The sequence below is a fragment of the Rhizobium aureum genome, from assembly GCF_030182495.1.
Classification (GTDB): Bacteria; Pseudomonadota; Alphaproteobacteria; order Rhizobiales; family Rhizobiaceae; genus Rhizobium; species Rhizobium tropici_C.
The window spans coordinates 57,172-114,842 of the sequence record NZ_JAQJCI010000003.1 but is presented as its reverse complement, the minus strand read 5'-3'; the positions used below and the strand labels follow the sequence as shown (position 1 = coordinate 114,842).

Sequence of the window (57,671 nt, the reverse complement as noted above, 5' to 3'; positions counted from 1 at the left end):
CGCGCTCGATCTGTTTGCCAAGCTTGTGCTGTTCCAGTTCCTCGGCCTCCAGCACTTGATCGCGCCAAGCCTCGAAATGGGCGAATCCCTTGTCCAGCCGGCGCGAGGTGCCACGATCGAGCCAGACGGTTGCGGTCGAAACCTTTTCCAGAAAGCGACGGTCGTGCGAGATCAGCACGAGTGCGCTACGGCTCTTCTGCAGCTCGCCTTCCAGCCATTCGATGGTCGGCAGATCCAGATGGTTCGTCGGCTCGTCGAGCAGCAAGATGTCCGGCTCGGGCGCCAGAACGCGTGCGAGGGCCGCACGGCGGGCTTCGCCGCCGGAGAGGTTCTTCGGATCCTCTTCACCGGTCAGGCCGAGATGTGAGAGCAGATAGGTGACACGATAGGGATCGTCGCCAGGCCCGAGACCTGCTTCAGCATAAGCCGCGACCGTCTTGTAACCAGCAAAATCCGGCGCCTGCTCGAGATAACGTACGGTCGAAGACGGATGGCGGAACACTTCGCCCGACTGCGCCTCGACGAGACCCGCGGCGATCTTCAGGAGCGTCGATTTGCCCGAACCGTTGCGGCCAACAAGGCAGATCTTGTCGCCCGGCTCCACCTGCAGGCCGGCACCGGCGAGCAAGGGCGCACCGCCAAAGCTCAGGAAGATGTCGTCGAGTTTCAGAATGGGAGGGGCCAAGATCAGACTCCGCTGAGATCATAGGGGCGGGCAAGGATGATCGCCCTGCCGCTGCCGAGCGAAAAGCGCACGTCGCCTTCCGCCACATTGGAAATGGTGCGCGACGCGCCAAAGGGCAAATGGAAATCGCGCAAAGGGTAACGGGCATTGTCGATGAAAAGGCCCGACAGATCGCTAAAACCGAGGACGGAAAACAGCGAACCGGCCGGCAGCGCCAGCGTGAGATCGCCCGGCCGAAGCGGCACCGCTTCCTCGTCACCGGATGTCAGCAGGACATCGAAGCCCTTCTCGGCCAAGCAGATCCCATAAAGCAGATGCTGGATGGCATGATCGGAGCGTTCGCCGCCCATGGCGCCGGCGAGAATCAGTCTTGTGGCGCCGCGATCGACCGCTTCCGAGACGGCAATTTCACCATCGGTCGCAGCCTTCGCCGCCGGATAGGGCTGCTTGGGCACATCGGGAAAGGCAGCTTGCAAATCCGCGGGTGTGGAATCGAAATCGCCGACCCACAGCTCAGGCTCCACTCCGAGCGCGACCGCGTGGCGCATGCCGCCATCGGCTGCGATGAAACGGCTGCCGGAAATGGCGGCGCGCAACCGCTTTGTCAAGCGAAGCTCGCCTCCGAGCAGGATGGTGAAGGTGGTGGACTGGCTCATGAGGCATGCCCATAGCGCAAAGTCATGTCCCTAGGGAAGAGCAGCATAGGCAAGAACGGCCGCGAGGGCGGCTCAGTCGTCCGTTTCCTTGAGGCGCGCCTGGAAAACCCGCTCATAGCCGCTGACATAACGATCAAACAGCAGCGAGAAGCTCTCGATCTCCTCCTGCGTCCAGTCGGCGAAGATGCTGCCGATGACGGAATATTTCTGTGCCTGGATCTCCGACAACAATCTCTGCCCGAGCGCGGTCAACACCACCACGATGCGCCGCGCATCCGCCTGCGACGCCTTGCGCCGCAACACGCCACGCGTCACCATGTCTGCAACGATGCGGCTCGCCCGCGACGGATCGATGCGCAGCATCTCGGCAATCGTGCCGACGGTGACTTCGCCCGTCTCCTCCGCTCGCCGCACGACATCGAGCACGTCGAGATGGGACAGCTCGAGTCCCGGCGCGACGCTCTGGATGGCAAGCCTGCCGATCATGCGGCGACCTGTCAGCAGGCGCATGCGCGTCATCGCATGGCCGATACGCAGGAGATTCTCGTCGTCGGTCAGGGCCTGGGCTTCAATTTCACGTGTATTCGTCGCAGATGTCATCTTTCCACCATACCAGAGGCGGTAAAGAAATAAAACATGCAAACAGCATTCACCTGTCATTGACATTTATGTGCTAACGGCACATATATATCGACTATGAAAACCGGGCGTCCCGCGCATTCGATCGACCGCGCAGCGTTTCGGCCAAGTTCGGATTTTTGCCCCATGGACATGCAGACAACGTTCGCGCCGCTCGTAGCGGATCATAAACGGCGGCTTATACTCTTTCTGTTTCTGATGACTGCCATGTTCATGGCAACGCTCGACAACCAGATCGTCTCGACGGCGCTTCCGACGATCGTTGGCGAATTCGGGCATCTGGAGCGTTTCGGCTGGATCGGGTCAGCCTATCTTCTCTCGCTCTCCGCCGTCATGCCTGTCTACGGCAAGCTCGGCGATCTCTTCGGCCGCAAATATGTGATGATGACGGCGATCGCGATCTTCACGATCGGCTCCGCCGTCTGCGGCCTGGCCGTCTCGATGGACACGCTGATTGCCGCCCGCGTCCTTCAGGGCCTTGGGGGCGGCGGCATCCTGGTGTCGATCTTCGCCGTCAATGCCGATCTCTTCGAGCCGCGGGAACGCGCCCGCTACCAGAGCTATTCCAGCCTCGTGCTGATGGCGTCAGGCGCCATCGGCCCGGTTCTCGGCGGCACGATGAGCGATCTCTTCGGCTGGCGCTCGATCTTTCTCGTCAATGTGCCGATCGGCTTTGTCGTGCTGGCCGGTCTCGCCTTCATGCTGCCCTATCGCAAGCCGGCCCGCCGGCCGAAGATCGACTATGCCGGCGCGACCGTTCTTGCACTGACGACGACGAGCATCGTGCTTGCCGCCGACGGCACCGAACTCTTCGGATCGCTGCTGTCGCCGCAGTGCCTCGGCATCATCGCCTTCGGCGCGATTTGCGCCATCGCCTGGGTCTTCATCGAACGCCGCGCGCCCGAGCCGATCGTGCCGATGACGCTGTTCCGCAATCCAACATTCGGCCTCCTGCTGATCATCTCGATCACCAGCGGCGCCGTGGCCATCGGCATGGTGAATTATTTCGCGCTCTTCCTGCAGACGACGACTGGCCTTTCGCCCTCGATGGCCGGCCTGCTGTTCATTCTCCTGACCGGCGGCATCGTCTGCGGCTCGCTCTCGGCCGGCCGGCTGATTGCGGCCAAAGGGCGTTACAAACCCTTTGCCATCGCGAGCGCTGCCTGCAGCGCCATCGCATTTGGCTTGCTCGCCGTCCTGCCTGCCGGCACGCCCGTCGTCTTCATCGGTGGCCTGATGCTGCTGCACGGCATCGGTATCGGCCTCGCGCAGCAGGTTCCCGTCATCGGCGTGCAGAATGCGGCCGGTGCCCGGGACGTCGGCGCGGCGACCGGTGCGGTCACGCTCTCGCGCATGGGCGGCGCCTCGATCGCCATCTCCGTCTACGGCGCCATCATCGCCGCCAAGCTCGGCAATGTCGGCGTCTCCATATCGGGCGTATCCGATATCGAACAGTTGACGCCGAAGATGATGGCCGCATTGCCCGAGGCGACCCGCGAGGCCGTCGCTAACGCCTATGCGAGCGCTTTCAGCCCGCTGTTCATGACGGCTGCCGGCATCTGCCTCATCGGACTGCTGACCGCGCTGACGCTGAAGAACGTGCAGCTGCCCGGTGCAACGAAGAAATTCGAAAGCCCAACGGCCGCCGCTCACGCCGCCGAGTAAGATCACCCACCTGCAATCGACAGGGGAATCATTTCCCTTGTCATCCCTTCGTCACAAGGCTAAATCTGCCGACGCTCTAACGGGGTGCCTCATATCCTCTAGGATATCTGGCTGAGAGGCTTTCACTGGCCAACCCGCGGAACCTGATCCGGCTAACACCGGCGGAGGGATTAGACGCGTGACGAAATCATAGCGCCCTTTTCCCCTTCAAGACGAAACCAAAGTGGAGGCGCTGTCGTGCAAAACCGATCCCTATTGTCATTCTTCGCCGGCCTGGCCCTTTCCGCCGGCGCTACGTTTTTTGCTGCCCAGACGGCCGAGGCAGCCGACAAGACCTTGACCATCTACACCTATGAGAGCTTCACCGCCGATTGGGGTCCGGGCGCCAAGGTCAAGGCCGCCTTCGAGAAGACCTGCGGCTGCACGGTCAACTACGTCGCCGTCACCGATGGCGTGGCACTTCTCTCCCGCCTGAAGCTGGAAGGTACGGGCACCAAGGCCGATGTCGTTCTCGGCCTGGACACCAATCTCATAGATGAAGCGAAGGATACCGGCCTCTTCGATGCAAGCGGTGTCGACACCTCGGCCCTCAAGGTTCCGGGGGGTTTCAAGGACGACGTCTTTGTGCCCTATGACTACGGCCATTTCGCCGTGATCTACGACAGCCAGACGGTCAAGAACCCGCCGAAGAGCATGAAGGATCTTGTCGAGGGCGACCCCTCGCAAAAGATCGTCATCGAAGACCCGCGCACCTCGACGCCGGGTCTTGGCCTGCTGCTCTGGGTCAAGTCGATCTACGGCGACAAGGCAGCCGATGCCTGGACGAAGCTCAAGGGACGCATCCTGACCGTCACCCCCGGCTGGTCGGAAGCCTACGACCTATTCACCAAGGGCGAAGCGCCGATGGTGCTCTCCTACACGACGTCGCCGGCCTACCACATGATCGAAGACAAGACCGACCGCTATCAGGCGGCCGCCTTCTCGGAAGGACACTATATCCAGATCGAGGTCGCCGGCCTCATCAAGTCCTCGCCGAACAAGGAGCTTGCCCGCGATTTCCTGAAGTTCATGATCTCCGCCGGTTTCCAGGACATCATCCCGACAAGCAATTGGATGATGCCGGCCTCCGCCACTTCGGAGCCGCTGCCGGATGCCTTCAGCAAGCTCGTCGTGCCGTCGAAGACCTTCCTGATGAGCCCCGAGGTCGTCGACAAGAACCGCAAGGCCTGGATCGACGAATGGCTGGCCGCCACCAGCGGCAACTGATGCCTTGACGATACTTACGGCACCAGAGCGAAGACGCGCCATTTCCAGCGGGGCATTCGGCCTCGCCGGCGTCGTGCTCTTCGTCGGGATCGCCGTCTTCGCCCTCTTAGCCGCCGGTATCGAATCCGGCGACACCAATCCCCTGACAGATCCCTACTTGCTGCGCGTCCTGCGCTTCACGCTGCTGCAGGCGGTGCTCTCGACCCTGTTATCGGTCGTGCTCGCCATACCCATCGCGCGCGCACTGGCGCGTCAGCCCCGCTTTCCGGGTCGGCTATGGCTGATCCGGATGATGGCCGTGCCGATGGGCCTGCCGGTGCTGATAGGCGCGCTCGGCCTGCTCGGCATCTGGGGCCGGCAGGGGCTTATCAATCAGACGCTTACGGCGCTTGGCCTGTCGCAGCCCGTCAGCATCTATGGCCTGGCCGGCATCCTGCTGGCGCATGTCTTCTTCAATATGCCCCTCGCCTGCCGGCTGATGCTGGCCGGGCTGGAGCGGGTGCCGGCGGAATACTGGCTTGTGGCAGGCGGGCTCGGCATGCGGCCCGCCTCGGTCTTTCGCTTCATCGAATGGCCCATCCTGCTCGGTCTCATACCCGGCATCGCCGGCCTGATCTTCATGCTCTGCGCCACCAGCTTCACGCTGGTCCTGATCCTTGGCGGCGGCCCGGCCGCAACGACGCTGGAAGTGGCGATCTATCAGGCGCTCCGCTTCGATTTCGATCCCGGCCGCGCCGTGATGCTGTCGTTGCTGCAGATCGCCGTCACACTCCTCGTTCTCGGCGCCATGACGCTGTTTCGCGCCCCCGACGATCATGGGCTGACCAGCGGTCGCGCGCTTCATCGTATCGATGGCCAAAAGACGGCTGCACGATGGATTGACGCTTTCCTGCTGTCGGCCGCTACTCTCTTTCTCGGCCTGCCGCTCGCTTCGGTTGTGGTAACTGGCCTGAAGGCAAACCTTCCGAAGCTCGCCGCCCAGCCGATCTTTCTGCAAGCAGCCGTCACCAGCGTGGCGATTGCGCTCGCCGCCGGCCTTCTGGCGGTCTTGATATCCTTTGCAATCATCCGCGCCCGATCGGTGATCTCGGCGGATCGCCGCAAGACCGCCAGCCTGCGCAGCCTGGCGGTCGCCTTGAGCGCGAGCTCATCCCTTATCCTACTCGTCCCGCCGATCGTGCTGGCAACTGGCTGGTTCCTGGCGCTGAGACCATTGGGTGATCCCAGCCGCGTTGCCGCCATCCTCATCATTGTCATCAATGCGCTGATGGCGCTGCCCTTCGTCATCCGCGTCATCGAACCGGCCTATGCGGTCCATGTCAGCCGCACCGAACGGCTGGCGGCGAGCCTCGGCCTTCACGGCATTGCCCGCCTCCGCCTCATCGATTGGCCGGGCCTGCGCAAGCCGTTCTTCACCGCCCTCTCGTTCGCCATGGCGCTGTCGCTCGGCGATCTCGGCGCGGTGGCGCTCTTCGGCTCGGATAGCCTGATGACCCTGCCCTGGCTGGTCTATAGCAAGCTCGGCAGCTATCGCACGAACGATGCCGATGGATATGCCTTGATCCTCGGCCTGGTCTGCCTTCTTTTGACCATCGCCGGCACGGCCGGCCAGAGCATGAGCGATCACGAAAGCAACAGAAATGACTGACGGCCACGACATGAAGAAACAAGGCATTGCCATGGCCGGCGTCGAGCTGCGCCTCGGCACGCATGATTTCCGCTTCGATTGCACGTTGCCGCAGGGCAAGATCATCGCCATCGCCGGGCCGTCGGGATCCGGCAAATCCACCTTTCTCAATCTATTGGCCGGCTTCGAGCAGCCCGATCGCGGCCGCATCCTGCTTGCCGGGCAGGACGTGACCGGCCTGCATCCCGCCGACCGGCCGGTGTCGCTGGTCTTTCAGGACAACAACCTCTTTGCCCATCTCGATCTCTTCACCAATGTCGGCCTTGGCATCAGCCCTTCATTGAAGCTTTCGGTACAGGATCGGCAAAGGGTCTCGGAGGCGCTGGCGCGCGTTGGGCTTCCTGGCTTCGAGAAGCGCAAGCCGGGGACACTTTCCGGCGGCGAACGACAGCGTGCCGCCTTCGCAAGGGCGCTGGTGCGTGACAAGCCGATCCTACTGCTGGACGAACCCTTCGCCGCCCTTGATCCAGGCCTACGCTCCGGCATGGTCGAACTTTTGAAAACCCTGCATCGCGAGAGCGGCAATACGGTGCTGATCGTTTCGCATGATCCGGCCGAGGTGCGGCGTCTTGCCGACCATGCCGTCTTCATCGAGGGCGGCGCGATCAGGCTTGCCGCCTCCATCGAGACCTTCCTGACGGCGGGCGACATTCCGGCATTGACCACATTTCTGCAGCATTGATTGCGCTGCAGCATCTTGCTGTCGGCTTTGCCTTAATTTCGTCGTGCCGAACGGCTGAAAGTCCTCGGAAATGCTTGCTAAAATACAACGCCGCCACATTTAAACGGAGTCTCGCTATGCAACCGGTGCCAAAATCGGCTAGAGCAAGGGTTGGAGACCGTCCGGGCAGATGCGGATCGATGGGGATGCAGGCAACCTCTATCGGTGCGCGACGATGATCAGCCCGGTAACGATCAACCGGATTTGGTGCCGAGCCGGCATGGCAGCGAAATGAGTGGGATACTGGTACTGAAGCAGAGCGAACGAGCAGAACGAAGGATCAGCGTGACCGTCGCAGCCCGTTTGCGCCGCCTTGCCCCGCTCCTTGTCGCTGCCATGGTGCTGGACAGCTGCCAGACGGTGATGGATCAATCCTATCAGCCGAGCGTGTCGCCGTCCGCCAATCCGCAGATCGTCTCCGAGGTGCAGAAAAACGACCCGCGCGCGCAGATGGGTGCGCGCGAGCATCCGCGCATCCTTGCAAGCTACGGCGGCGAGTACAAGGACGCCAAGACCGAGCGGCTCGTCGCCCGCATCGCCGGGGCCTTGACCAGCGTGTCGGAAAATCCGCAGCAGTCCTATCGCATCACCATCCTCAATTCGCCGTCGATCAACGCCTTTGCACTTCCGGGCGGCTATCTCTACGTGACCCGCGGCCTTCTGGCGCTTGCCAATGATGCTTCCGAAGTCGCTGCCGTGCTGTCGCACGAGATGGCGCACGTGACAGCCAATCACGGCATCGAGCGGCAGAAACGCGAGGAAGCCGAAGTCATCGCCAGCCGCGTCGTTTCGGAAGTCCTGTCGAGCGATCTGGCCGGCAAGCAGGCGCTCGCGCGCGGCAAGCTGCGCCTCGCCGCCTTCTCGCGCCAGCAGGAACTCCAGGCCGACGAGATCGGCATCCGCACGCTCGGCCAGGCCGGCTACGATCCGTATGCCGCTGCCCGCTTCCTGAACGCCATGGAAGACTACAGCCGCTTCATGTCGGCCAATTCCGATGCCGACCAGAGCCTTGACTTCCTTTCGAGCCACCCGAGCACGCCGCAGCGCATCGATCTTGCCAAGGCGCATGCCCGCGAATTCGGCGAGGAAGGCAAGGTCGGCGACATCGGCCGCGATTATTACCTGAACGGTATCGATGGCCTGCTTTATGGTGACAGCCCCGAGGAAGGCTATGTCCGTGGCCAGACCTTCCTCCATGGCGGCCTCGGCATCCGCTTCGACGTGCCGCCGGATTTCCGCATCGACAACAAGGTCGAGGCCGTCATGGCGACTGGCCCCGGCGATATCGCCATCCGCTTCGACGGTGTTGCCGACAGCCAGAACCAGAACCTGACGAACTATATTTCCAGCGGCTGGGTGACGGGCCTCGATCCCTCTTCGATCCAGTCGATCACCGTCAACGGCATGCCGGCCGCAACCGCGCGCGCTTCGGCCGATCGCTGGGATTTCGATGTCACGGTCATCCGCGACCGCACGCAGATCTTCCGCTTCCTGACAGCCGTGCCGAAGGGGAACATCGCCCAGCTCAACCAGACGGCGGACGTGCTGCGCTCGAGTTTCCGGCACATGACGCCGGATGAGGCAGCCTCGCTGAAGCCGCTCAGGGTCCGCGTCGTCACCGTCAAGCCGGGCGACACGATCACGACGCTCGCCGCCCGCATGATGGGCACCGACCGCAAGCTCGACCTGTTCAAACTGATCAACGCCCTACCGACCGGGGCAACGATTGCGCCGGGCGACAAGGTCAAGATTATTTCGGAATAGCGATCGGCCTATCTATCTTCTCCCTGGCCGGGAGAAGAGCAGTCTCACGCGTAGCTCGCCATACGAGGATCCGCATCGACAAGCGCGTTGCGGAGCTTGTCCATTGCGCGGCTTTCGATCTGACGCACACGTTCCTTGGAAATTCCGAGATCGGCGCCCAGTTCTTCGAGCGTCGCTCCGTCTTCGACGAGGCGTCGTGCCTGGATGATCTTCATCTCGCGTTCGTTGAGATGCTTCAGCGCCGAGGCAAGCCATATGCGCCGGCGTTCGCCGTCGATCATGTCGGAAACCTGCTCGTCCGGAAGCGGCTCGTCGCTGATGAGAAAATCGATACGCTCCGCGCTTTCGGAATCGCTCGATATCGACGGCGCCTGCAGGGACGTATCGCTGCTGGAAAGGCGCGCATCCATGGTCTGCACGTCGGCAAGACTGACCCCGAGCGCAACTGCGATTTCCTCATGGATGGACTGGACGGTAACGCTCGAATTGCTGCGGGCGAGCTTGGCGCGCAGGCGTCGAAGATTGAAGAACAAGGCCTTCTGCGCCGAACTCGTGCCACCACGCACAATCGACCAGTTGCGCAGAATATAGTCCTGGATGGAAGCGCGGATCCACCAGCTTGCATAGGTCGAGAAGCGAACTTCCCGTTCCGGTTCGAAACGGGCGGCCGCCTCGAGGAGGCCGACATAGCCCTCCTGTACGAGATCGCTCATCGGCAATCCGAAATTGCGGAATTTGCCCGCCATGGAAATGACGAGGCGCATATGGGCAGTTGCTATCTGGTTGCGGGCGCCGCGATCATCATGATCCTTCCAGCGTATAGCAAGATCATGTTCTTCGTCGCGATCGAGATAGGGAGCAGCCATCGCGACTTTGATCATACGTCGATCTGCAGACATGTTCGTCATACGCATCTCCTAGGTTCGGCCTCAAGTCGTCTTCAGTGCCGCGGTCGACGAAAAGGGCAACAAGTATCGTTTCCGAACATCGCTGCTCGGATGGAAATCAATGAATGAAATTCAAATTGGAGACCGATATCCGGTTCGCCGGATAATCGATGACTAGTCTTGTTCGATCTCAGCGAATGGGTCTGGCGATTGAAGCATGTTCAGATCGCCGGGGGGCTTCGGATGAAAACGCATAGGCCGGTCCTCGTGAATGTCGATAATACGGCCAGTTCGGAACCTCTCCCCACAGGAGTGCACCCACACCGACCGTTAACACGAGGCTTAAACGCGGCAGAAGCAAAAAGGTTCCAAAGAAAAAACCCGGCACGAAGGCCGGGTTTTTTGAAGCTGGATTGGCGCGCTCGCCTTAGGCTGCTTCGTCCTGGGAATCATCTTCCTCGACGACCTTGCCGCGCTTGGGACCCTTGTTGAGATTGGTCTCGACAAGGCGAACGGCTTCGGTTTCCGACATCTTGTTGACGGCTGCAATTTCGCGCGCCATGCGATCGAGCGCAGCTTCGTAAAGCTGACGTTCGGAATAGGACTGCTCGGGCTGGTTCTCGGCGCGATAGAGATCGCGAACCACCTCGGCGATGGAGAGCAGATCGCCGGAATTGATCTTGGCATCATATTCCTGCGCGCGACGCGACCACATGGTGCGCTTCACGCGGGCTTTGCCCTGCACGACCTTCAGCGCCCGCTCGACGAAATCCGTCTCGGAAAGCTTGCGCATGCCGATGCTCATGGCCTTGGCCACCGGCACCTTCAGGCGCATCTTGTCTTTCTCGAAGTCGATTACGAACAGCTCGAGCTTCATGCCTGCGACTTCTTGTTCTTCGATGGCAGTGATCGTGCCGACGCCGTGGGCCGGATAAACGATCGCTTCACCAGTTTTGAAGCCATGGCGTGCTGCTGAAGGTTTTTTCTGCTGGGTCGTCATTCTTTTCAAAAACTCCCTGTTACGCGCCCGGTTGGGCCGGGTGCCGGGTCAGTCAGGCCCGGATGAGACGGACGTACCGTCGGGGTCACTTCATCCTGGTCCAGCCAGACTTATGCAAACAGAAACCCACCCATCGCGATCTAAGACCCGACAACACAAACGGTTGATATGTCAAGGAAACCGCGTACGGATTGGTGATTTGCTTTCGTGATGGTTTTGGGCATGCGAAATGCCGCAGTGGATCAGTGTGCGGAACCTATCACAAAAATCTGAGGAAATCAATAATTTGCTGTACGCGCGCCAAAAGGGCCACGTTGACCGCTATGCGGCCTGACGGCAATGATTCGCTTTCTGCGATATCGACTACACCTTTATCGACCGCCTGTCACGGCCCTCGGTCAGTCGCCGGTTCCTGGGTTCGCTGAGAAATACTTCTCGAACTTTCCTTCTTCGCCATCCATCTCCTTGGCTTCCGGCAACGGGTCGCGCTTGACCGTGATGTTGGGCCAGATGGCGGCATACTCCATATTGATCTTCAGCCACTTGTCGAGGCCCGGCTCCGTATCGGGCTTAATCGCCTCGGCGGGACATTCCGGTTCGCAGACACCGCAATCGATGCATTCGTCGGGATGGATGACGAGAAAGTTCTCGCCTTCGTAGAAGCAGTCAACAGGGCAGACTTCCACGCAATCGGTATATTTGCAGCGGACGCAATTATCGGTCACGACATATGTCACGAAGCACTCCAGGAATGTCTTTAGCTTCCGCGGATGCGCAACCTGGAACGTCGCGCGCTCCCGCGGAGCCGAACGGGGATCAAGCGCAAACGCGCCGCCCGGCTGGTTACCGGCAGGTTGATGGTGAGGTATCGACTTTGTCATCCAATTTCAAGGACAAACAATCTGGAAAGCGGCCTGAGACGGGCAGAGTTTTCTAATCGTCGTCCGAGATCAGGCGATCGATTGCACGGCGATCGCGCTTCGTGGGCCTTCCACTCCCCGGCGCCCGTAATGCCTGCTCGAACGGGGTGAGGCGTTTTGTCTCATCCGGCGGCGGCGTTAGGTCCTCATAGAGCAGCTTGGCTTCCTCGAAAGGGCCTCGGCGCTCGCCGGCGGCACGCACGATGAGGACGACATCTCGGCGCTCCAGCGAGAGCTCGATACGGTCGCCCGCCTTGACGCCGAAACTCGGCTGCACAATCCGCTCGCCATTGACCCGTACGCTGCCGTTCTGAACGTAGAGCTGCGCCAGCGAGCGGGATTTCACCATGCGAGCAAAGAACAGCCATTTGTCGATGCGCTGGCGCGAACCGGAAAATGGCTGTCTCTCGTCCGTCATGGGTTATTTCTTCATCTGCTCCTTGAGGGCAGCGAGCTTGGCGAAAGGAGAATCCGGATCGATCGGCTTTTCTTTGCGCGGCGGCTTGGCCTCGAAGCGCAATGGCTGCGATGCACCGCGATTGTTGCGATCGTTCCGGTCATTGCGTTCGCCACGCTCCTGACGGTCACCCCGGTTGCCCTGATGCTGCGGACGGCCGCCCTCGCGGTTGGCGCGCGGCCCCTTGTCACCGCCGCGGTTGTCACGGCCATCGCGACGGTCACGTCCCTCGCGATTGCCCTCGCCACCGCTCGCCTGCTGCTCGCCACCGCCACGGCGATTGCCGTGCTGACCGCGGCCCTCGCCCTGCTGACCGCGACGGTCACCATGACCGCGGCCGCCTTGGCGCTGCTGATTATCGTTGCGGCCACCCAGGCGCCAGAGCAGAACTGGCTTCGGCTCGGCAGGTTCCGCGGCAGCGGCTTCAGTGTCGGCAGCCTCGGCAACGTCAGCTGCCGCTGCCACCGGTTCGACGGCGGGAGCTGCTTCCTGCGCGACGGCTTCCGGTTCCTTAGCCGGCTCGTCGCCCGCAGCGTCGGCGTCGTCATGATCGGTCTTTTCGGCAGCGGCTTCCGCAGCCGACGATGCCGGTGTCGCCGCGGCATCCTGCTGGGCAAGGAAGGCCGTGGCCTCCTCGGCCTTCACCGAATCGGCGCGGTAGCCGAGACCCTTGAGAATTTCCTCCATGTCCTCGAGCGTCGCACCGAGGATGGAGAGCATGGCGGTCGTCGTGGTGAAGCGGCGACCGTCATAAGCGCCTTCGGGGCGCGAAGCCTGGCCGGGCTTCCACTGCAGGAGCGGACGGATGAGATCCGCCAGGCGCTCGAGAATATCGATGCGGACCGCGCGCTTTCCAAGAAAGCGGAAGCCGGCAAGCTTGTAGAACATGCGCTCATAGCCCGGATCGGTGACGACCGAGGTACGGCCGGCGGCGAGAACGGGGATCAGATCGCCATAGCCCGGCTTGTCCAGGCCATCGTTCTTCAGAGCCCAGAGCAGCGTGATGAGTTCGGCGGGGGCCGGCTTCAGCAATGCGGGCACGAAAATATGATAGGCGCCGAAGCGGACGCCGTAGCGGCGCATGGAGGCGCGCGCATCCTGATCCAGCGACTTCACCTCTTCGGTCACGTCGCGGCGGAACAGAACGCCGAGATTTTCCACCAGCTGGAAAGCGAGCCCCTTGGCGAGGCCCTGCAGATCCTCGGCACGCTGAAGATCGTCGAGCGGCTTCAGGATCGTGCTGATATGATGGTTCACGAAACGCTCGATGCGCGAGGCGACATGATCGCGCGCATTGCCCGTCAGCTGCTCGTCGGCAAGCAGGATCACACGCGGACGCATGATATGATCGCTTCCCGACAGACGCGCCACGGGATCGCCGAGCCAGCGCACGAGGCCATCGGCGCTGATCGCAAGATCGCTGTTGCCAGCCGCATGCAGACGCGCGGCGCGCGCCTCGAATTCCAGCGACAGCGCCTTCTGGGAGGCTGTCTGGACGGCCTTCGCATCCGGCCCCTCGGTGCCGGCAACCGGCGTGAACCGGAAACCGGTCAACTGTCCCACATGATGCCCTTCGACGAAGACATCCCCATTCACACTGATTTCAGCTTCCAGCATCGCATTCTCTCTCAGGCGCTTCATGAGCACAGATGTCCTGCGATCAACAAAGCGTTTCGTCAACCTCTCATGTAACGCGTCGGACAATCGATCTTCGATTTCCCGCGTCTTTTCTTGCCAGTGTGTCGGATCGGCAAGCCAGCCGGGCCGGTTCGACACATAGGTCCAAGTCCTTATCTGCGCGATTCGCGCCGAAAGCGTGTCGATCTCGCCATCCGTCCGATCGGCACGATGCACCTGTTCGGCCAGGAAGTCCTCTTTCACCGTGCCATAGCGCACCAGGTCGGAAAAGAGGGCGGCAATAAGATCGGCGTGCTGGGCAGGCGTAATGCGCCGATAGTCTGGAAGCGCGCAGGCCTCCCACAATTTCTCAACCCGAGCCGGGTTGCTGGCAAGATCGACTATCTCCAGATCGCGTGACAAATATTCCAACGCCTGCTGGTCTACCGCAGGCAGCGCCCGCGTCAACCCCTGCACGCGCGGCGCGTCTTCCAAACTGGCGCGCAGAGCTGCGATCGAAGCGAAATCCAGATCCTTGCTGCGCCATTGCAGCACCTTGACCATGTCGAATTCGTGTCCCTCGATCCGGCGGACCAGCTCGTCGTCGAACGGGTCCACCTGCCCCGTTACGCCGAAGGTGCCGTCCTTGAGATGACGGCCGGCGCGGCCGGCGATCTGGCCGAGCTCGGCCGGATTGAGGTTACGGAACTGATAGCCGTCGAACTTGCGGTCCTGGGCAAAGGCGACATGGTCGACATCGAGATTGAGGCCCATGCCGATCGCATCGGTCGCGACCAGATATTCGACATCGCCGGCCTGGTACAGGGCCACTTGCGCATTGCGGGTACGCGGGCTGAGCGCCCCAAGCACGACGGCGGCGCCGCCACGCTGGCGGCGGATGAGCTCCGCGATCGCATAGACCTCATCGGCGGAAAAAGCCACGATCGCGGTGCGCTGCGGCAAGCGCGTGATCTTCTTCTGCCCGGCATAGAAAAGATGCGACAGCCGCGGCCGCTCAAGGACGGTGATCCCAGGCAGAAGCTGTTCGAGGATGGGCCGCATCGTGCCGGCACCCAATAGCAGCGTCTCGTCGCGGCCACGCAGGTGCAGGATGCGGTCCGTGAAGATATGGCCGCGCTCTAGATCGCCAGCAAGCTGGACCTCGTCGATGGCGACGAAGGAGGCACGCGTCTCGCGCGGCATGGCTTCGACGGTGCAGACGGAAAAGCGGGCATTGGGCGGAGATATTTTTTCCTCGCCCGTGACAAGCGCGACATGCTGAGCCCCGACCTTTTCGACGACGCGGGTATAGACCTCGCGCGCCAGCAGCCGCAGCGGCAGGCCGATCACGCCGCTGCCGTGCGCCACCATGCGTTCGATGGCATAATGGGTCTTGCCGGTATTGGTCGGTCCGAGCACCGCGGTCACGCCGCGTCCGCTCAGGATCATGGGCTGCGAAGTCTGTGTCATTGGTCCGTGCATGGGCGAGAAACCACCGTCTTTCGATCAGCAAGTTCCCCAAGGAGGAAACGAAGAGATGACGACCATATGCGACAAAGGCAAGACCTGAATAAAAAAACAGCCACCGCAACAACCGATTTCATTATTGACGGTCTCAACCGTAAGCCACATTAACCCTGCATCTCATGCGAGTCCCGACGATCGCGGAACACCTTGAGAACGAATCGGAGACGAATCGCTGACTCACTAGCGTTCTTTTTTTGTTCACTACAATATATGGATTTCGATGAAAAGAGTCACACCAAATGCTGAATCTCATTTCAGTGCCTTTTCCACGAGAAAAGGAGTCAAGCCGAGAATCCGAAGCCGGCGAAGATCGCTATGTTTTATGGTTAATTATCTGTAAATCATCGGATTTTCGGAACAGCGCCCTTCTCTTCGAGATCTGAGGTCAAAGCCAGAACGAATCGGAGACGAATCGCTGATTCCGCACGATTCTACTTTTGTTCCGTACTATATCTAGCGCCTCGACAGCCGATGCATACAGGACTCTGAATGGTTGAACCCACAATTCCGGCCGAATCAGGAATTGCGATCAACCTTTTAACGAGTGCAAATATAACGATCCCGCAAATACACGTATAAGATGCGGTTATCGGCAAAACGCCGTGACTGCAGCGTCCAGATTTCATGGCTACATATTTCTACTTCGCCAGAACAGCATCGAAATTCGGGAGGCGGTAAGGCCACAAAACCTCTTCGCAAGGCCAACCCAAACCGAACGAGGCAGGAAGGCGCCTACCTCCGCATACCCGATTTCGCTCCTTCTGTATGTCGGCAACCTGTAAGAAGGCATCCGGACATTAACCAAAGTCCAAAGGCAGAACGAATCACCGACGAATCGCGGACATGCTCCTTTTCTCTTTTTGTTCACCGCAACATATTGTATTTTAATGATATTTTAACCATACGAGCTAATCGCGGACACTCTCTTCCACACCTGCGTCGCGCCATCGCGTGAATATCTGGCTGAATACGCTCTCGCCGCCATTCCCGCCTTTTTATTTCTTAGCCGGAACAATTTTCTGCGACGCAAGTTTCTATCTGCAGAATTGAGGAACTCCGCCCATTCACTAGGAAACCGATTCGAGCTGGAAGCGCTGGAGCATAGTGCCGGAATGAACGAAATTACCGGCGCCATTCAAGCGATGGACATGGAGGAGACATATCATGCTTGGTACGGTATTGCTTATTATACTGATTCTGCTGCTGATCGGCGCACTGCCCAACTGGGGTTACAGCCGGGGATGGGGGTACGGTCCATCGGGCGGTCTCGGACTTGTTCTTGTCATTGTCCTCATTTTGTTATTGATGGGGCGGATTTGATCCGCGGGTCAATGTTCAAACTTCACAACACCAGGGAGCTAACACCATGAAGAAGATCATCGTCGCGATCGCCCTTGTCGGCGCTTTAGCGTCGTGCACGGCAACGGAAAAAGGGACTGCCATCGGTGCCGGCACCGGCGCCCTGATCGGCGGCGTGGCCACCCATAGCTGGGGTGGCGCGGCAGTCGGCGCTGTTGCCGGCGGCGTCGTCGGCAATCTCATCGGACGCTCCCATGAGCGCCGTGGCTATTGCATCTATCGCGACCGATACGGCCATCGCTACGAAGCTCGTTGCCGCTAAGACCTGAGGCCGCGACCAGCCGCTTCTGCGGCTCGGTCGCGGACATCCGACCCTCAGGGCAGGCCCTGGAAGCCTCAGTTTCTGAGAGAATCCTCTTCCCGCGCGATCGGTCCAGGGAAAGGAGCAGTGTTTTGAGGAAGGAACGGCACCATGGCCGCAATCATCGCAAGCATTGCAGCATTCGCGCTCATCGGCACCACTTTTTACGCGCTTGGAAGCGCGGCGCGGATGCGGGACAAAGAGAAGAAGCAGCGGGTGGCGCTAGAAGCCGTGATCCTAGAATTCAAGCCACGACAGCGGCAGCAGGCAAATTCAGGCCGGGGATGATTGCCGGACCGGTTGTGACTTCTATCCGGCAATCCTCTCCCTGATGCAGGCGGGCAAGAGCGGATCAGCTCTTCACGGAAATCCCGAGCCCACTGCGTCCTTTTCCCGGAATTGCTCTAAACGAAGAACTGGCCGCCATTGGCCGTTATCGTCGATCCCGTAATGAAACCGGCATCATCGCTGGCAAGGAAAACCGCGATGCGGGCGATCTCCTCGGGCTCGCCCAGGCGCCCCACCGGAATCTGCGGAATGATGCGCTCGTTCAATACCTTTTCCGGCACCGCCAGCACCATTTCCGTGCCGATATAGCCGGGGCAAATGGCATTGACGGTGATGTTCTTGGCAGCACCTTCCTGGGCGAGCGCCTTGGTGAAGCCGAGATCGCCGGCCTTGGCGGCAGAGTAATTCGCCTGCCCCATCTGCCCCTTCTGACCATTGATCGAAGAGATATTGATCACACGGCCGAAGCTGCGGTCGCGCATGCCCTGCCAGACATGATGCGTCATGTTGAACAGGCCGGTGAGGTTCGTATTGATGACTTCGTGCCACTGCTGCGGCGTCATCTTGTGGAACATGGCGTCGCGGGTAATGCCGGCATTGTTGACCAGCACATCGACATGCCCGAGATCGTGCTCGACCTTGGCTATGCCCTTGCCGCAGGCTTCGTAATCGGTGACATCCCATTTATAGACGGCGATGCCGGTCACATCGTGGAAAGCCCTGGCTTTCTCATCGTTGCCGGCATAGGTCGCCGCCACCTTGTAACCCGCATTGTGCAGCGCCATCGAAATGGCCGCGCCGATGCCGCGCGTACCCCCGGTTACCAATGCCACTCTGCTCATGTGCCACTCCCCTTTTTTGCTGCGGAGGCGGGACGCCCGAAGGTCGGGTCGCCCGCTCGCTTTCACCACTTCTTCTGGAAAATTCCTTTCAAAACGCCCCCGAGCATGATGCCGAAAAGTATGAGCGGTTTTCGGACAACATCATGCTCTATTTCTTTGCTTCTAGAGCGCCTCGAAGCACATGGCGACACCCATGCCGCCACCGATGCACAGCGTGGCAAGCCCCTTGCGGGCGCCGCGGCGCTTCATTTCGAACAGCAGCGTATTGAGGACGCGGGCGCCCGAAGCGCCGATCGGGTGCCCGATGGCGATCGCGCCGCCGTTGACGTTGACGATCGACGTATCCCAGCCGAGATCCTTGTTCACGGCGCAAGCCTGGGCGGCAAAAGCTTCGTTGGCTTCGACGAGATCGAGATCGGCGACGGACCATCCGGCCTTTTCCAATGCCCTGCGCGAGGCCGGGATCGGCCCGGTGCCCATGATCTGCGGATCGACGCCGGCTGTTGCCCAGGAAACGATGCGGGCAAGCGGCTGAATGCCGCGGCGCGAGGCTTCCGCCTCCGTCATCAGCACGGCGGCAGCCGCACCGTCATTGAGGCCAGAAGCGTTGCCAGCCGTGACCGTTCCTTCCTTGTCGAAGGCCGGGCGCAACTTCACCATGCCGTCGAGCGTCACGCCGTGGCGGATATATTCGTCGGCATCGACGGTTACATCGCCTTTGCGCGTCTGGATGGTGAAGGGAACGATCTCGTCCTTGAACCGGCCGGCCTTCTGCGCGGCTTCGGCCTTGTTCTGGGAGGAAACGGCGAACTGATCCTGTTCCTCGCGGGAAAGCTGCCACTGCCGCGCGATATTTTCGGCCGTGATGCCCATGTGATAGCCGTAGAAGGCATCCGTCAGGCCATCCTTGATCATGGTGTCGATCATCTTCATGTCGCCCATCTTGGTGCCGGCACGAAGGTTTGCCGCATGCGGCGCCATCGACATAGATTCCTGGCCGCCGGCGACGATGATCTTCGCATCGCCGGTCGCGATCTGCTGCATGCCGAGAGCCACGGCGCGCAGGCCGGAGCCGCAAAGCTGGTTGACGCCCCAGGCGGTCGCTTCCTGCGGAATGCCGGCCTTCATCGCGGCCTGACGGGCCGGGTTCTGCCCTTCGCCGGCCTGAAGCACCTGGCCAAGGATCACTTCATCGACTTCCTTGGCATCGACGCCGGCACGCTCCAGCGCGCCTTTGATGGCGGTGGCGCCAAGCTCATGAGCCGGAACGCTCGCAAAAGCACCGTTGAATGAGCCGACGGCAGTGCGGGCCGCGCTGGCGACGACGATGGATGAACTGCTCATGGAAGCCTCCTCGGAAAATGAACGCGTATATGAGGCGAAACTGTCAAAGCTTTGCGCCGGAGTCAAATTGCAAGAATTCCCCGCGTGCAGATTTCATGAAGCCGTCATTGCCCGCGAGAAATCCAATCAAAGGATTGGGCTTGCCGCATCGCACAAAGCGATTGTCACCAAGCTTCTTTTGCGTCTACACTCAGGGGTGGAGGAGTATTCCATACAATCAGACGGGGCCAGGAGAACTGATAATGGCAAAGAATGAGGGCCAGATCGTAATCAAGAAATATGCGAATCGCCGCCTATACAATACCGGCACCAGCACCTACGTGACGCTGGACGACCTGGCGGAGATGGTGAAGAAAGGCGAGGAATTCACTGTCCAGGATGCCAAGAGCGGCGAAGACATTACGCATTCGGTCCTGACGCAGATCATTTTCGAGCAGGAATCAAAGACCGGCAACACGCTGCTGCCGATTTCCTTCCTCCGGCAGCTTATCGGCTATTACGGCGACCAGATGCAGATGGTCGTCCCGAGCTTCCTCGAGCATTCCATGCGCGCCTTCACGGAGCAGCAGACCCAGATGCGCGAACAGATCAATCGCGCCTTCGGCGAAACGCCGCTCGGCAAGAATCTTCAGCTGCCCATGCAGATGGTCGAGGAACAGGTCCGCCGCAACACTGAAATGTTCCAGCAGGCCATGCAGATGTTCTCCCCCTTCATGAAGCCGCCGGCCAAGGAAAGCCGCAAGGCCGAAGCCAAGGATATCGACGAGCTGAAGGAGCAGCTTCGCGCCATGCAGAGCAAGCTGGATAGCCTTTGATACCAGGCAATGCACTGATGAATCCGACGAGGGTTTTCACTCCCCTCTGTCACTGACGTGACATCTCCCCCACAAGGGGGAGATCGGTAAGTTGCGGCACTTTCTCGCCTCAAGCTACAATGGCATCTGCAGAAACCAAATCAGTTTGCTTGCCAGAGCGGAGCGACATACTCCCAACAATCTCCACCTTGTGGGGGAGATGTCACGAAGTGACAGAGGGGGGTGTCAGAGCTTCGGCATAAGAGCAGCCGCTTCGTCCGATCAGCACGCCCAATCACAGACAGAAAAAGGCCGGCGAAACGCCAGCCTTTAATTCATGCCACCAAGGCAGCGCTTGAATTATGCGCTTTCCTTCGGCGTCAGAACCTGGCGACCGCGATACATGCCGGTCTTCAGGTCGATGTGATGCGGGCGACGCAGTTCGCCGGAGTTCTTGTCTTCGACATAGGTCGGAGCCTTCAGGGCGTCAGCCGAGCGGCGCATACCGCGCTTGGACGGGCTCGTTTTTCTCTTCGGTACAGCCATTCTCGTTACTCCATGTACGGACGAAACATATCCACGGCCAGCAAGGCGGCCGAAACAGACATGCATCAATTTCGGAATTTGGGCGGGCTTATACATGGCTTGTTGGGCTTTGACCAGTCCCTTCGAGCATTTTTTGCCCGCAGCGCTTGATTCGGAGATATCGGTGCCAAATCAGGCGGTCAAGCCTCGTCCTCCGGCACGATCCACGTTTCCTTCAACGCCGCTTCCTCCCATTTCTTCCAGGCAGGCAGGGCTTTCATGACTGCCATATAGTCCCTCGTATCGGCGGAGACGGCAATGTCGTACCGTTCCAGGCGGCTGATGACTGGAGCGAACATGGCATCGGCTCCGGAGAATGCCCCGAACAGGAAGGGACCGCCGGAGCGGGAACGCGCCTCGCGCCAGATGGTTTCGATGCGCGCCACGTCTTCCGTCACCCCTTCCGGCAGGTCGAGGCAGCTCACCGGGCGACGCATGTCCATCGGGCAGGCATTGCGCAAGGCGCCGAAGCCCGAAAGCATCTCCATGCTATAGGATCGCGCCAGCGCGCGGGCCTGCCGGTCCTTAGGCAGAAGACCGGCATCGGGGAAAAGCTCGGCCACGTATTCGATGATGGCAAGCGACTCCCACACCTTGAAGCCGTCATGCACCAGCATCGGCACCTTGCCCGTCGGCGAGACCTCGCGAATGTTCGGATTGCCCGCCGGAAAATCGAACGGGATCAGCACCTCCTCGAAAGCGATGCCGCAGCCTTCGAGCGCGATCCACGGCCGGAACGACCAGGAGGAATAATTCTTGTTGCCGATGTAGAGGGTCAGCTTGCTCACGATCTTGCTCCCTTTTTAGCGTCGGAACTCGAAGGGGAAGAGTTCCTCGAATGGCTCGTGTCCTCGAACGCGCCGGAGGGCGACGGTCCGATCGTCATTGGCAGGTCATCCGCCCGTAGGTCACAGCGAAGGATGCCAGATGAAGACAAGCCGATCGAACGACAAGTTCTGATATCAGTCATAAAGGCATTTGATATATGCGTCGGCATTGCGCGCGCGGCGCTGGATCAGCGAGGCAAGCTGGCCAAGCCCCCGCCCCGGCTTGCTCGCCACCCGATCAATCGGATTAGGAAGCGAGACGGCGAGAAGGGCCGCCTGACGCGCCGTGAGCTTGGAGGCCGGGACTTTGAAATGGTAGCGCGCCGCAGCTTCGATGCCGTAAATGCCCGGCCCCCATTCCGCAACATTCAGATAGATTTCCATCATCCGGCGTTTCGACCACACAGTCGAGGCGGAGACCGCCAAAGGCAATTCCAGCGTCTTGCGGACGAAGGAGCGGCTGTTCCATAAAAACAGGTTCTTCACCGTCTGCATCGGGATCGTGCTGCCGCCGCGCGTGGACTTGCCGCGCAGCGTTTCCTGGACGAGCACCCGCATCTCGCCCCAATCGACACCGCCGTGATAACAGAATTGTCCGTCCTCGGAGACCATGACGGATTTCACCAGCACCGGCGCGATTTTATCCAGCGGCACCCAGCGGCGGTCGTAGCCCTGAAGGGTAACGGCATCGCCGATCATCAGGGTGGAAACAGGGTGGATGAACGGCAGCACATAGACGACGATGAAGAAATAGGGCAGCAGCAAGAGGACGATCAGGACGAGGACGATGCGCTGCCATAATGGACGGTGTCTGAAGCGTGCCAACAGGGAGGAGCGTCGCGGCACCTCGGCTTCCTCCCCCTCATTGTCCGTCGATATGTCCAAATGTCTGACGTCCACGGCCGCTCCATCCCGGTACATCCCTTAATGTATCCGGGAAACGCTCTGATGCTGCACTCGTCATACCGTCTACGCAAAGCGATGACCAGAGTGTGACGCAATTCCCCATCCGGCTGTTGACAATTCTCGTTGCCAGCAACCGCCTCTCATGCCAAACAGCGGCCATGGACAGCACCCATTCCTCATTCGAGCACCGTCTCAAGGACAATGCCGGCAAGATCGAAGCCATGTTAAACGGGCTTCTGGCCGACGCCAGCCTCAGTGACGAGATCGTCCGCCCTGCCCGGCTCCTAAGCGCGATGCGTCACGGCGTGCTGAACGGCGGCAAGCGGCTGCGGCCCTTTCTCGTCATGGAATCCGCGGCCCTTCTCGGCGGCGATGCCAAGGCGGCACTCAGGATCGGCGCGGCACTCGAATGCGTGCACTGCTATTCCCTTGTCCATGACGATCTTCCCGCCATGGACGATGACGACCTGCGCCGCGGCCAGCCGACGGTGCATATCGCCTTCGACTACGCGACGGCGATCCTGGCGGGCGACAGCCTGCTGACCTATGCCTTCGATATCATTGCCGCACCCGAAACGGAGCTACCGGCGGACCGGAAAGTAGCGCTTGTGCTGGCACTGTCGCGCGCAGCCGGCATCGGCGGCATGGCCGGCGGCCAGGCGCTCGATCTCGCCGCGGAGAAGGAGGCGCCGGACGAAGGCGGCATCACCACGCTGCAGGCGATGAAGACGGGCGCGCTGATCCGCTTTGCCTGCGAGGCCGGCGCCATCATTTCAGGCGCCCCCGTCGGAGACCGCAAACGACTCCGGACCTTCGGTGAAAAGATCGGCCTTGCCTTCCAGCTCGCCGACGATCTGCTCGACCTGACAGCGGACACCGCCACCATGGGCAAGGCAACCGGCAAGGATGCCGCCCGTGGCAAAGGCACGCTGGTGGCTCTCCACGGCCAGGAATGGGCGGAAGTGACGCTCGCAAGGCTGGTGAAGGAAGCGGCCGACCTGCTGTCCGGCTATGGCGACAAGGCGGATGTCCTGACGGAAACCGCCCGCTTCATCGCGAACCGCAAGAGCTGATCCCGAAGACTTCCACACGGCGTTGCCTGATGGCAGAACCACTGACCTTCCGGCCGGATGGCAGCTGCCATCCATACCGGTACGGCTACCCATTCAGCTCGGGAATGTCACCATCACAAGAATCCATGGCGTCGCCGGGTGATTTCCGCCGCATTCTGTGCCACATTCCCGTGCCGTATTGGCCTGTAGACGCGGAAATCTTCGCGGCCGCGCCAATCCCTTCGGGAATGATCTCCATGCACGAAACGCTTTCCTATCTGCCGCATATCCTGCCGGCCTATATCGCTTACATCGTTGCGGTTATCAGCCCCGGCCCCGCCATCATGGCCATCATCGGCACCTCGATGACCCATGGCCGCAAGGCCGGCATGACCCTGGCGCTCGGTATCTTCGGCGGGTCGCTGACTTGGGCAACGGCTGCGGCCGCGGGTCTTGCCACGCTGCTGCAGACCTATGCGATGGCGCTGGAGATCCTGAAGATCTTCGGCGGCCTCTATCTGCTCTACCTCGCCTATAAGGCATTCCGCGCCGTCCGTAGCAGCGGCGAGCTGCCGACCGCCGCTGAGGGGCCGAAAACGCCAGGCTTCAAGTCGCTGATCCTGCGCGGCTACGGCATTCACGTCACCAACCCGAAGGCCATCTTCGCCTGGCTTGCCATCATCGCGCTCGGCATGCCGCAGGGTGCGCCGGGCTCGGTCGCGATGCTGATCATCGCCGTCTGCGGCGTGACCGGTTTCGTGGTGTTCATGGGTTACGCGATCCTGTTTTCGACGCCGCATGCGCTGAAAATCTATCGCAATGCGCGCCGCTGGATCGAGGGCGCCATGGCTGGCTTCTATTGCTTCGCCGGCATCAAGTTGCTGACGAGCAATATCTGATCCAGCCTTTAAGCGGCGGATTACTCTGCCGCGACGTTTTTCTGGCCGAATCGCTTTTCGATATAATCGGTCACCAGCGCCTCGAAATCGGAAGCGATGTTCGGGCCGCGCAGCGTCATGGCCTTTTGGCCGTCGATGAAAACGGGGGCGGCCGGCGTCTCGCCGGTACCGGGCAGCGAAATGCCGATATCGGCGTGCTTGCTTTCGCCCGGACCATTGACGATGCAGCCCATGACGGCGACGTTCAGCGCCTCGACGCCCGGATATTTCTCGCGCCAGACCGGCATGTTCTTGCGGATGTCGTTCTGGATGTTCTGCGCCAGTTCCTGGAAGACCGTCGAGGTCGTGCGGCCGCAGCCGGGGCATGCCGCGACAACCGGGATGAACTGGCGGAAGCCCATGACCTGCAGCAGTTCCTGCGCCACCTGCACCTCGCGGGTGCGGTCGCCATTCGGCTCCGGCGTCAGCGAAACGCGGATCGTATCGCCGATGCCGTGCTGCAGCACATAGCCCATGGCGGCGGACGAAGCGACGATGCCCTTTGAGCCCATGCCGGCTTCGGTGAGACCCAAATGCAGGGCATGGTCGGAACGCTCCGACAGCATGGAGTAGACGGCAATCAGATCCTGCACCTGGCTGACCTTGGCCGACAGGATGATGCGATTGCGCGGTAGGCCAATGTCTTCCGCGAGGCTGGCCGAGATCAGCGCAGATTGCACGATCGTCTCGCGCGTCACCTGCCGGGCCGATAGCGGCGAGCCTTCGGCGGCATTCTTATCCATCAGCGCGGTCAGCAGATCCTGATCGAGCGAGCCCCAATTGACGCCGATGCGCACCGGCTTGTCGTAGCGGATCGCCATCTCGATGATTTCGGCGAACTGCTTGTCCTTCTTGTCCTTGAAGCCGACATTGCCGGGATTGATGCGGTATTTCGCCAGCGCCTCAGCGCAAGCCGGATGATCGGCGAGCAGCTTATGGCCGATATAATGGAAATCGCCGATCAGCGGCACGTCCATGCCGAGGCGCAGCAGCCGCTCGCGGATCTTCGGCACGGCGGCGGCACTTTCATCGCGATCGACGGTGATGCGCACGAGCTCCGAGCCGGCTTTGTAGAGGGCGGCGACCTGGGCGACGGTCGAGTCGATATCGGCCGTATCGGTATTGGTCATGGACTGTACGACGACGGGGGCACCGCCGCCGACGATCACGCCGCCGACATCGACGGCAACGGAGGAACGGCGCGGTTTCGGATCGAAATCGGTGGCGGACGACATGAAAGCTCTCGCAGGCCTCGAAATTGGGTGTCTTTCAGGTGGATCACGGAGCGGTCGTTGTCAACCGCTACGACAATCTCTTTTGACCGAATGGAGCCCACCCGCTACCGGACAAAAGCGACAAAATTAATGCTTGCTCTCGCCGATGCCATCGGCGTAGCGCGCGAGCGATGACAAGGCCAATACGACGAGCAGCAGCACCGGCAGCGCCATCAGCACCGGCGAGAAGCCGACATGTTCGGCGGCAAAGCCGATGGCCGACGGCGCGACCAGCATGCCGGAGTAGCCGAGCGTGGTCACGACCGAGATGCCGATGCCGGGCTGCAGCCCCGGAATATTGCCGGCGGCGGAAAAGGCGATCGGCACCATGTTGGAAATGCCGATGCCGCAGAGCGCAAAGCCGAGGATCGCGATCTCCGCGTTTGGCGCCAGTGCTGCCGTCAGCATGCCGACGATGGCAAAGACCGTGCAGACGCGCAGCGTGCGCACCGACCCCAGCCAGTCACGGACGAAATCGCCGGCAAAGCGCATGGTCGCCATGGTGGCCGAGAAAGCGGCGAAGCCGAAACCGGTGAGCGCCACCGACGCCCCCTTTTCCTGGCTGAGATAGAGCGCGCTCCAATCCAGCACGGCGCCTTCCGGCACCATGCAGAACAGCGCGACGACGCCGAGCAGCCAGGGCAGCGGAATCATCGGCAGCTTTGCCTTTGGCTTGGCCTCGTCGGGATGCGGCTGGTCACTGAGGACCATCGGCCAGGCCACGACGAGGAAAAGAACGGCGATAGCGGTCGAGGCCTCGGCATGGCCGAGAACGCCCAGGCGCGAGATCAGCAGGCCGCCGATGGCTGAGCCGATCAAGCCGCCCAGACTCCAGAAAGCATGGCACGAGGACATGATCGCCCGGCGCATGGACTTTTCGACCGAGACGGCATTGGCGTTCATCGCCACGTCCATGGCGCCAATGAAGCCGCCGAAGAGGAAGAGAGCAATCGCCGCGGTCCAGACATTCGGCGCTAGCGTCAGCGCCAGGATCATCGGCAGCAGCAACACCGCAACGGCACGCACGACGATGCGCGAGCCGCGCACGGCGATCTGCGCGCCGGCAAGCGGCATCATGACGAGCGAGCCGACACCGAAGACGAGGATCATCAGACCGAGCTCGAATTTCGTCAGTTGCAGCCGCTCGGCAAATTCGGGAATTTTCGGCGCCCAGCAGCCAACCATGAAGCCGTTCAGCAGGAACATCAACGAGACGGCTGCGCGCGGTTTTGTGAAGAATCCGCTCCTTTTTGCCTCAAAACCCTCCCTCCTGGTCATGTCGTCCATGAAAATTCCTCCAAATCGGTGGCCGCAGTCTATTTAAATCGATTGAAATCGCAACGATCGAAAACCGCCTAAACAGTCACATTTCGTCTCCGTCTGTTAAAGCGGAGGCAAAGACATCACAACTCCGAATAAATAATTCGTGACCCTATGTCCCTGGCGAAAAGCCCTATTGACGCCGAAAAAGTAGGCTCCTATCGGTTGAGGCCTGAAGATTCTTCGATCGGCCCCAACTCGGGTCATCCTCTGGTGCATCCCCGTGAAAAATTCCATCAGCTATGGCATCCTGCTTACGGTGTTTGCCTACATGCTGTTCACCGCCCACGATTCGGCGGTGAAGCTGCTCGTCGCCTCCATTCCCGTCTGGCAGGTCCTGTTCATCCGAAGCTGCACCATCCTTGCCGGCTGCTTCGTCTTCGAAGGTCCGTCGCTTGTCCATAAAGTGGCGCGCTCGCCGATCATCAAACCGATGATCGTGCGCAGCATCATCATCCTGATCGCCTGGATTTCCTATTATTCGGCGGCATCCTATCTGCAGCTCGCCGAAGTGACGACGCTCTATTACGCCGCCCCGATCGTCGGCACGATTCTCGCGACCATCGTGCTGCGCGAAAAGGTCACCGTCGCCCGCTGGATGGCGGTCGGCGTCGGTTTCTGCGGCGTGGTGATCGCCTCCAATCCCGTGGGGCTTTCGATTTCCTGGCCGGTCTATCTGGCACTGCAGGCCGCCGTCCTTTGGGCGAGCGGCATGGTGTTGCTGCGGAAAACAGCGCTGCACGAGAAGAGCCATATCCAGATGGCCGTCTCCAATATCCTGTTCATCATCCTGACCGCCGGCATGGCGATCGTCCACTGGCACACGCCAACGCCGTTCCAGATCGTCCTGCTCGCGCTCACCGGCATCATCGCCGGCGCCGGCCAGCTCGCCCTCTTCGAAGGCATGCGCCAGGCCCCCGTCTCGGTGCTGGCGCCGTTCGAATATACCTCGCTCGTCTGGGCCTTCCTGCTCGGCTACCTGATCTGGGGCGATATCCCCGGCCCCAACACCTTCATCGGCGCCATCCTGATCTTGAGCGCGGGGTTCATCATCATTATCAGCGAACGGATGAAGAAGCGCACGGCTGCGGCTTGAGCCGGACCAACGCGTTTTCTACACATGCAAGCGCAAACTGCCCGGCGGGCGCAGCTTCCAACCCGCGGCAGAACGTTGGATTTCACCCCGCCGGAGCGACGGTCTGTTCGATGGGTTTAGGCTGCCGCATCAGAAGAGCCTGCATCGGCCGCTCGAAGAATTTGAGAAGCACCACCGAGATCCCAATCGTGCAAAGCGTGACCACCGCCAATATGCCCGTCACGAAGGGTAGGGAGAGGTGCTTGCCCAGCAGCTTGAGCGGAAGCTGCAGCGTGTAGGGGTGGATGAGGTAAAGCGAGTAGGACGCATCTCCCAGTAGAACCAGAATGGCCCATATTTTCCCCGATGGCATCCGCATGAGCAGGAAGCCCGAGACGAGCAGGACGGCGAACAGGCTTGAGGCGAAAAGACTGGGGCCGGCGAATGTCACGATGAAGAAATGAGCCCCGCAGGCCAGAAGAACGAGCAGGACGGCGGCGACATTCGATCCGTTTCTGAAGGCACTGTATGCCGAATATGCCTTATGAAGCATCATGCCGAGAACGAATTCGATCAAGATCGGATTTGTATAGAAACGCCATTCGACGGATCCCTCCGGCCAAATCTCATGCAGCGTGATCAGGAAGAGAACGGCCGCGGAGGCGAACCAGGTTGCCCTGGCGCCAAAGATCAGGCAGGCGCCGTAAATTATGTAGAAGAACACCTCGTAACAAAGCGTCCAGCCCAGGAAAAGGATCGGCTGCACGGCACCGCCGGTTTTCTGATAGGGAACGAAAAGAAGAGATTTGACGATCGTTTCCACGGTCACGATCGTCGAATTGAGCAGGCTGGGTTTCACAAGCGCAATCAGGACGACCACGAATGTCAGCAGCCAGTAGAGCGGAACGATCCTGGAAATCCGCTTGCGAGCGAAATAGACGAGTCCGCGCGCCGGGTCGGAGGAGTAGCTGATGATGAAGCCGCTAAGAACGAAGAAAACGTCGACGCCGGTTGCGCCCATGAAGAAATAATTGCGATCGAGATGGTATTCGATCGCAAGGCCGCTTCCGAAATGGAAGAGAACGACGGAAAAGGCGGCCACGAACCGGAGAAACTGGAGGGAATCCAATTGTCTCGAGTTCGACCGCTGAATGGAAAGCGTCTGTTCGTTAATCATGGGGGCCCCAATCCGCTCTGATAGCTTGTTCCAACAAGGTTGCCATTGCCGCATTGGTGCTGCGGCTTGGATGCCAATCGCATCCGAAGTCCTTCGGTTTGACGCGTAAATTCAGATATCGCAGGCGGGTCTCGCCTTTCGCGGCGCTCGCCTGGACGGCGGCCTGGATTGCTTTCTCGGCCACATCGAAGTCCTTCTGGGACATCATCGGACCGAGCGCGGCGTAGAGATACGCCTTTGGATACTGAGATCTGAGCTTGAAGACGAGCTTGACGTATTCCTCGATGAAATCGCCGGGATTCCTGTTGTCCGAAAAATCGTTCGTCCCCAGATTGACGACCACTGCGGAAACGCGCTCGTCAGGAAGAGCGGGTGCGCCCTTTCTCAAGGGCGTCACGCTATCGATGACATCAAGCATGGTTTTCGCGTTCTTGCCGGCACGCGAAAGGCCGATTCCCGAAACGGCGAGGGTCGTAAGGTCCATCCCGAGGCTGCGTGCCGCGACCGCGGCATATGTCAGGTATTGATTTTCCGTCCCGGGGCTGAATTTACACCCGGGACCGACGCCCTCGAGGCCATAGCCTGCGGTAATGGAGTCTCCGATTGCCACCAGCTTTGTGGCCGGTGCTTCCGCGGGAAGGAACGACCCATCGGTTTCGGCGGAAACGAATATGGTATCGCCGATCCATCCCTCGGTGCGGCGCGTCACGCGAACCTCATGGGCGCCCTGCGGCAAGGCATCGGCAAGCTGGTATCGATGCTGCCCCGCTTGCAGATCGAGGCGCTGGGGAACGCCGTCGAGTTCGACCTCAAGGCTATTTTTCCCGGTATCGACGAGGGTGGCCGAGAGCGACGTGCCTTCGAAACGCAGCGCGAAACCGCTGCCGGGCCAGCCGAAAGCCGCATCGCTGGCGGCAACGCGGCCGATCCACTTCGATGGCCGCTCGATCGTTTCGGCCGCAAAGCTCGGCATGAATGTACATAAACCCAGAAAGAGAGACGCGATCGCGACATGAGACCTCATGACCGGCCAAGACCGGCGGCGCGCAATGATGGGCAATTCATCACCTCTTCGGGCTGCGTCAGATCAATTTTGCACTTTAAATTTTCGAGTAGAATCGCAGTTTGATTGCCGCCCGTGTCTCCCGGCAAAACCGCCAGGACACATAATGGTGCGCACGCCCTGCGTGAACGCTGCCGCACCAACTAACAATCACATGCTGCACTTGGGCAACATTGAGAGAAATGGAGCAACATTGGGACAAATAGGGCGGCATTGTGAATTGTCACTATGCCGCACTGCACCATCGAGCAGCAATTATGGGCGGCGATTGAAAACGGCAGCTCTCTTGCCCCCTGATCGCGATTTCTTGAGAAAAATATTCGCAATTGCCCGTTTCTTTTGCAGTTTTCTACGCTTCCGCGCTGCAATTTTTCTGCGATGTATGCAACATTGAATGAACGCTCCAGAAACGGAAGAAAACGATGAACTGGTTGAAGACTGTTGCCGCCGCCGCGCTCGTGCAGGCGGCATTCCTGCTCCCCGCCCATGCCGGCGAAAACCTCAAGGCGATCCAGTCGGCCGGTGTCTTCAAGGTCGGCACGGAAGGGACCTATGCGCCCTTCACCTTTCATGATGAAAGCGGCAAGCTGACCGGTTTCGACGTGGAGATCGCTGAAGCGATCGCCGGAAAGCTCGGCGTCAAGGCGCAGTTCCTGGAAGGCAAGTGGGACGGCCTGATCGCCGGCCTCGACGCCAACCGCTACGATGCCGTCATCAACGAAGTCGGCGTCACCGAGGCCCGCAAGAAGAAGTATGACTTCTCCGAGCCCTATATCGCTTCCAAGGCGGTACTGATCGTCAAGGAGAGCAACAGCGGCATCAAGGATTTTGCCGATCTCAAGGGCAAGAAGGCGGCGCAGTCGCTGACCAGCAACTTCGGCAAGCTCGCAACCGAATCCGGCGCCGAACTCGTCGGCACCGACGGCTTCGACCAGTCGATCCAGCTCGTGCTGACCGGCCGCGCCGACGCCACCATCAATGACAGCCTCTCCTTCCTCGATTTCAAGAAGCACAAGCCCGATGCGCCGGTGAAGATTGTCGCGCAGCAGTCCAACGCCGATTTCTCTGCCGTCATCATCCGCAAGGGCGAGCCGGAACTGCTTGCTGCGATCAACAAGGCGCTGGCCGACATCAAGGCCGACGGCACCTATGACAAGATCTCCAAGAAATACTTCGGCCAGGACGTTTCGAAGTAAGAAGGCATAGGCAGAGACACCAAACTGTGAAAAAGATGCGTCCGGAGTCACCTCCGGACGCATTCTCTTATCGAAAGGCTTCTCCTTGGAGCATTGGCTGCAACTGATGTGGGAGTCACTGGGCACGCTGCTTTGGGCAGGGCTCGTCTTCACCATCCCGCTCACCTTGATCACCTTCGTTCTCGGCCTTCTGCTCGGTCTGCTCACCGCGGTCGTCAGGTTGTTTGCCCCGGCGCCGTTCGTGGCCATCGCCCGCTTCTATGTCTGGGTGATCCGCGGCACGCCACTTCTGGTGCAGCTCTTCGTCATCTTCTACGGCCTGCCGAGCCTCGGCATCCTGCTCGACGCTTTTCCCGCCGCCATCATCGGCTTCACGCTAAGTGTTGGCGCTTATACATCCGAAATCATCCGCGCCGTCATTTCCTCCGTGCCGAAGGGCCAGTGGGAAGCCGCCTATTCGATCGGCATGAACTGGCGCCAGGCCATGAGCCGTACCATCCTGCCGCAGGCAGCGCGCGTCGCCGTACCGCCGCTATCGAACACCTTCATTTCGCTGGTCAAGGATACGTCGCTCGCCGCAGCCATCACCGTGCCCGAGCTGTTTCAGGCCGCGCAGCGCATCGTGGCGACGACCTATGAGCCGCTGATCCTCTATATCGAGGCCGCCATCATCTATCTCGTGCTCAGCACCTTTCTTTCGACGCTACAGGGCTACCTCGAACGCCGCTTCGCCCGCTCGGGCGGCACGCTGGAGGCACAAGCATGATCGAGCTTTCGCATATCGAAAAGCGCTTCGGCGACAATGTCATCCTCAAGGATATCAGCCTGACGATCCCCGAGGGAACGGTGACGGCGCTTGTTGGACCTTCGGGTGGCGGCAAGAGCACGCTGCTTCGCTGCATCAACCTTTTGGAAATCCCAACCGCCGGAACGATCCGCATCGGCGAGGAAACGGCTACCTTCCAGCCAGGCAAGAAGCCGTCCTGGCAGGATATCCAGAAGATCCGCCGCCAGACGGGCATGGTCTTCCAGAACTTCCAGCTCTTTCCGCATCAGACCGCAATCCAGAACGTCATGGAGGGCCTGACGACCGTGCTGCGCTGGCCTCAGGACAAGGCCCGCGCCCGCGCCGTCGAGCTTCTGACCAAGGTCGGCATGGCGCACAAGATCGACGCATGGCCCTCGACGCTCTCGGGCGGCCAGCAACAGCGCGTCGCCATCGCTCGGGCGCTTGCCCCCTCACCGCGCGTGCTGCTTTGCGACGAACCCACTTCGGCACTGGATCCTGAACTGGCGGCCGAAGTCGTCGACGTGCTGGGCAAGCTCGCCAATGAGGGCACGACCATGGTCATGGCAACGCACGACCTGCGCTTGGCCTCGAAGATCGCCAACAATGTGGTCTTCCTGGAAGCGGGCAACATTGTCGAGACCGGCTCCTCACGCAATATCTTCTCCAACCCTGCACAGGAGCGGACGAAGCAATTCATCTCGACACTGAATTCCGGGCTCAGCTACGACATCTGAGCCAGAGCGCAGCGAGCAACCATACACGGTAATCAGACTCCTGACGGGGCGTTCCCAGCTTTGTTGCGATTTTGCAAAAAGTGATGGAAGCGATAGTCGCCAGACCAGTTGCGCGGCGAGTGCGGCGGATATCTGAAACGCCGATCGGCCTTCGGTTGGAAAATTGAAAACCCGTGAAACACCATATTCACTACCTTGGCGGGCCATTCGGCGGTCGGTAGGATTCTAATTCTGTTATTACGTCAGGGGCCGATTCGTTGCAGGAACTTCGCCGAACTCCACGCAAGACCAAAAATATGCTGGTCAGTCTCTTCATCATGGTTGCTGGTGCCATATGGAATATCCGGGACGGACTTTACGGCTCCTCAACCGCACTAATCACTGGCTGTGTCTTCGCCTTGTGGGCCGTATTTATCGCGTTCAGTTTGATACGCCGTCGGGTTCATGTGATCGTGGGGGAAGCAAGCTTGGTTGTAAATCGGATGGTAGGCTCACCGGTAGAAATCCGATGGACGCAGATAGAAATGGCGAAGCTTCCTGAAGGTGCCAGCCCTGCTATCATCGCGTGGCGAGAATCGGCGGAAACGAAGCTTAAATATACTGGCGTGTCGCAGCGCATGCTTGGTGAAGAAGGCGCCGAGATGCTTCGCAGCGCGATATACGCTGCTCGCCCCGACCTCAATACGCGGCCTTAGTCGTTGGTCGATATATCCTCCTGTAAGGCCTTATCGATGCAAGGCTTGAGTTGACGCTGCGCAACTTTACGGTTAGCTCTAATGCCATGAACACGGCACTCGTTCTCGTAGTGGTAGGAAGGCGCATGGGCAGGATGGTGTAACCATCCGGCGAAAGCACCCATGCGCGGTAAGCAGGCTCCTGACGGGGCCTTTTTTATTGCCCTGAAAAGAGGGCGCGCCTCGTCAGACCCCCTCGGCTTCCCATCAACACGACGGACAAGGCCATGACGCGCACCGAAAGCCGCATCGACCATTCATCCAAGCAGCCAACCAACGACACGGCGACCGAAAGAGCCGCCGCACCACCGCGGCTGATAACCCTCATCCTGCTCTCGGCGCTTGCCGTGCTGCCGGTTAACATGATCCTGCCATCCCTGCCGAAGATAGCGGCGGCATTCCACGCCGATTTCGCTCTCGTAAACCTCTCGGTCGCCGGCTTTTCCATTGTCACCGCGTTCCTTGAGGCGATCGGCGGCGCGATATCGGATCAGTTCGGACGCCGGCCGGTCGTCCTGACGGCGCTTACGATCTTCATCGTCGCTTCGATCGGCTGCGTTCTCGCTCCGAACATCGGCATCTTCCTCCTGTGCCGCATGATGCAGGCGTGCATCGGACCGTGCTATTCCGTCGCACTCGTCATCATCAAGGAAACATCGGACGAGCGCCAGGCTGCCAGCAAGTTCGGCTACCTCGCCATGGGATGGGCATTGGCGCCGATGGTCGGCCCGCTGTTCGGCGGTTCGCTGGACGAGTTTTTCGGCTGGCAGGCAAGCTTCGTCGTCCTTGCCATCTTCGGCATCGCCGCCTTCCTTCTGTCCTTGCGCGAACTGAAAGGATCGAAAGCACCTTCGACGGGTACGCAGAGAAATTACATCGCCTCCTATGGACTTCTTCTACGTTCTGCTCGGTTCTGGGCCTATACACTCTGCATGGCCTGCTCGATGGGCGTGCTCTACATTTTTCTCGGCGGAGCGCCGCTCACGATAGGCGATGCGCTCGGCGGCTCGAGCGCCCAGCTCGGCTTCTACATGGGCCTCGTTCCCGCCGGCTTCATTCTGGGCAGCTATCTCGCCGGCCGCTACGGGGCAAGAATTCCGCTCGGTACTATCCTCGTCATCGCGCGGCTCCTCACTTGTATCGGCCTGTCGGTTGGTCTCAGCTTGTCACTGTCGGGCATGGTTGAGGTTCTGACGCTCTTCGGCCCCTGCATTTTCATCGGCATCGGCAACGGGCTGACCATGCCGGCCGCCAATAGCGGCGCCATGTCGGTCAGATCGGATATTGTGGGAACGGCAGCAGGCCTCGCCGCCGCCATGCGGATTGCTGGCGGCGCGCTCATCGGATCGATCGCTGGGATATTTCTCGCCCAATCTGCAACGATCCATACGCTTTTCACCCTGATGCTGATCTCCGCAGTGCTTGCGCTCCTGGCGGCAATCTGGGCAGCCGGGATCGGGAAGCCGAGATAGTGGCCTGCCTAGCCGATGCGCTTGCTCATATGGACAAGAAAGCCGTCTTTCAGTGGCTCCTCGCGGTCGATCGCATAACCATGTCTGAGATAGAGCTGCACATTCTCGGTAAAGCGCTTGTTGGTGTAGAGCCGAATGTCGTCGACGCCGAGCGTGGCCGCAACCTGCTCGGCATGAACTAGCAGTCTCCCGCCGATACCCTTTCCCTGATGGCGCGGCGATACGGCGACGTTCTCGATCAACAGGTGATCCGAGGCCGGCACCATCTCGATCAACGCCACAAGCTCGCCACCGGCGTCCACGAGATCGATGCGATGTTTGCGCACAGCCTCGGCATAATCTGCCATCATAGGCAACGGTTCGCGGCCGATAAGAGGCACCCACTTGCCATAGGCCTCGCGCGTTAGCGCCCGGATTTTATCAACATCGGCATCGGTCGCCGCCCGTAAGGAAATCGCTTCCGTCATGTCTCCGCCTTCACGAACCTGGCTACGATGATCCGACATGAGAACTATGAGATGCCTTCGTCGCGATCGCATACGGAGAGCCGACCTCCGATGCGCGCGACGAAAGTCACCGCTTCGCGATCGACGGCCCGATCCGGCCGCCTATCGTATCTTAACGAAGCTTGGATTTATGCGCCATAGACGACGAGCAGATCCTTGGCGTCGATTTGGTCGCCGGCGCGCACCAGCACCTCGGAAACCGTGCCGTCCTTTTCGGCGTGCAGCGCCGTCTCCATCTTCATGGCCTCGATGGACAGCAGCACATCTCCGGCCTTGATCGCCTGGCCGGGCGAAACGAAGACGGTGGAGATGACGCCCGGCATCGGCGCGCCGACATGGGCGGCGTTGCCGGTCTCGACCTTGCGGCGGACAGCGCTGCCGGAAGCGCCATGGGCACGATCCGGCACCTTGATGCGGCGCGGCTGGCCATTGAGCTCGAAGAACACGGTCACCATGCCCTTCTCGTCGGTCGCCGTCATCGCCTGGTTGACGATAACGAGCGTCTTGCCCTTCTCGATTTCGGCAAAGAGCTCGTCGCCTTCCTTCAGGCCGTAGAAATAGGCCGGCGTCGGCAATACCGAGACAGGTCCGTAGGTATCGGCCGCCAGCGCGTAATCGGTGAAGACCTTCGGATACATCAAATAGGAGGCGAATTCGAAATCGTCGACCTTCCGCTCCAGCTTGGTCTCGATCGTCTTGCGTTCGGCATCGAGATCGGCTTCGGCAAGCAGCGAGCCGGGACGGACCGTATAGGGCTTGTCGCCCTTCAGCGCCTTCTTCTGCAGAGCTTCCGGCCATCCGGACGGCGGCTGGCCGAGATCGCCCTTCAGCATGGAAACGACCGAATCCGGGAAGGCGATATCCTTGGCCGGGTTTTCGACATCGGCAACCGTCAGGTCCTGGGACACCATCATCAGCGCCATGTCGCCGACGACCTTGGAAGACGGCGTCACCTTGACGATATCGCCGAACATCTGGTTGGCGTCGGCATAAGCCTGCGCCACCTGGTGCCAGCGGGTCTCAAGCCCAAGCGAACGCGCCTGCTCCTTGAGATTGGTGAACTGTCCACCCGGCATTTCGTGCAGATAGACTTCCGAAGCCGGTCCCTTGAGATCGCTCTCGAAGGCGGCATACTGATGGCGCACCGCCTCCCAGTAGAAGGAGATGCGGCGGATCCATTCGGGATCGAGGCCCGGATCGCGCTCGGATCCTTTAAGGGCTTCGACGATCGAGCCGAGGCAGGGCTGCGAGGTATTGCCCGACAGCGCATCCATCGCCGCATCCACGGCATCGACGCCGGCGTCGACGGCGGCGAGCACCGTCGCGGCGGCAATGCCCGAGGTATCATGCGTGTGGAAGTGGATGGGCAGACCGGTCGCCTCGCGCAGCGCCTTAAACAGCACCTTGGCCGCAGCCGGCTTCAACAGGCCCGCCATGTCCTTCAGCGCGATGATATGGGCACCGGCCTTTTCCAGCTCGACGGCAAGATCGGTGTAATATTTCAGGTCGTATTTCGGGCGGGCGGAATTGAGGATATCCCCCGTATAGCAGATCGCCGCCTCGCAGAGCTTGTTCTCCTCGGCAACGGCATCCATCGACACGCGCATGTTCTCGACCCAGTTCAGGCAGTCGAAGACGCGGAAGAGATCGATGCCGCCCTTGGCAGCCTGGCGGACGAAATACTTCACGACATTGTCGGGATAGTTTGTATAGCCTACGCCGTTGGCGCCGCGCAAAAGCATCTGCAGCAACAGGTTCGGCGCACTCTCGCGGATCAGCGACAGGCGCTCCCACGGATCTTCCGTCAGGAAGCGCATGGAAACATCGAAGGTGGCGCCGCCCCAGCACTCCAGCGACAGAAGCTGCGGCAGGGCGCGCGCATAGGTGCCGGCGACGCTGGCGATATCATAGGTGCGCATGCGGGTGGCAAGCAGCGATTGATGGCCGTCACGCATCGTCGTGTCGGTCATCAGCACGCGCTTCTCGCCGCGCATCCATTCAGCGAACTTCTGTGGGCCGAGCTTGTCCAGCAACTGCTTGGTGCCGTCGGGCACTTTGCCGTCGATATAGGGCAATACGGGTTCGGCGACCTTCGGCGAAGGTGCCGGGCGGCCGCGCGTTTCCGGATGGCCATTGACGGTGACATCGGCGAGATAGGTCAGAAGCTTGGTGGCGCGATCTTGGCGCTTGACCTGCTGGAACAACTCCGGCGTCGTGTCGATGAAGCGCGTGGTATAGCTATTGTCGCGGAATTTCGGATGCGTGATGATTGCTTCAAGGAAGGTGAGGTTCGTCGCCACGCCGCGGATACGGAATTCGCGCAGCGCGCGGTCCATGCGGGCGATCGCCTCCTGCGGGTTCGGCGCCCAGGCGGTCACCTTCACCAGCAGCGGATCGTAGTAACGGGTGATGATCGCGCCGGTATAGGAGGTGCCGCCGTCGAGACGAATACCGAAGCCGGAAGCCGAGCGATAGGCGGTGATGCGGCCGTAGTCCGGGATGAAATTGTGCTCCGGATCTTCCGTCGTCACGCGGCACTGCAGCGCATGGCCGTTGAGGCGAATGTCTTCCTGCTTCGGAACGCCCGATTCCGGCGTGCCGATGGCAAAGCCATCGAGAATGTGGATCTGCGCCTTGACGATATCGATGCCAGTGACGACTTCGGTCACCGTGTGCTCGACCTGGATGCGCGGATTGACTTCGATGAAGTAGAATTTGCCGGTATCGGCATCCATCAGATATTCGACGGTGCCGGCGCCGATATAATGTGTCGCTTCGGCGATCTTCAGCGAATAGGCAGCCAGCTCCTGGCGCTGCGCGTCCGTCAGATAAGGCGCCGGCGCGCGCTCGACGACCTTTTGGTTACGGCGCTGAACCGAACAGTCGCGCTCGAACAGATGCACGACATTGCCGTGCGTGTCGCCGAGGATCTGGCTTTCGACGTGGCGGGCGCGCTCGACGAGCTTTTCGAGGTAGACCTCATCCTTCCCGAAGGCAGCCTTCGCCTCGCGCTTGGCTTCCGTCACTTCCTTGGCGAGATCGGCCTTGGAGCGAATGACACGCATGCCGCGACCGCCGCCGCCCCATGAAGCCTTGAGCATGACCGGATAGCCGATCTCTTCGGCCATTTTGGCGACTTCGGCCATATCATCCGGCAGCGGCTCGGTTGCCGGCACGACGGGCACACCGACCGAAATCGCCAGGTTGCGCGCCGCCACCTTGTTGCCGAGCTGTCGCATCGTGTCGGCCCTCGGACCGATGAAGATGATGCCGGCGGCATCGCAGGCATCGACGAATTCGGGACTCTCCGACAACAGGCCGTAGCCTGGATGAATGGCATCGGCGCCGGACAGCTTGGCCACGCGGATGATCTCGTCGATCGACAGATAGCTCTCGATCGGCCCGAGATCGCGGGCAAGATGCGGACCGCGGCCGACCTGATAACTCTCGTCAGCCTTAAAGCGATGCAGCGCGAGTTTGTCTTCCTCGGCCCAGATGGCCACCGTTTTTATGCCAAGCTCGTTGGCGGCGCGGAATACGCGGATGGCGATTTCGGAACGGTTGGCAACCAGGATCTTGGAAATGGGCAATGCTGTCTCCTCACGGCATCGAAACGGGCAATGCTGCACCCGCGAAGAGAATTCTTAACTTCTTGTTACAGGAAGTTCAATTTCTCCTGCGACATCCGACAGCAAAATAGTTGCCATTACGGAATAAGTCCGTTTCTGAAAGCAATAGCCACGATATGCTGCCTGTTCTTGGCATCGAGTTTATCCTGGATACTGTTCATGTACCAATCGACGGTATGGTTGGAGATCGTCAGCAGCCGGCTGATCTCGATCGACGTCATGCCGTCGGCCAGGTGGTTCAGCACCTCCATCTCGCGCTTGGTCAGCTTCAGCTCGGTCCTTCCCGGATCTTCCAGCGATTGCGCTTCGCCATTCAGCTCCAGAAGTCGCCAGAAGGCCTTTTTGGCGACTGCATCGAAAAGGGAAAGCTCAGTCGGAGAAAGATCGACCGCCTCGCCACCGATCGTCATGCACCCAAGCAAGCCACTCCGCCCATGGATCGGGAAGACATAGCCGTCCACAAGCCCGTTGGCACGGGCGTCCGCCATCATCTGGTCCATCCGCCGCCGCAGCGGATCCGCCTTCAGGGCAATGACGGCATCGCGCCAGCGGAAAGGACGCTGCGCCCGGCCGAGATAGCGCGCGACCGGATCGACGAGCATGTACCGCTTGCGAACATAGATCAGCGGCCAGCGATCGGGCCAGCGCCCCGCGAGCATGAAGTTCGCGACATCGACATTCGGCCGCGTCTGCTTTAGCAAGCCGTAGAATTCGAATTTGTAGGAGCGGAGCACCCGCTCGAGTTCGGTTGCGACCTCGTTGGCGAGCTTGCACTCTTCGAGGACTACAAGCAATTGTAACAGCGAATGGATATTCACATCTACCCCTCGGCTTTGCAGCCTGAATTATCGACGGACGGACATTGCCACCATGCCCGTCTGGCCCCACGGCGCGCTCAATCGCCGGCAACATACTCATGCCGGCGCAAAATTGAACGCCCTTAGCGATTTTTTTACCGTTCAACCGTGAATGGCGATCTCTGCGGTGCTTGGAGATGCGCGATACTGTCGCGTCCAAGTCTCCTCAAATTGTCATATTTTTGCGGCGACCGATAGCGCCGTCATCGCGCCATCGCGCGCATTGCGCGAAAAATTCCCTGAAAAAACAGCTGCAAATTCCGTTAATCGCCGGTTCAGGTACCGATCTGTAGTGTCTCAGCATTCCGAGTTTTGCTGATGCACAGAGGGTGCCAGACCGTGTCACTGTTCAAAGTCTATGCAAGAGCCCTGAAGTATCTTGGCGCGTATCGATACCGCGTATGGATGGTCGTGATCGCAAACATCGCACTTGCGATGACCACCATCTACGAACCGGTATTGTTCGGCCGCATCTTCGACGCCATTGCCAAGAAAGACGCAGTCGCTCCGACCATGATGCTGTGGGCCGGCTTTGCCGTCTTCAGCGCGGTCGCCTTTATCGTGGTGTCCCGCGAGGCAGATCGTCTCGCGCATGGCCGCCGCGCATCCCTGTTGACCGAAGCGTTCGGCCGCATCATCTCGATGCCGCTCTCCTGGCATAGCCAGCGCGGCACGGCGAGTGCGCTGAACACGCTGCTGCGCGCCTGCGAGGCGCTGTTCGGCCTGTGGCTCGAATTCATGCGCAACCACCTGACGACCGCCGTCGCGCTCATCGTCATGATCCCGACCGCCATAGCCATGGACCTGCGCCTTTCGGCTGTGCTGATCCTGCTCGGCGTCTTCTACTGGATCATCGGCCGCCTGGTGATGAACCGCACGAAAGATGGCCAGAGCTCGGTCGAAAGTCACTACAATACCGTCTTTTCGCATGTCAGCGACTCGATCAGCAACGTTTCGGTGCTGCATAGCTACAATCGCATCGAGGCGGAAACCAAGGCGCTGAAGTCGTTCACCGAGCGGCTGCTGGCTGCGCAGTATCCCGTCCTCGACTGGTGGGCCCTTGCCGGTGCCCTGAACCGCACGGCGTCGACCGTCGCGATGATGGCGATCTTGATGATCGGCACCGTCCTCGTCCAGGGTGGCAGCCTGAGCCTCGGTGCCCTGATCACCTTCATCGCCTTTGCGAACGTGCTGATCGGCCGCCTCGAGCAGCTGCGTAACTTCGCCAACCAGATTTTCGAAGCCCGCGCCAAGCTCGAAGACTTCTACACGCTGGAAGATTCGGTCCGCGACCGCGAAGAGCCGGCCGGCCTTGCCGAGATCAAGGACGTCAAGGGCGAAGTCGAATTCCGCGACGTCTCCTTCGGCTTCGCCAACTCGTCGCAGGGCCTGCACGACATCTCCTTCAAGGTGAAGGCTGGCCAGACCGTCGCCATCGTCGGCCCGACCGGCGCCGGCAAGACGACGCTCGTCAACCTGCTGCAGCGTGTATTCGATCCGCAGAAGGGCCAGATCCTTGTCGACGGTCACGACATCACCAAGGTGACGCGCAGGTCGCTGCGCCGCTTCATCGCCACCGTCTTCCAGGATGCCGGCCTGCTGAACCGCTCGATTAGCGACAACATCCGCCTCGGCCGCGAAGGTGCGACGGAGGAGGAAATGGTCCGCGCAGCACAGGCCGCCGCCGCCAACGACTTCATCGAAAACCGGGAAAGCGGTTACGAGACCCGCGTCGGCGAACGTGGCAACAAGCTTTCCGGTGGCGAACGCCAGCGTATCGCGATTGCCCGCGCCATCCTGAAGGACGCTCCGATCCTCGTGCTCGACGAAGCCACAAGCGCGCTCGACGTCGAAACCGAAAACCGGGTCAAGACGGCGATCGACAATCTGCGCCAGAACCGCACGACCTTTATCATCGCGCACCGCCTGTCAACGGTCCGCGAGGCCGACATGGTCCTCTTCCTGGACAACGGCCGCATCATCGAGAACGGCAGCTTCAACGAGCTTAGCCAGAGCAACGGCCGGTTCGCCGCCCTACTGCGCGCCAGCGGCATCCTGACGGACGAGGAAGTCCGCAAGGCACATACAACGGAAACCGAAGCCGCCTGATCTTCGCAAGGGGCCCAAGATCGAAGCCGGGAGAGCACCGCTCTTCCGGCTTTTTTATTGCCGACGATTTGCGCCGGACGGCTTTTGTCAGGCCGGGCAACGCCCGGGTTCGATGTACGGCTCCTCACCCCAAGCACACGTGCCCTTCGCCCCAGGCCTCTCCCCGTTGAATGGGCAGAGGCCTGGGGCGAAGGGCTTTATCTGCAAGAAACCTGCACTCAGAATAAACAAGCTGAACCACAATTAAGAAAGGCCCGGCGGGAAAACCGGGCCTTTCCGTTTTCTGATCGGAGGTCAATTGGCTGGGCGCACCAGGAGTTAATATCGGCGCCCGGCCGGTATCAGATCAGAACTTGCGCTCGAAGCGGAGCACGCCGGCCCATTGATCGGCGTCGGCGGCATCCCAGTTCGTGTAGGAAACTTCCGGCTCAACGAGCAGATCCTTGACCGGACGCCAGGCAACGTTGGCGGTGGCGGCGAAGATCTGCGAGTCGGTGTAGGCAACCTGGGCGTTGGCCTGCAGCTTCGGGTTCAGCCGATAGCTGGCGCCTGTCCAGAATGCCCAGTCGCCCCAGCCGCAATCCGCGCCGTTGGTCGGGCAGGCGGACCGGTTACTGTTCAGGTAGGAACCGGCATACTTGTTGAGCTTGTCGCCATCGGTGTTCCAGCCGCCCATCAAGAAGGCCGAGAATGCGCCGAAGTCGGCATCGACACGAGCCTTGATAGCGCCTTCTTCGACGATCGAGTCATAGCCGCCGATAACACGAAGGGTCCATGGGCCCGTCTTGTAGCCGGCCCCGGCAACGACGTCAGGAGCATAATGGTTGCCCGTGCCGGTTTGCCAAGCGCCGCCGTAGGACGAGGTATCGCTGGAAGAATTGGAATCCTCAAGCGAGATGACCGCCGTGAAGCCGTTGCCAGCATCATACTTATAGGTGAGCTGGTTGAGTTCCTTCGGGCCGTCATAGATCACGTCGTCGTTGATGACGTTGCCGGCATAACCCATGTAGTTGTTGTACTGCGAATCGGCCTTACCGACGAGGAAGCCGCCGAGGCTGATGTTGGCGAACAGCAGCTTGGTGGAGGTGGAGTTGCCGTCGTTCCAGTCCCAACGGACGACCGTGTTGGTCTTCAGCGGGCCGTATTCGGTGTCAGTCGCGGTGTCGACGCTCAGCTCTGCACGGGTGTGCCAGAGTGTACCGTTCTTGCTGTTCGGGTTGTAGGCATCGTACCACTCGCCTTCGGTACGGACACGGCCGCCGATCTTGAGGCAGGTTTCAGTGCCCGGGATGAAGAAGTAACCAGGGCCGTAAGCATCACAAATACGAACGTACTGAAGCGGTTCCGGCTCGGCAGCCACGATGGCGTCAGCCGCCTGCGCTCCCGATGCGGCTGCCAGGGCGGCGGCCGAGCCGAGAAGAAGACTTCTGATATTTATTAGATTACTCCAATTCAGTATCGATTGGACATGAGCTGCCGCGCCGAGAATTCGACGTCCCTACTCATTCCCGATTTTGACAATCCCCACGAAAGCGCGGCCATCCCCTTGAACGACACCGGCGACGCGATGACGGCGCTTCCCGAGCCCGCCACATCGACCATATAACAATTAAATTTTGCACAATAAGATTTTGGACACTCGAATTTTTGCTGCGATGCAGTGCAATCATGCCGCGTTGCAGAAAAATCACGTCACACTTCCTTCGCGAAAGTGTCACAATCAAAAATATTGAAGAAAAACATGGGATTGAGCTGCGCACCAGTGCGCAGCTCTAGGAGATCAGCGGCGCTTCGCGAGATGTGCGGGCATAGTGATCGCCCTTGCAGGCACCTTCGCCGCATGCGGATTGGCGAGTTGCAGCCGCTTGTGCTCCAGATGATAGGCATAGAAGAATTGTGCGGCGATGCCGATGACGACATAGATCGCGCCGACAGTCGGGCTCTTGTTGGTCACATAGAGGATCACCTGACCGGCCATGGCCAGGATCGTGCCCGCCACGAAGATGCTGAGGGAATGCCGACCGAGGATCGTCAGCGGATGGCTAGCGGAACGGCGCAGCAACTGCGAAATGGAGGGTATGCTGACGATCAGATAGGCGAGCGCCAGCACGTGCAGCAGGCGCGGCAGCGACAGGAACGTCTTGTCGAAGCCGGTAACGACGGTGGGCAGGCCGAACGTGGCGAGATAATCGCCGAGGATCCAGAGCTTGTCGGTCACCCAAATGAAGGACAGGAGTACATAGGCGGACGCAAGCGCGATCAACACCGGATGCACGGGGATGCGCCCGCCGCGTTTGACATGCATGGTAGCCATAAAGCCGATGACGAAGAGCAGCTGCCACGACAGTGGATTGAGGAACCAGAATCCATCGAGCAGCGTCGTGTGCGGCGCGATATAGTAGATGCCCGACACCAGCCATACGCAGACGGAAATCAGCAGCAGGAGCAGCGGGTTTTTCGCCTCTAGCAGCATGATCAGCGGCAGCATCAGGAACAGCGCGCCATACATCGGCAGGATATTGTTGTAGCCGATCTGGTGCCCGAGCGTCAGCAGCGCCGGTATGCCGCGTGCCGGGTCCATCAGCAGGGCGAGGATGTTCACTTCGCACAGCAGGCCCTTCTGGTGAAAAATCCATGCCCCCGAGATGAACAGCACCAGCGTCACGAAGGTCGTGATCATATGGGCGGTATAGAGCGTGAATGCCCGCTTGATCGCCTTCCATGCCATTTTCAGCCGATTGCCGGATGAGAACTTCGTTCCATAGGCAAGGCCGACCGAGATGCCGGAGATCAGTACGAAGGCTTCCGCCCCGTCTGAAAAGCCGAAATTCTTGGAGGTCAAATCCTCGAAGATCTGCCCTGGCACATGGTTGATGAAGATCATGATCAGAGCCAGGGCTCTGAGAACATCCAGTCGGGTATCCCTCTGGGAGACCGGCTTCGGCGAACTCAACCGTTGTGCCGGCACCGAGCTCATATCCGCCCTCGAATTCATAAAACTCTCCTGTTCCGACACTCAAATGCAATCGGGGCCAAAGAGTTCCCCCTTTGGCCCCGATCGTCGAAGCGAAACAGTGCAGAAACGCTACTGTCCGATCGGATAGCCCTCTTCGGGATGGGCGATCGCCCTGTCATTGATGGTAACCGAGTATCCCGCCGCATCGGGCGCTTTTGAGACGGAAATGCGGTAATTTCCGCCCGGTAACTCGAGATCCGCCGCAAAGCCGTCCCAGTTCGAAGGCAGGGCCGGCTTGACGAAAAGTCGGCCGTTTTTCACGCGGATGCCGAGAATGCCTTCGACAGCGACACGATACAGCCAGCCAGCAGAGCCCGTGTACCAGGTCCAGCCGCCACGGCCCGTCAATTGTCCTTCGCCGTAAATATCAGCAGCAACCACATAGGGCTCTACACGATAGGTATCGGCCTCATCACGATCGCGTGCATGGTTGATCGGGTTCAGCATGTCGAAGCAATGCCAGGCATCGTCGCCGCGATTCATCTCCGCCAGCGCCATGACGACCCAGGTCGCCGCATGGGTATACTGGCCGCCATTCTCGCGCACACCAGGCGGGTAGGACTTGATGTAGCCCGGATCGCGCGCCGATTTGGCGAAGGGCGGCGTGAACAGCCGGATGATACGGTTTTCATCGTCCACCAGCTTGTCGAGAACGGCATTCATCGCCTTCTCGCCGCGCGCCTTGTCGCCTTCGCCGGAGAGAATGTTCCACGACTGCGCGATCGAATCGATCTGGCATTCGAAATTCTCGCTGGAGCCGAGCGGGCTGCCATCGTCGAAATAGCCGCGGCGATAATGACCGCCGTCCCAGCCGGCCGATTCGAGCGCCTTACGCAGTTCCGGCAGATGATCGGACCAGCGCTTGACGCGCTCGTTGTCGCCGCGTGCTTCGGCATAGGGCAGGAAGGCGGTGAGCATGCCGGCCAGGAACCAGCCGAGCCACACGCTTTCGCCGCGGCCCTGGATGCCGACGCGGTTCATGCCGTCGTTCCAGTCACCGCCGAGGATCAGCGGCAACCCGCTGCCTCCCTTGCGCTTGATCGCGAGATCGAGGGCGAGCGCCGCATGTTCGTAGACGCTAACTTTGTCCTGCGACACGGTCGGCTGATAGAAGACGTCATGCGTTCCGGGCATCAGCGCCGCACCTTCGACGAAGGCAAGCTCCTCGTCGAGGATCGATTTGTCGCCCGTCACGGTGCAGTACTGGTCGATGGCATAGGCGAGCCACACGACATCGTCCGAAATATGCGTGCGCACGCCGGCACCGCTGCCCGGCAGCCACCAATGCTGCACGTCGCCCTCGCGGAACTGACGCTGGGCAGCATTGAGGATCTGGTTGCGGGCAAGCTCCGGCTTGTGCACCAGGAACGCCAGCGTATCCTGCAGCTGGTCGCGGAAGCCGAAGGCACCCGACGACTGGTAGAAGGCGGTACGCGACATGATGCGGCAGCCGAGGCTCTGATAAGGCAGCCAAGCGTTGATCATGTTGTTCATCGCCTTGTCCGGCGTCGAGATCTTCACATGGCCGGTGAAGCCATCCCAGAACTCCCGGCCCGCCGCAAGCACGGCCTCGAAATCGGCCTTGCGAATTTCCGAAACCAGCGCGCGGGCCTCTTCGACGGTCGCCGTATCGCCCATATAGAAGCAGATTTCCTTCTGCTCGCCGGCCGCGACGGTCACATCGAAGGCCAGAGCGCCGCAGGGATCGCCATCGAGATCGGTCGAGTTCGAGAGCGCGGCAGCCGTAACGACGGCTTCCGGCATCTGGATGGTGCCGTGACGGCCGATGAACTCACGGCGGCTTGCCGAGAAGCTCGAATGCGTCTCGCTCGCCGCCATGAAGGCAGTCCGCTTGAAGTAATCGATGCTGTAGGGGTTGTTGGCAAACAGCGCACCCGTCTCCTCATCCAGCGTCGACAGGATGAAGGGCCTGGTCTTGTTCTGGTTGGTGCCAAGTACCCATTCCGCATAATTGTAGATCCGCAGCCGCCGGCTGCCGGCGCCATTGTTGCTGAGTCGCAGGCGGAAGAGCTTGACCGGGCGCTCGCGATCGACCGTCTGCGTCAGCTCCAGCGCCACGCCATCCTCTTCGCTCGAGAAGACGGAATAGCCGAGACCGTGACGCGCCTCAAAACGGACCTTCGCATTGCGCGACAGGCCGGCATAGGGTGTCATGACCTTGTTGCTGTCGAGATCGGCGACGTAGAGCGCCTCGCCCGGACGGTTGATGACCATGTCGTTTGTCCAGGGCGTCAGCTGATAGTCGCGCGAATTGTGGCTCCAGGTGAAGCCGCCGCCTTCGGCGGGCACATGGAAGCCGAAGCGCTCGTTCGAGATGACATTGATCCATGGATGCGGCGTCGACTGCCCACCGGGCAGACGAACCACATATTCGCGGCCATCCTTGGAGAAACCGCCATAACCGTTCCAGAAATCGAGATCGTCCTGCGCCTCCAGAGCGTCGGCCGCAAAAACCGACTCCTGCAGCGCTGCCGGCACGGTAAGCCGATTGACCGGCGCCGGCCCATCGGACTGTGCGGAGGCAAACAGCGTCGCCGCACGGGCGATCTGATCGACGAGCTTGCCGTTGCGGGCATGGAAGATCACCCTCGATGCGGCAAGGATCTCCTGGTAGGTCTCGTTTTCGATCTGGTCCTTGCGGACCGAGAAGATGTTCTGCCGGAGACCGTCACCCTGGTTGTGGCGTACGTGCTCGACGAGCTTATCCAGCTCGCGCTGCATGTCCTGGGCCTGCTCGACAGCGCGTTCGTTGACGATTACCAGATCGGCAGTGATGCCGCGTGAACGCAGATATTCCGCCGCCATCAGCGCTTCCCGGGCGATTTCGAGATCGATATCGTCGTTGATGCGCAGGGTGAAGATCGGGAAATCACCCGAGATCGTCACCGGCCAGAGTGCGGACTGCGAATGCAGGCCGGCCTGCACGGTGGCGCCATCGGCACGCAGGTGCATATCCGGATAGACGAGATAGCGGGCGAGCTTCTGGAAGGCGGCCGCCTGCTGCGAGGTGACACCGACATGGCGCATCTGCATCTGTGTGCGCGTCCACGCCTGCGTCAGCTCGATGCCGAAGGTGTCGGGATTGCGGTAACGCTCGACGGCCTTGTCGACCTCCTCGCGGTTCGGGGCGGCAATCGTCCAGAAGATGATGCTGACCTTCTTGCCCGCGGGCACGCGCACGACGCGACGCAGCGACAGGCAGGCGTCCATGGTGAAGCCGTCCGTGCCGGAGAGCGACGCACCCGGATCGAAAGCTGCAGCTTCCGCAAGCGTGCGGCCGCGGCCGAGGAATTTGCGGCGATCGGTTTCGAATTCGGTCGGGCGTTCGGATCCGGCATTGTCGACGACCAGATGGGCGACCGACATGTCAGGCTCGTTATAGTCGCGCTTGTTGCGCTCGGCGCGGAGCACATCGCCGCCATTGCCGATCTCGGTGCGCACGAACATGCGCGTGAAGACCGGGTGACCGGAATCGACGTCATCGCTCGCAAGCGCCGGCTCGAGATAGGAGGTCACTTCGATGAAGCGGTCCTCCGTGCCCATGTTGAGCAGCGTCACGCGCCGGCCTTCGGCATCGTGCTCGGTCGCGACGATGCATTCGACGTCGCTGGTGAGATCGCCGACCGTCTTGCTGTATTCAGCCTTTTCGTCGCTGAACGAGACTTTGGTCTTCTCGCCCTCGATGCTGCGCGGCTCCGCGGTCGCCGACCACCACTGGCCGGAGGCGGTATCGCGCAGGAAGATGAACGTGCCCCAGCGGTCTTCCGTGGGATCGGCGCGCCAGCGCGAGACCGTCAGGCCGTTCCAGCGCGAATAACCGGCGCCGGTCGCCGTCAGCATGACCGAATAATGGCCGTTGGAGAGGAAGGCGAGTTCGCGATCCTGCGTGGCCGGATCGGCGATCTTGCGGATTTCCGGACGCAGCATGTCTTCCTGGATATTGGCCGGCTGGTCGCTCTCGTGCTTGGCGGCCATGACCGGAATATCGCGTGGCGCCTTTTCCTGCAGCAGCAGTTCGGCAGCTTCGATCACCGGATCGGCATGGAAGAGCTCGCGCAGGCGGCCGTTGAAGGCGACGTTGGCGATCGCGGCAATCGACATGCCGTGATGGTGTGCATAGTAGTTGTAGACCACCGCGCACTTCTTGCCTTCCGGAACGCGGGTCGGCGTAAAATCGACGGCATCGTGGAAGCCGTAGATGCCGAGCGCGCCCACTTTGCGCAGTTTCTGCAGGTTTTCGAGCGCCGCAGCCGGACGATACTGGCTGGCGAGGATCGAGGCGTAAGGTGCGATGACGGCATTCTGGCCGAGACCGCGCTTGAGGCCGAGCGAAGGCACGCCGAAATTGGTGTACTGGTAGTGCATGTAGTGGTCGCGAGCATTGAAGGCCGCTTCCGAAATGCCCCAGGGAATATCTGAGCCAAGGCGCTTGGCGTAGTTCATCTGCTCCTGCACGACCAGATTGTTCGTCTGGTTAAGGATACCGCCCTGACGCTCCTGCATGACGAGCGGCGGCATCAGATATTCGAACATCGAGCCCGACCACGAAACCAGCGCGCCGCGCGAGCCGACGGGAACGACCTGGCGGCCGAGACGATACCAGTGCTCGGTCGGCAGATCGCCCTTGGCGATGGCGAAAAGGCTGGTCAGGCGGGCTTCGGAGGCCAGAAGGTCGTAGCAGGCCGCATCGAGCTCGTTGGTTTCGACGCGGAAACCGATGGAAAGCAGGCGCCGCTCCGGACGATAGAGGAAGCCGTATTCCATGCCGAAGGCGAGATCGCGCATCTGGTCGCGCAACTTCGCCAGACGCTGGCGCAGCGAATCCACATTGGCGAGATCGAAGATGCTGTCGGCGATATGGCCTTCACAGACCCTCACCAGCGACTGCGACCAAGTAAGCACCTCGCCGCTCTGCGTCGACTTCACCTCATGGTCGAGGTTTGCCGCAAGTTTCTGGATATCCTGCGCCAGAACCGAAAGGTTGATGACGCGGATGGAAGCGAACTCATGTTCGCGCTTGACGGCGGCGAGCGCGTTCTGGAAGCCGACGATGCGCTCTTCCAGGCGGCGGCGCAGCGGGCGAACCGTCTTGCGGTCGTCTGGGAGCTCGGCAAGGGTTTCGGCAAGAATGCCGGCGACATCGCCGATACCGTCCAGATTGCCCTGCATATGCGCCGATGGTGCTTCCGCCCAGATGCGGCAGGCAGAGGAAACCGCAATCAGGTGGCCGGCAAAATTGCCGCTATCGACGGCCGAGATGTAGCGAGCGCCCATCGGCTTCAGCGTATCGGTGTGATACCAGTTGCACAGGTGCCCGCGGAACTTTTCGAGCTTCGCCACGGTCGCCATGGTCTTTTCCATGCGATCGATGGTTTCCTCGAAGGAGGTCCAGCCGAAGTGACGCGCGGAAATGACCGACAGCAGGTAGACGCCGATATTGGTCGGCGACGTGCGCGAGGCCACGACCGCATTCGGGGTCTGCTGCACGTTATCCGGCGGCAGATGGTTCTGCTGTTCGACGACGAAGGTTTCGAAATAGCGCCAGGTGCGCCGCGCGATCTTGCGCAGTTCGAAGGAGACGCTTTCCGGCACTTCGAGCCTGTCTTCGGTCTCGGCCGACTGACTGACATACCAGGCGATCGCCGGCGACAGGACCCAAAGCAGCGCAAAGGGAATACCGACGAAGAAGGCGTTGTCGCCGGAGAGCGAAGCAAAAGCCAAGGCCAGCAGCGCCAGCACTGGCGCATGCCACATGACGCGGTAGTGGCCAAGGATAGTCGTTTGCGCGGCAGCCTGGGCGCTTGCGGCGGTTCGCCATTGCAGCATCAGCTTGCGGCTGACGAAGGCACGGTAGAGCGAACGGCCGATGGCATCAGCCATGACGCAGGCGGTGTCGGCGATAAAGACGATGCGCAGCGCGACTTGCGCGTTGGCGGCACGGATATCCGACCAGACCGTGTAGAGATGGGCCCGGGCTACGATATCGCTTGTGCGCGGAATGATGCCGTTGATGAGCGACAGCGTCGGCGCGACGAACAGGCAGAAGATCAACAGGATCTGCCAGATGAGCGCCGCCAACGGCTCCATGAAGTACCATCCGAGGACGGAAGCGAAGAACCAGGCGATCGGCGTCAGCGAGCGACGCAGATTGTCCATCATCTTCCAGCGGCCGAGGCCGGTGACGCCACGCTTCGGATTGAAGAGATAAGAAAGCAGCTGCCAGTCGCCGCGCGCCCAGCGATGCTGGCGCGAGACCTCAACTTCGTAGCGGATCGGGAAATCCTCGACGAGTTCGCAGTCGGTGACCAGAGCGCAGCGCGCCATCGAGCCTTCGAGCAGGTCATGGCTGAGAACCGCGTTCTCTTCGATCTTGCCCTTTAGCGACGCTTCGAAGGCATCGACGTGATAGAGGCCCTTGCCGGTGAACGTGCCTTCCTCGACCAGATCCTGATAGACGTCGGAGACGGCGAAGACGTAAGGGTCGAGACCGCGGTTGACCGAGAAGACGCGCTGGAACACCGACGCGTCCTTGCCCGTCGTCAGCGACGGGGTGACACGCGGCTGCAGCACGCCGTAGCCGCGCACGACGCGCTTGCTCTCGGGATCGAAGACCGGGCGGTTGATCGGGTGATGCAGCTTGCCGACAAGCTTCGTAACCGTATCGCGCACCAGACGCGTGTCGGAATCGAGCGTCATCACATACTGGACGTCCTTCGGCACGATATTGGCGCCGGGCAGGAAAGTGGTATCGCGGTCGCCGCGCAGCAGCATGTTCAGCTCGTGCAGCTTGCCGCGCTTGCGCTCCCAGCCCATCCACGCGCCTTCGGACGGATTATAGAGGCGGCGGCGATGCAACAGATAGAAGCGCTGGACGCCATCTTCGTCATAGCGTGCAGCCAAATTGGCGACTTCGCGGCGGGCGTAATCCAAGATTTCCAGATCGCGCTCGCTCTCTTCCTCTTGGCTGTCGGGCCAGTCGCTGAGCAGCGCGTAATAGACTTCGCCGCGTGGATTGGCGAGATAATGGACCTCGAGATTGCGCACGAGTTCGTCGACGCTGTCGCGATTGCCGATCAGTGTCGGTACGACGACCAGCGTGCGGGCTTCTTCGGGAATGCCTTCCTTGAATTCGTAGCCGACGAGGCGCGCCGGCGTCAGATACATGGTGACGAAGAAGTTGAAGAGGCCGGTGGCGCCTTCCGATGCCGGCAGCGAGAACATCAGGAGCAGCAGGATGGTCTCGGCCCAGCCCATGCCGGCATGCAGCATGAAATAGCCGACGATGGCGAGCGCCGCGACACTCAGGAACAGTACTGGCGCCGCGATCGACAGCCAGTTGAGCTTGCGCCACTGGCGCACGAAGCTTACCGAAATCGGCACACGGTAGCCGATCGCCTTCTCCAGCTTCTGCGTCTGCTGGCCCATGATGAAATCGCCGATATTCGGCTCATGCGGCTGGACTTCGCCCGATACCTTGGCCGCCTCGGTCATCGCCATGGCGACCTGGGCGATCTCCATTTCGGTCTTGTCGGAGCGGCGGGCGAGTTTTTCGATACGGCGGCGATAGCTGTTGCGCGAGCCCGGATCGAGCTTGGCATAATCGGTCTCGTCCCAGAGCAGCTTGTCGACGGCACTGACCTCTTCGACCCAGACGGACCAGTCGGTATCGTCGATCAGGCGCAGGCTCTTGATGATGTTGCCCATCGTCACATTACCCGACGACAGCCGATTGTGCTCGGCCATCATGACGCTTTCGGCGTCGGTGCCGGCGTCAGTCAGCCGCTTCTCAAGCCAGGTGACGGCGAGGCCCGACGTATGCGAGCCGTCGCGCAGGCGGTAGAGGAACTGCGTGGCGAAGGTATTGTCCGAGGTATAGGGCTCGAGCGTCTTCAGGAATTCGGCGACCTTGGCGTCGTCATTGAGGCGGATCAGCTCATCGACGGCGGCATTCGCCTTCTTGCGCGTCATGCGGCTCTGCTCGACGCGGCTCGAAATGCGGCGCAGGTTTTCGACAAGGATGTAACGCACCAGCGAGGGAACAGCCCAGAGCTCGCCGATCTTCAGCATCTCCACCGACTGGAAGCCTTCCACCAATGCCAGCAGGCCCTGATTGGAAACCGTGCTGTGGGTGTGAGCGACATAGAGCCAGGCAAGCGCCATGGTGCGCGGCATCACCATGCCGTCGATGGTGATCGTCTGCAGTTGATCGTAGAATTTCTTCGGAAAATCGCGGCGGACTTCCTGAATGGCCTCTTCGATGATGTAGTGGTTGTCGAGCAGCCATTCGGCGGCCGGCGTGATCGATTCACCGGCATCGACATCGGCATTGGCCGAGCGATAGACGCGCAGGATCTCTTTCTCGTTTTCCTTGTGCCGCGCGAAGAAATCGAAGGGCGCAAAGCCTGGCAGCTTGGTTTTCGCGCCGTTGCGGGCAAAGGCCGCGCCGCATTCCTTTATTTGCTCGTTGGAGAAATAGGTGGCGCGGATCGCATCGTTGTGATCGATCTGCTTGGCTTCAGAATCACGTGGCGTAACGGTGGAGAGATTTTGAGATGTCATGGATTCGGGTTCTGGGTCCAAACAGAGTGAGTGGCATTGTCGCCTTTATCGTTTTTGCCCTGCCCGACGCAAGAATTCACGCATTTGGACCCTTTTGCTTCGCTTCCCGGCGGGCGAAGGGGGTGAATTCGAAGTGACGGCTTAGAACAAACATATAAAGGCGAAGATTTTCACGGAGCGTTCTTAAAGATTGCGGCGACTATTCGTCATCATCCAAGAGGTGCCCGTGAAATTGGATACGCGGCCAAATGGTTCCGGCAGCGATCCGCACAGGTCAACGACAATCTATCAAGGTCATGAGGCATTCTCCCTGGGCTGATTCATCCCGTTTCGGAAATTCAGCATGGTTCGGAATATTGAACCCTCAATATCCCGCAGAAGATGAACTTAAACTGAACCCCATAAAAAGATTCGCAAATTCCTGTCGGGACGCATCGCTTTCGAAACGGTTCACAGGCTGATCGATTGGCCGCCGCCCGCCGACGCGCAGAACTCCGGCCCCTTCGGTCCCAACTGCCATACGAAAACGGTGCTGCTCACGATCAGGGAAAATGCGCAATGCGCAAGAGCCTTTTGATCCCCTCCGTGCCGCCGGGCCATGATCGCGCCGACCGCTCTCTCGAATGCTCTTTATTTTCGGGAAGTTTACCGTTTCTGTGCGGCATATTCTATCGGCCAGGCAAATTTTCTTTGCCCGGCGAAGTTCTGCCAGCGGGAGAAAGGGAGAGTTGCTGTGAAATGAAACAGAATATCGGCCAGGTCGGCCCGTATCCGGCGCCCGGCAATCCCAGCTCTGCCTGGCCCTTAACGCCGCGAAAGGCGCGGCAAACAGGACCATGCTGCGCGGGCGGCATGGGCTACCGCCCCGAAAAGCATCGCGTTTAGACGACGATGCCGCAAACGATGGCCGCAACGAATAGGAATGCGGCGGAGAAGAGGGCGACATGGATCGCCGTCTGTATCTTGTGCCGCGTCTGTGCGGCGCGCTTGGAACCATCGAACTGATTCACATGCGTATTCGAAATACCCAAATTCGCCATGTGTTGCCTCCGTTCGTTTCTTATATGTCTCTCAGGTCAAACCCTGGGACGATTATTCATATATTTTCTATCAACTAGGTAGAGATGAATTTCCGTCCAGAGCGCCAGCTGAGAAAAATTAAACCACTGGATTTCGAGGACCCGAAAGATCGGCAATGCCAATTCAGCAAAGAATGCGGCGGGCCCAAATCAAGCTGCGCTCGATAGCGCTGGTATCGGCCGCCTGCTCTTCGGCAGATCCGGCCTGGCGGCGGATGTTTTCGTCGGAAAGAGAGGCAGACCGTGCACCTTCCTGCTTCGCCGGAACCGGCGGATGAAGATAGCCCATGGTCATGCCACCCATGAAAAACATGCCTGCCTCCACTTAACGTCTGACCCCTTATCGGGATCACGAAAGTTAACTGCCATTAACGAGATCATGACAGAATTGCGGCGGGTGTCAATAGTCTATACGATTGGTCGTGTTTACCCGTCCCATTCGTTAACGCGGCAAGGCTCAAGGTGTCGCCCACTCAGGCGCGGACGAACCCCTTGCTGGCGATCATCAGATTGCGGGTGTAATCTTCTTTCACGTCGCCGGCTGCCAGCTCCTTTGCGGTCAGCCTCTCGACGACCGCGCCGTTGCGCATGACGGCCAAGCGCTCGCACATATGGGTGACGACGCCGAGATCGTGGCTCACCATCACGAAGGTCAGATGGCGGTCCCTGCGCACCTGTTCGAGCAGATTGAGCACCTCGGCCTGCACCGATGCATCGAGCGCCGAAGTCGGCTCGTCGAGCAGCAGGATCGACGGCTCGACGATCAGCGCGCGCGCAATCGCAACGCGCTGGCGCTGGCCACCGGAGAGCTGGTGCGGATAGCGAAAGCGGAAGCCTTTTCCGAGGCCGACTTCATCCAGCGCCCTGGCGATCCGGGTCTCCGTGTCGCCGATCCCATGAATCGACAAAGGCTCCAGCAGCAGTCGGTCGATCGTCTGGCGCGGATGCAGGGAACCGTAGGGGTCCTGAAACACCATCTGCACCTGACGATAGAAGGCCTTGCTGCGCCTGGCGCCCTTCAGCTGCTCGCCGCCGACACGGATCGTGCCGTCGGTAACGGGCGCGAGGCCCGCAACGGCGCGCAGCAGCGTCGACTTGCCGGAGCCGGACTCGCCGACCAGGCCGAAGGATTCGCCCTTGTTCACGTCGATGCCGACGGCATCGAGCGCATAATAGCCATCATAGACGACGCTGAGGCCATCAACTGCGAGTGCTGTCGTCATGCCGCCCACTCCGGCTTGCGGTCGAGCACCGGCAGCGGATGCCGGTTTTCGCCGATAACAGGCATGCAGTTCAGCAGACCGCGCGTATAGGGATGCTGGGCATTGTTCAATTCGGAAGCCTTGAGCTCTTCCACCACCTTACCTGCATACATGACGATCACGCGGTCGCAGAAGGACGACACCAGCCGCAGGTCGTGCGAGACGAAAATCAGCCCCATGCCGCGCTCGGAGACAAGCTTGTCCATGATCTTGAGCACGTCGAGCTGCACCGTGACATCGAGCGCGGAAGTCGGCTCGTCGGCAATCAGCAGCTCCGGCCCGGCGATGAGCATCATGGCGATCATGACGCGCTGGCCCATGCCGCCCGAGACCTCGTGCGGATGCAGGTCGTAGACGCGGCCGGGATCGCGGATCTGCACCGCTTCCAGCATGGCCATGGCACGGTCGCGGGCCTCGGCCTTGCTCACCTTTTCATGGGTGCGTAGCGTCTCGGTGATCTGCCGGCCGATGGTCATGACGGGATCGAGCGAATATTTCGGGTCCTGCAGCACCATGGCAATGCGCTTGCCGCGCAGTGACCGGCGCTCCTTGGCCGAGATCGACAGCAAGTCGATGCCGCTGAAATTCAATCTGTCGGCGGTGACGATGCCATGCGGCGGCGTCAGCCCCATGATGGCGCGGCCGGTCTGCGATTTGCCGGATCCGCTCTCGCCGACGATGCCGAGCCGCTCACGACCGAGCGTGAAGGACACACTGCGTACGGCGTCGATGACGCCGGTGCGGGTCGGATAACGAACCCTCAAGTTCTCGACGGTCAAAAGTGTCGTCATTGCCCGCTCTCCTTCGGATCGAGCGCGTCGCGCAGGCCGTCGCCGAGCAGGTTGAAGCCGAGGCTGACGATAAGGATCGCAATGCCGGGCATGGCCGCCACCCACCATTGATCGAGATAGTATTTGAAGCCGCTTGCGATCATCACGCCCCACTCCGGCAGCGGCGGCTGCGCACCAAGACCAAGGAAGCCGAGGCCGGCGGCCGTCAGGATGACGCCGGCCATGTCGAGCGTGACGCGGACGATGACCGAGGAGATGCAGAGCGGCATGACATGGCGGA

48 protein-coding genes and 1 riboswitch (2 of these 49 only partly in view) are annotated in these 57,671 nt (G+C 60.5%); of the genes, 20 read left to right on the top strand and 28 right to left on the bottom strand.

Annotation, left to right across the window (positions count from 1 at the left end; all coding sequences use genetic code 11):
* The 3 genes from PH552_RS09350 to PH552_RS09340 all read right to left on the bottom strand — a co-directional run.
* Positions 1-685, bottom strand: partial view of an ABC-F family ATP-binding cassette domain-containing protein gene (locus tag PH552_RS09350; RefSeq protein WP_112341574.1) — the 5' portion only. Its footprint begins 1,145 nt before the window's first position; only the first 685 of its 1,830 coding nucleotides appear in the window; its start codon is at positions 683-685; the stop codon falls past the left edge of the window.
* A 2-nt stretch (positions 686-687) separates the two neighbouring features.
* Positions 688-1,341 carry a thiamine diphosphokinase gene (locus tag PH552_RS09345; RefSeq protein ID WP_113249616.1) on the bottom strand — a complete coding sequence of 218 codons (654 nt, stop codon included), beginning with the start codon at positions 1,339-1,341 and terminating at the stop codon, positions 688-690.
* 72 nt (positions 1,342-1,413) lie between these two features.
* On the bottom strand, positions 1,414-1,941 hold the full coding sequence (locus tag PH552_RS09340) for a MarR family winged helix-turn-helix transcriptional regulator (protein WP_112341576.1): 528 nt from the start codon (positions 1,939-1,941) through the stop codon (positions 1,414-1,416).
* A 165-nt stretch (positions 1,942-2,106) separates the two neighbouring features.
* Between PH552_RS09340 and PH552_RS09335 the strand changes: the two genes are divergently transcribed.
* From PH552_RS09335 to PH552_RS09315, 5 genes are all read left to right on the top strand, one after another.
* Entirely contained in the window at positions 2,107-3,645 is a 1,539-nt protein-coding gene (locus PH552_RS09335) for an MDR family MFS transporter (RefSeq protein WP_112341578.1), read from the top strand.
* A gap of 70 nt (positions 3,646-3,715) precedes the next feature.
* A riboswitch (TPP riboswitch) is annotated at positions 3,716-3,832 on the top strand.
* Positions 3,833-3,918: 86 nt separating this feature from the next.
* Complete coding sequence (gene thiB / locus PH552_RS09330) at positions 3,919-4,911, top strand: thiamine ABC transporter substrate binding subunit (RefSeq protein WP_246698491.1); 993 nt, start codon at positions 3,919-3,921, stop codon at positions 4,909-4,911.
* 10 nt (positions 4,912-4,921) lie between these two features.
* The gene (thiP, locus tag PH552_RS09325; protein ID WP_285165937.1) at positions 4,922-6,559 is read left to right on the top strand and encodes a thiamine/thiamine pyrophosphate ABC transporter permease ThiP; all 1,638 of its coding nucleotides are present in this window, start codon (positions 4,922-4,924) and stop codon (positions 6,557-6,559) included.
* On the top strand, positions 6,552-7,280 hold the full coding sequence (locus PH552_RS09320; protein WP_285165893.1) for a thiamine ABC transporter ATP-binding protein: 729 nt from the start codon (positions 6,552-6,554) through the stop codon (positions 7,278-7,280). The genes thiP and PH552_RS09320 overlap by 8 nt, the downstream gene beginning before the upstream one ends.
* 375 nt (positions 7,281-7,655) lie before the next feature.
* Positions 7,656-9,083, top strand: coding sequence for a M48 family metalloprotease (locus PH552_RS09315; protein WP_112341736.1), 1,428 nt, complete (start codon positions 7,656-7,658; stop codon positions 9,081-9,083).
* Between the two features lie 44 nt (positions 9,084-9,127).
* Here the strand turns inward: PH552_RS09315 and PH552_RS09310 are convergent, their stop codons facing one another.
* The 5 genes from PH552_RS09310 to PH552_RS09290 form a co-directional block, all read right to left on the bottom strand.
* The gene (locus tag PH552_RS09310; protein ID WP_112341582.1) at positions 9,128-9,991 is read right to left on the bottom strand and encodes an RNA polymerase factor sigma-32; all 864 of its coding nucleotides are present in this window, start codon (positions 9,989-9,991) and stop codon (positions 9,128-9,130) included.
* A gap of 406 nt (positions 9,992-10,397) precedes the next feature.
* Entirely contained in the window at positions 10,398-10,970 is a 573-nt protein-coding gene (locus PH552_RS09305) for a CarD family transcriptional regulator (RefSeq protein WP_112341583.1), read from the bottom strand.
* A 398-nt stretch (positions 10,971-11,368) separates the two neighbouring features.
* Entirely contained in the window at positions 11,369-11,707 is a 339-nt protein-coding gene (fdxA, locus tag PH552_RS09300) for a ferredoxin FdxA (protein ID WP_112341737.1), read from the bottom strand.
* Positions 11,708-11,903: 196 nt separating this feature from the next.
* Positions 11,904-12,308 (bottom strand): RNA-binding S4 domain-containing protein, encoded by a 405-nt coding sequence (locus tag PH552_RS09295; RefSeq protein ID WP_112341585.1) that lies wholly within the window; start codon positions 12,306-12,308, stop codon positions 11,904-11,906.
* A 3-nt stretch (positions 12,309-12,311) separates the two neighbouring features.
* Positions 12,312-15,434, bottom strand: coding sequence for a helicase-related protein (locus PH552_RS09290; RefSeq protein ID WP_113249613.1), 3,123 nt, complete (start codon positions 15,432-15,434; stop codon positions 12,312-12,314).
* 1,221 nt (positions 15,435-16,655) lie between these two features.
* Between PH552_RS09290 and PH552_RS09285 the strand changes: the two genes are divergently transcribed.
* The 3 genes from PH552_RS09285 (at position 16,656) to PH552_RS09275 (ending at position 17,439) form a co-directional block, all read left to right on the top strand.
* Positions 16,656-16,811: a DUF3309 family protein gene (locus tag PH552_RS09285; RefSeq protein ID WP_113249612.1), complete on the top strand. Its 156-nt coding sequence runs from the start codon at positions 16,656-16,658 to the stop codon at positions 16,809-16,811.
* Positions 16,812-16,857: 46 nt separating this feature from the next.
* A complete protein-coding gene (locus PH552_RS09280) occupies positions 16,858-17,112 on the top strand; it encodes a YMGG-like glycine zipper-containing protein (RefSeq protein WP_112341591.1) in 255 nt (84 codons plus the stop codon).
* Positions 17,113-17,262: 150 nt separating this feature from the next.
* The gene (locus tag PH552_RS09275; RefSeq protein ID WP_169645216.1) at positions 17,263-17,439 is read left to right on the top strand and encodes a hypothetical protein; all 177 of its coding nucleotides are present in this window, start codon (positions 17,263-17,265) and stop codon (positions 17,437-17,439) included.
* Positions 17,440-17,555: 116 nt separating this feature from the next.
* Here the strand turns inward: PH552_RS09275 and phbB are convergent, their stop codons facing one another.
* Entirely contained in the window at positions 17,556-18,281 is a 726-nt protein-coding gene (gene phbB, locus PH552_RS09270) for a beta-ketoacyl-ACP reductase (RefSeq protein WP_112341592.1), read from the bottom strand.
* Positions 18,282-18,443: 162 nt separating this feature from the next.
* Positions 18,444-19,625, bottom strand: a complete 1,182-nt coding sequence (locus tag PH552_RS09265) for an acetyl-CoA C-acetyltransferase (RefSeq protein WP_113249611.1) — start codon at positions 19,623-19,625, stop codon at positions 18,444-18,446.
* Here PH552_RS09265 and PH552_RS09260 point away from each other — a divergent pair.
* Both PH552_RS09260 and phaR read left to right on the top strand, forming a co-directional pair.
* A complete protein-coding gene (locus tag PH552_RS09260; RefSeq protein ID WP_162736948.1) occupies positions 19,609-19,881 on the top strand; it encodes a hypothetical protein in 273 nt (90 codons plus the stop codon). The two genes, PH552_RS09265 and PH552_RS09260, sit on opposite strands and share 17 nt — an antisense overlap.
* Positions 19,868-20,440, top strand: a complete 573-nt coding sequence (phaR, locus tag PH552_RS09255; protein ID WP_112341594.1) for a polyhydroxyalkanoate synthesis repressor PhaR — start codon at positions 19,868-19,870, stop codon at positions 20,438-20,440. Before PH552_RS09260 ends, phaR begins: the two co-directional genes overlap by 14 nt.
* 339 nt (positions 20,441-20,779) lie before the next feature.
* Here the strand turns inward: phaR and rpmF are convergent, their stop codons facing one another.
* The 3 genes from rpmF to mtgA all read right to left on the bottom strand — a co-directional run bounded on the left by rpmF (position 20,780) and on the right by mtgA (position 22,752).
* Positions 20,780-20,965 carry a 50S ribosomal protein L32 gene (gene rpmF / locus PH552_RS09250; protein ID WP_003543812.1) on the bottom strand — a complete coding sequence of 62 codons (186 nt, stop codon included), beginning with the start codon at positions 20,963-20,965 and terminating at the stop codon, positions 20,780-20,782.
* Between the two features lie 179 nt (positions 20,966-21,144).
* Positions 21,145-21,792, bottom strand: coding sequence for a glutathione S-transferase family protein (locus PH552_RS09245; RefSeq protein ID WP_285165891.1), 648 nt, complete (start codon positions 21,790-21,792; stop codon positions 21,145-21,147).
* Between the two features lie 174 nt (positions 21,793-21,966).
* Complete coding sequence (gene mtgA / locus PH552_RS09240) at positions 21,967-22,752, bottom strand: monofunctional biosynthetic peptidoglycan transglycosylase (RefSeq protein WP_285165890.1); 786 nt, start codon at positions 22,750-22,752, stop codon at positions 21,967-21,969.
* Between the two features lie 143 nt (positions 22,753-22,895).
* Here mtgA and PH552_RS09235 point away from each other — a divergent pair, with 143 nt between their 5' ends.
* Both PH552_RS09235 and PH552_RS09230 read left to right on the top strand, forming a co-directional pair.
* Entirely contained in the window at positions 22,896-23,810 is a 915-nt protein-coding gene (locus PH552_RS09235; RefSeq protein ID WP_112341596.1) for a polyprenyl synthetase family protein, read from the top strand.
* 236 nt (positions 23,811-24,046) lie between these two features.
* The gene (locus PH552_RS09230; RefSeq protein WP_285165889.1) at positions 24,047-24,688 is read left to right on the top strand and encodes a LysE family translocator; all 642 of its coding nucleotides are present in this window, start codon (positions 24,047-24,049) and stop codon (positions 24,686-24,688) included.
* A gap of 20 nt (positions 24,689-24,708) precedes the next feature.
* Here PH552_RS09230 and ispG read toward each other — a convergent pair whose 3' ends face one another.
* The gene (gene ispG, locus PH552_RS09225) at positions 24,709-25,962 is read right to left on the bottom strand and encodes a flavodoxin-dependent (E)-4-hydroxy-3-methylbut-2-enyl-diphosphate synthase (protein ID WP_113249606.1); all 1,254 of its coding nucleotides are present in this window, start codon (positions 25,960-25,962) and stop codon (positions 24,709-24,711) included.
* A 126-nt stretch (positions 25,963-26,088) separates the two neighbouring features.
* Positions 26,089-27,288 carry an MFS transporter gene (locus tag PH552_RS09220; RefSeq protein WP_145645142.1) on the bottom strand — a complete coding sequence of 400 codons (1,200 nt, stop codon included), beginning with the start codon at positions 27,286-27,288 and terminating at the stop codon, positions 26,089-26,091.
* A gap of 256 nt (positions 27,289-27,544) precedes the next feature.
* Here PH552_RS09220 and PH552_RS09215 point away from each other — a divergent pair, with 256 nt between their 5' ends.
* On the top strand, positions 27,545-28,417 hold the full coding sequence (locus PH552_RS09215) for a DMT family transporter (RefSeq protein ID WP_113249603.1): 873 nt from the start codon (positions 27,545-27,547) through the stop codon (positions 28,415-28,417).
* Positions 28,418-28,499: 82 nt separating this feature from the next.
* On the opposite strand, the gene PH552_RS09210 is transcribed toward PH552_RS09215, so the two are convergent.
* Positions 28,500-29,573: an acyltransferase family protein gene (locus PH552_RS09210; protein WP_162736946.1), complete on the bottom strand. Its 1,074-nt coding sequence runs from the start codon at positions 29,571-29,573 to the stop codon at positions 28,500-28,502.
* A complete protein-coding gene (locus PH552_RS09205; protein WP_183761590.1) occupies positions 29,566-30,546 on the bottom strand; it encodes an SGNH/GDSL hydrolase family protein in 981 nt (326 codons plus the stop codon). Before PH552_RS09205 ends, PH552_RS09210 begins: the two co-directional genes overlap by 8 nt.
* A gap of 512 nt (positions 30,547-31,058) precedes the next feature.
* Here PH552_RS09205 and PH552_RS09200 point away from each other — a divergent pair.
* The 5 genes from PH552_RS09200 (at position 31,059) to PH552_RS09180 (ending at position 35,562) form a co-directional block, all read left to right on the top strand.
* Positions 31,059-31,832, top strand: a complete 774-nt coding sequence (locus tag PH552_RS09200) for an amino acid ABC transporter substrate-binding protein (RefSeq protein ID WP_112341603.1) — start codon at positions 31,059-31,061, stop codon at positions 31,830-31,832.
* 85 nt (positions 31,833-31,917) lie between these two features.
* Positions 31,918-32,598, top strand: coding sequence for an amino acid ABC transporter permease (locus tag PH552_RS09195; RefSeq protein WP_015341657.1), 681 nt, complete (start codon positions 31,918-31,920; stop codon positions 32,596-32,598).
* Complete coding sequence (locus tag PH552_RS09190) at positions 32,595-33,356, top strand: amino acid ABC transporter ATP-binding protein (protein WP_112341605.1); 762 nt, start codon at positions 32,595-32,597, stop codon at positions 33,354-33,356. The genes PH552_RS09195 and PH552_RS09190 overlap by 4 nt, the downstream gene beginning before the upstream one ends.
* A gap of 257 nt (positions 33,357-33,613) precedes the next feature.
* Entirely contained in the window at positions 33,614-34,051 is a 438-nt protein-coding gene (locus PH552_RS09185; RefSeq protein WP_285165888.1) for a hypothetical protein, read from the top strand.
* Positions 34,052-34,317: 266 nt separating this feature from the next.
* Entirely contained in the window at positions 34,318-35,562 is a 1,245-nt protein-coding gene (locus PH552_RS09180) for a multidrug effflux MFS transporter (protein WP_285165887.1), read from the top strand.
* Positions 35,563-35,570: 8 nt separating this feature from the next.
* Here PH552_RS09180 and PH552_RS09175 read toward each other — a convergent pair whose 3' ends face one another.
* The 3 genes from PH552_RS09175 to PH552_RS09165 all read right to left on the bottom strand — a co-directional run bounded on the left by PH552_RS09175 (position 35,571) and on the right by PH552_RS09165 (position 40,515).
* Positions 35,571-36,029: a GNAT family N-acetyltransferase gene (locus PH552_RS09175; protein WP_113249599.1), complete on the bottom strand. Its 459-nt coding sequence runs from the start codon at positions 36,027-36,029 to the stop codon at positions 35,571-35,573.
* Between the two features lie 167 nt (positions 36,030-36,196).
* The gene (gene pyc, locus PH552_RS09170) at positions 36,197-39,658 is read right to left on the bottom strand and encodes a pyruvate carboxylase (protein ID WP_113249598.1); all 3,462 of its coding nucleotides are present in this window, start codon (positions 39,656-39,658) and stop codon (positions 36,197-36,199) included.
* A gap of 116 nt (positions 39,659-39,774) precedes the next feature.
* The gene (locus tag PH552_RS09165) at positions 39,775-40,515 is read right to left on the bottom strand and encodes a helix-turn-helix transcriptional regulator (protein ID WP_113249597.1); all 741 of its coding nucleotides are present in this window, start codon (positions 40,513-40,515) and stop codon (positions 39,775-39,777) included.
* A gap of 378 nt (positions 40,516-40,893) precedes the next feature.
* Between PH552_RS09165 and PH552_RS09160 the strand changes: the two genes are divergently transcribed.
* Positions 40,894-42,663 (top strand): glucan ABC transporter ATP-binding protein/ permease, encoded by a 1,770-nt coding sequence (locus tag PH552_RS09160; protein WP_112341612.1) that lies wholly within the window; start codon positions 40,894-40,896, stop codon positions 42,661-42,663.
* A 346-nt stretch (positions 42,664-43,009) separates the two neighbouring features.
* Here PH552_RS09160 and PH552_RS09155 read toward each other — a convergent pair whose 3' ends face one another.
* From PH552_RS09155 to PH552_RS09145, 3 genes are all read right to left on the bottom strand, one after another.
* Positions 43,010-44,101: a porin gene (locus PH552_RS09155; RefSeq protein WP_183761745.1), complete on the bottom strand. Its 1,092-nt coding sequence runs from the start codon at positions 44,099-44,101 to the stop codon at positions 43,010-43,012.
* 342 nt (positions 44,102-44,443) lie between these two features.
* On the bottom strand, positions 44,444-45,640 hold the full coding sequence (locus PH552_RS09150; protein WP_113249637.1) for an OpgC family protein: 1,197 nt from the start codon (positions 45,638-45,640) through the stop codon (positions 44,444-44,446).
* A gap of 108 nt (positions 45,641-45,748) precedes the next feature.
* Positions 45,749-54,259, bottom strand: coding sequence for a glycoside hydrolase family 94 protein (locus tag PH552_RS09145; RefSeq protein WP_285165885.1), 8,511 nt, complete (start codon positions 54,257-54,259; stop codon positions 45,749-45,751).
* 558 nt (positions 54,260-54,817) lie between these two features.
* Here PH552_RS09145 and PH552_RS09140 point away from each other — a divergent pair.
* Complete coding sequence (locus PH552_RS09140; RefSeq protein ID WP_162736944.1) at positions 54,818-55,144, top strand: hypothetical protein; 327 nt, start codon at positions 54,818-54,820, stop codon at positions 55,142-55,144.
* Here PH552_RS09140 and PH552_RS09135 read toward each other — a convergent pair.
* From PH552_RS09135 to PH552_RS09115, 5 genes are all read right to left on the bottom strand, one after another.
* Positions 55,141-55,299, bottom strand: coding sequence for a hypothetical protein (locus PH552_RS09135; protein WP_181592308.1), 159 nt, complete (start codon positions 55,297-55,299; stop codon positions 55,141-55,143). The genes PH552_RS09140 and PH552_RS09135 overlap by 4 nt on opposite strands.
* A gap of 163 nt (positions 55,300-55,462) precedes the next feature.
* Positions 55,463-55,651: a hypothetical protein gene (locus PH552_RS09130; protein ID WP_112341615.1), complete on the bottom strand. Its 189-nt coding sequence runs from the start codon at positions 55,649-55,651 to the stop codon at positions 55,463-55,465.
* 160 nt (positions 55,652-55,811) lie between these two features.
* Entirely contained in the window at positions 55,812-56,561 is a 750-nt protein-coding gene (locus tag PH552_RS09125; RefSeq protein WP_112341616.1) for an ABC transporter ATP-binding protein, read from the bottom strand.
* Complete coding sequence (locus PH552_RS09120) at positions 56,558-57,391, bottom strand: ABC transporter ATP-binding protein (protein WP_285165884.1); 834 nt, start codon at positions 57,389-57,391, stop codon at positions 56,558-56,560. The genes PH552_RS09125 and PH552_RS09120 overlap by 4 nt, the downstream gene beginning before the upstream one ends.
* On the bottom strand, positions 57,388-57,671 hold the 3' end of the coding sequence (locus tag PH552_RS09115; protein WP_113249595.1) for an ABC transporter permease. 643 nt of this gene lie beyond the right edge of the window; only the last 284 of its 927 coding nucleotides appear in the window; its start codon lies off the right edge, out of view; the stop codon is at positions 57,388-57,390. Before PH552_RS09115 ends, PH552_RS09120 begins: the two co-directional genes overlap by 4 nt.

Coding starts and splice junctions, on each gene's coding strand:
- PH552_RS09120 (WP_285165884.1), bottom strand. CDS start 57,391: ATGACGACACTTTTGACCGTCGAGAACTTGAGGGTTCGTTATCCGACC.
- PH552_RS09290 (WP_113249613.1), bottom strand. CDS start 15,434: ATGACACAGACTTCGCAGCCCATGATCCTGAGCGGACGCGGCGTGACC.
- PH552_RS09335 (WP_112341578.1), top strand. CDS start 2,107: ATGGACATGCAGACAACGTTCGCGCCGCTCGTAGCGGATCATAAACGG.
- PH552_RS09310 (WP_112341582.1), bottom strand. CDS start 9,991: ATGACGAACATGTCTGCAGATCGACGTATGATCAAAGTCGCGATGGCT.
- PH552_RS09190 (WP_112341605.1), top strand. CDS start 32,595: ATGATCGAGCTTTCGCATATCGAAAAGCGCTTCGGCGACAATGTCATC.
- PH552_RS09200 (WP_112341603.1), top strand. CDS start 31,059: ATGAACTGGTTGAAGACTGTTGCCGCCGCCGCGCTCGTGCAGGCGGCA.
- ispG (WP_113249606.1), bottom strand. CDS start 25,962: ATGTCGTCCGCCACCGATTTCGATCCGAAACCGCGCCGTTCCTCCGTT.
- PH552_RS09135 (WP_181592308.1), bottom strand. CDS start 55,299: ATGGCGAATTTGGGTATTTCGAATACGCATGTGAATCAGTTCGATGGT.
- PH552_RS09180 (WP_285165887.1), top strand. CDS start 34,318: ATGACGCGCACCGAAAGCCGCATCGACCATTCATCCAAGCAGCCAACC.
- PH552_RS09210 (WP_162736946.1), bottom strand. CDS start 29,573: ATGATTAACGAACAGACGCTTTCCATTCAGCGGTCGAACTCGAGACAA.
- phaR (WP_112341594.1), top strand. CDS start 19,868: ATGGCAAAGAATGAGGGCCAGATCGTAATCAAGAAATATGCGAATCGC.
- PH552_RS09130 (WP_112341615.1), bottom strand. CDS start 55,651: ATGTTTTTCATGGGTGGCATGACCATGGGCTATCTTCATCCGCCGGTT.
- mtgA (WP_285165890.1), bottom strand. CDS start 22,752: ATGTACCGGGATGGAGCGGCCGTGGACGTCAGACATTTGGACATATCG.
- phbB (WP_112341592.1), bottom strand. CDS start 18,281: ATGAGCAGAGTGGCATTGGTAACCGGGGGTACGCGCGGCATCGGCGCG.
- PH552_RS09260 (WP_162736948.1), top strand. CDS start 19,609: ATGGATGAACTGCTCATGGAAGCCTCCTCGGAAAATGAACGCGTATAT.
- PH552_RS09150 (WP_113249637.1), bottom strand. CDS start 45,640: ATGAGCTCGGTGCCGGCACAACGGTTGAGTTCGCCGAAGCCGGTCTCC.
- PH552_RS09315 (WP_112341736.1), top strand. CDS start 7,656: ATGGTGCTGGACAGCTGCCAGACGGTGATGGATCAATCCTATCAGCCG.
- PH552_RS09340 (WP_112341576.1), bottom strand. CDS start 1,941: ATGACATCTGCGACGAATACACGTGAAATTGAAGCCCAGGCCCTGACC.
- PH552_RS09145 (WP_285165885.1), bottom strand. CDS start 54,259: ATGACATCTCAAAATCTCTCCACCGTTACGCCACGTGATTCTGAAGCC.
- PH552_RS09320 (WP_285165893.1), top strand. CDS start 6,552: ATGACTGACGGCCACGACATGAAGAAACAAGGCATTGCCATGGCCGGC.
- PH552_RS09175 (WP_113249599.1), bottom strand. CDS start 36,029: ATGACGGAAGCGATTTCCTTACGGGCGGCGACCGATGCCGATGTTGAT.
- PH552_RS09295 (WP_112341585.1), bottom strand. CDS start 12,308: ATGACGGACGAGAGACAGCCATTTTCCGGTTCGCGCCAGCGCATCGAC.
- PH552_RS09280 (WP_112341591.1), top strand. CDS start 16,858: ATGAAGAAGATCATCGTCGCGATCGCCCTTGTCGGCGCTTTAGCGTCG.
- PH552_RS09345 (WP_113249616.1), bottom strand. CDS start 1,341: ATGAGCCAGTCCACCACCTTCACCATCCTGCTCGGAGGCGAGCTTCGC.
- PH552_RS09220 (WP_145645142.1), bottom strand. CDS start 27,288: ATGGACGACATGACCAGGAGGGAGGGTTTTGAGGCAAAAAGGAGCGGA.
- PH552_RS09125 (WP_112341616.1), bottom strand. CDS start 56,561: ATGACGACAGCACTCGCAGTTGATGGCCTCAGCGTCGTCTATGATGGC.
- PH552_RS09305 (WP_112341583.1), bottom strand. CDS start 10,970: ATGACGACCCAGCAGAAAAAACCTTCAGCAGCACGCCATGGCTTCAAA.
- PH552_RS09235 (WP_112341596.1), top strand. CDS start 22,896: ATGGACAGCACCCATTCCTCATTCGAGCACCGTCTCAAGGACAATGCC.
- PH552_RS09205 (WP_183761590.1), bottom strand. CDS start 30,546: ATGCCGAGCTTTGCGGCCGAAACGATCGAGCGGCCATCGAAGTGGATC.
- PH552_RS09230 (WP_285165889.1), top strand. CDS start 24,047: ATGCACGAAACGCTTTCCTATCTGCCGCATATCCTGCCGGCCTATATC.
- PH552_RS09140 (WP_162736944.1), top strand. CDS start 54,818: ATGCGCAAGAGCCTTTTGATCCCCTCCGTGCCGCCGGGCCATGATCGC.
- rpmF (WP_003543812.1), bottom strand. CDS start 20,965: ATGGCTGTACCGAAGAGAAAAACGAGCCCGTCCAAGCGCGGTATGCGC.
- PH552_RS09275 (WP_169645216.1), top strand. CDS start 17,263: ATGGCCGCAATCATCGCAAGCATTGCAGCATTCGCGCTCATCGGCACC.
- PH552_RS09265 (WP_113249611.1), bottom strand. CDS start 19,625: ATGAGCAGTTCATCCATCGTCGTCGCCAGCGCGGCCCGCACTGCCGTC.
- PH552_RS09285 (WP_113249612.1), top strand. CDS start 16,656: ATGCTTGGTACGGTATTGCTTATTATACTGATTCTGCTGCTGATCGGC.